Origin of the sequence: Anaerotruncus sp. 1XD42-93 (genome assembly GCF_009917605.1) — a bacterium.
In the GTDB taxonomy this organism is placed as follows: Bacteria; Bacillota; Clostridia; order Oscillospirales; family Ruminococcaceae; genus Anaerotruncus.
Genome location: NZ_QZEG01000007.1, coordinates 57,672 through 107,821 on the forward strand (window position 1 = coordinate 57,672; position 50,150 = coordinate 107,821).

Annotated in this window: 43 protein-coding genes, 1 pseudogene and 1 CRISPR repeat array (1 of these 45 only partly in view); of the genes and pseudogenes, 15 read left to right on the plus strand and 29 right to left on the minus strand. The window is 54.8% G+C overall.

What is annotated here, in order from left to right; all coding sequences use genetic code 11:
• Positions 1 to 929 carry the 3' portion of a type I-C CRISPR-associated endonuclease Cas1c gene (gene cas1c / locus D5269_RS04605; RefSeq protein WP_120483806.1) on the plus strand. Its footprint begins 103 nt before the window's first position, so 929 of the gene's 1,032 nt are visible here — the last part of the coding sequence; its start codon lies beyond the left edge, outside the window; it ends in the stop codon at positions 927 to 929.
• A 10-nt stretch (positions 930 to 939) separates the two neighbouring features.
• Positions 940 to 1,230, plus strand: coding sequence for a CRISPR-associated endonuclease Cas2 (gene cas2, locus D5269_RS04610; RefSeq protein WP_016314942.1), 291 nt, complete (start codon positions 940 to 942; stop codon positions 1,228 to 1,230).
• Between the two features lie 192 nt (positions 1,231 to 1,422).
• Positions 1,423 to 6,319: direct repeats of the CRISPR family, unit length 33 nt; unit sequence GTCGCGCTCCTCGCGGAGCGCGTGGATTGAAAT.
• Between the two features lie 198 nt (positions 6,320 to 6,517).
• Here cas2 and hisE read toward each other — a convergent pair.
• The 17 genes from hisE to D5269_RS04695 form a co-directional block, all read right to left on the minus strand.
• Positions 6,518 to 6,844 carry a phosphoribosyl-ATP diphosphatase gene (gene hisE / locus D5269_RS04615; RefSeq protein WP_016314940.1) on the minus strand — a complete coding sequence of 109 codons (327 nt, stop codon included), beginning with the start codon at positions 6,842 to 6,844 and terminating at the stop codon, positions 6,518 to 6,520.
• Positions 6,841 to 7,170 carry a phosphoribosyl-AMP cyclohydrolase gene (gene hisI, locus D5269_RS04620; protein ID WP_016314939.1) on the minus strand — a complete coding sequence of 110 codons (330 nt, stop codon included), beginning with the start codon at positions 7,168 to 7,170 and terminating at the stop codon, positions 6,841 to 6,843. The genes hisE and hisI overlap by 4 nt, the downstream gene beginning before the upstream one ends.
• Before the next feature lie 2 nt (positions 7,171 to 7,172).
• Positions 7,173 to 7,931 (minus strand): imidazole glycerol phosphate synthase subunit HisF, encoded by a 759-nt coding sequence (gene hisF, locus D5269_RS04625; protein WP_120483807.1) that lies wholly within the window; start codon positions 7,929 to 7,931, stop codon positions 7,173 to 7,175.
• Positions 7,925 to 8,650, minus strand: a complete 726-nt coding sequence (gene hisA, locus D5269_RS04630) for a 1-(5-phosphoribosyl)-5-[(5-phosphoribosylamino)methylideneamino]imidazole-4-carboxamide isomerase (protein ID WP_120483808.1) — start codon at positions 8,648 to 8,650, stop codon at positions 7,925 to 7,927. The genes hisF and hisA overlap by 7 nt, the downstream gene beginning before the upstream one ends.
• Positions 8,647 to 9,249: an imidazole glycerol phosphate synthase subunit HisH gene (hisH, locus tag D5269_RS04635; protein WP_016314936.1), complete on the minus strand. Its 603-nt coding sequence runs from the start codon at positions 9,247 to 9,249 to the stop codon at positions 8,647 to 8,649. Before hisH ends, hisA begins: the two co-directional genes overlap by 4 nt.
• Before the next feature lie 3 nt (positions 9,250 to 9,252).
• Positions 9,253 to 9,831, minus strand: a complete 579-nt coding sequence (gene hisB, locus D5269_RS04640) for an imidazoleglycerol-phosphate dehydratase HisB (protein ID WP_016314935.1) — start codon at positions 9,829 to 9,831, stop codon at positions 9,253 to 9,255.
• A gap of 12 nt (positions 9,832 to 9,843) precedes the next feature.
• A complete protein-coding gene (locus tag D5269_RS04645; protein ID WP_120483809.1) occupies positions 9,844 to 10,902 on the minus strand; it encodes a histidinol-phosphate transaminase in 1,059 nt (352 codons plus the stop codon).
• A 2-nt stretch (positions 10,903 to 10,904) separates the two neighbouring features.
• On the minus strand, positions 10,905 to 12,188 hold the full coding sequence (hisD, locus tag D5269_RS04650; RefSeq protein WP_120483810.1) for a histidinol dehydrogenase: 1,284 nt from the start codon (positions 12,186 to 12,188) through the stop codon (positions 10,905 to 10,907).
• The gene (gene hisG / locus D5269_RS04655; RefSeq protein WP_347707286.1) at positions 12,181 to 12,834 is read right to left on the minus strand and encodes an ATP phosphoribosyltransferase; all 654 of its coding nucleotides are present in this window, start codon (positions 12,832 to 12,834) and stop codon (positions 12,181 to 12,183) included. Before hisG ends, hisD begins: the two co-directional genes overlap by 8 nt.
• A 7-nt stretch (positions 12,835 to 12,841) precedes the next feature.
• Complete coding sequence (gene hisZ, locus D5269_RS04660) at positions 12,842 to 14,035, minus strand: ATP phosphoribosyltransferase regulatory subunit (protein ID WP_120483812.1); 1,194 nt, start codon at positions 14,033 to 14,035, stop codon at positions 12,842 to 12,844.
• 73 nt (positions 14,036 to 14,108) lie between these two features.
• Positions 14,109 to 15,038 carry a hypothetical protein gene (locus D5269_RS04665; RefSeq protein WP_016314930.1) on the minus strand — a complete coding sequence of 310 codons (930 nt, stop codon included), beginning with the start codon at positions 15,036 to 15,038 and terminating at the stop codon, positions 14,109 to 14,111.
• Positions 15,039 to 15,143: 105 nt separating this feature from the next.
• Positions 15,144 to 16,025, minus strand: a complete 882-nt coding sequence (gene lsrF / locus D5269_RS04670; RefSeq protein WP_016314929.1) for a 3-hydroxy-5-phosphonooxypentane-2,4-dione thiolase — start codon at positions 16,023 to 16,025, stop codon at positions 15,144 to 15,146.
• Positions 16,026 to 16,185: 160 nt separating this feature from the next.
• Positions 16,186 to 17,355 carry a substrate-binding domain-containing protein gene (locus D5269_RS04675; RefSeq protein ID WP_120483813.1) on the minus strand — a complete coding sequence of 390 codons (1,170 nt, stop codon included), beginning with the start codon at positions 17,353 to 17,355 and terminating at the stop codon, positions 16,186 to 16,188.
• 72 nt (positions 17,356 to 17,427) lie between these two features.
• Entirely contained in the window at positions 17,428 to 18,471 is a 1,044-nt protein-coding gene (locus D5269_RS04680) for an ABC transporter permease (RefSeq protein WP_120483814.1), read from the minus strand.
• Complete coding sequence (locus D5269_RS04685; protein ID WP_120483815.1) at positions 18,468 to 19,478, minus strand: ABC transporter permease; 1,011 nt, start codon at positions 19,476 to 19,478, stop codon at positions 18,468 to 18,470. The genes D5269_RS04680 and D5269_RS04685 overlap by 4 nt, the downstream gene beginning before the upstream one ends.
• Positions 19,475 to 20,998, minus strand: coding sequence for a sugar ABC transporter ATP-binding protein (locus D5269_RS04690; RefSeq protein ID WP_120483816.1), 1,524 nt, complete (start codon positions 20,996 to 20,998; stop codon positions 19,475 to 19,477). Before D5269_RS04690 ends, D5269_RS04685 begins: the two co-directional genes overlap by 4 nt.
• A 117-nt stretch (positions 20,999 to 21,115) precedes the next feature.
• Entirely contained in the window at positions 21,116 to 21,259 is a 144-nt protein-coding gene (locus D5269_RS04695; protein ID WP_158604857.1) for a hypothetical protein, read from the minus strand.
• A gap of 130 nt (positions 21,260 to 21,389) precedes the next feature.
• Here D5269_RS04695 and D5269_RS04700 point away from each other — a divergent pair, with 130 nt between their 5' ends.
• The 3 genes from D5269_RS04700 to D5269_RS04710 all read left to right on the plus strand — a co-directional run bounded on the left by D5269_RS04700 (position 21,390) and on the right by D5269_RS04710 (position 24,524).
• Complete coding sequence (locus tag D5269_RS04700; RefSeq protein ID WP_120483817.1) at positions 21,390 to 22,325, plus strand: sugar-binding domain-containing protein; 936 nt, start codon at positions 21,390 to 21,392, stop codon at positions 22,323 to 22,325.
• A 50-nt stretch (positions 22,326 to 22,375) separates the two neighbouring features.
• On the plus strand, positions 22,376 to 23,938 hold the full coding sequence (lsrK, locus tag D5269_RS04705; RefSeq protein ID WP_120483818.1) for an autoinducer-2 kinase: 1,563 nt from the start codon (positions 22,376 to 22,378) through the stop codon (positions 23,936 to 23,938).
• Positions 23,939 to 24,173: 235 nt separating this feature from the next.
• Positions 24,174 to 24,524, plus strand: coding sequence for a cupin domain-containing protein (locus D5269_RS04710; protein ID WP_016314922.1), 351 nt, complete (start codon positions 24,174 to 24,176; stop codon positions 24,522 to 24,524).
• Positions 24,525 to 24,595: 71 nt separating this feature from the next.
• On the opposite strand, the gene D5269_RS04715 is transcribed toward D5269_RS04710, so the two are convergent.
• From D5269_RS04715 to D5269_RS04725, 3 genes are read right to left on the minus strand one after another with little or no spacing between them, the layout of a single operon-like run.
• Positions 24,596 to 25,927, minus strand: coding sequence for an MATE family efflux transporter (locus tag D5269_RS04715; RefSeq protein WP_120483819.1), 1,332 nt, complete (start codon positions 25,925 to 25,927; stop codon positions 24,596 to 24,598).
• Entirely contained in the window at positions 25,924 to 26,547 is a 624-nt protein-coding gene (locus D5269_RS04720) for a cytidylate kinase-like family protein (protein WP_120483820.1), read from the minus strand. Before D5269_RS04720 ends, D5269_RS04715 begins: the two co-directional genes overlap by 4 nt.
• A 43-nt stretch (positions 26,548 to 26,590) precedes the next feature.
• Positions 26,591 to 27,052 (minus strand): MarR family transcriptional regulator, encoded by a 462-nt coding sequence (locus D5269_RS04725; protein ID WP_016314919.1) that lies wholly within the window; start codon positions 27,050 to 27,052, stop codon positions 26,591 to 26,593.
• A 256-nt stretch (positions 27,053 to 27,308) separates the two neighbouring features.
• Here D5269_RS04725 and D5269_RS04730 point away from each other — a divergent pair, with 256 nt between their 5' ends.
• The 4 genes from D5269_RS04730 (at position 27,309) to adhE (ending at position 32,197) form a co-directional block, all read left to right on the plus strand.
• Positions 27,309 to 28,121 (plus strand): polymer-forming cytoskeletal protein, encoded by an 813-nt coding sequence (locus tag D5269_RS04730; RefSeq protein ID WP_120483821.1) that lies wholly within the window; start codon positions 27,309 to 27,311, stop codon positions 28,119 to 28,121.
• 6 nt (positions 28,122 to 28,127) lie between these two features.
• Positions 28,128 to 28,742 carry a nucleotidyltransferase family protein gene (locus tag D5269_RS04735; protein ID WP_120483822.1) on the plus strand — a complete coding sequence of 205 codons (615 nt, stop codon included), beginning with the start codon at positions 28,128 to 28,130 and terminating at the stop codon, positions 28,740 to 28,742.
• 283 nt (positions 28,743 to 29,025) lie between these two features.
• Positions 29,026 to 29,412 (plus strand): hypothetical protein, encoded by a 387-nt coding sequence (locus tag D5269_RS04740; protein WP_120483823.1) that lies wholly within the window; start codon positions 29,026 to 29,028, stop codon positions 29,410 to 29,412.
• 172 nt (positions 29,413 to 29,584) lie between these two features.
• Entirely contained in the window at positions 29,585 to 32,197 is a 2,613-nt protein-coding gene (gene adhE / locus D5269_RS04745) for a bifunctional acetaldehyde-CoA/alcohol dehydrogenase (RefSeq protein ID WP_120483824.1), read from the plus strand.
• Between the two features lie 197 nt (positions 32,198 to 32,394).
• Here the strand turns inward: adhE and D5269_RS04750 are convergent, their stop codons facing one another.
• The 3 genes from D5269_RS04750 to dapF form a co-directional block, all read right to left on the minus strand.
• Positions 32,395 to 32,784, minus strand: a complete 390-nt coding sequence (locus D5269_RS04750; protein ID WP_016314914.1) for a PH domain-containing protein — start codon at positions 32,782 to 32,784, stop codon at positions 32,395 to 32,397.
• Entirely contained in the window at positions 32,784 to 33,977 is a 1,194-nt protein-coding gene (locus D5269_RS04755; RefSeq protein WP_120483826.1) for an LL-diaminopimelate aminotransferase, read from the minus strand. Before D5269_RS04755 ends, D5269_RS04750 begins: the two co-directional genes overlap by 1 nt.
• Before the next feature lie 160 nt (positions 33,978 to 34,137).
• Entirely contained in the window at positions 34,138 to 34,968 is an 831-nt protein-coding gene (gene dapF, locus D5269_RS04760; protein WP_031219394.1) for a diaminopimelate epimerase, read from the minus strand.
• A 257-nt stretch (positions 34,969 to 35,225) separates the two neighbouring features.
• Here dapF and cimA point away from each other — a divergent pair, with 257 nt between their 5' ends.
• Positions 35,226 to 36,818 (plus strand): citramalate synthase, encoded by a 1,593-nt coding sequence (cimA, locus tag D5269_RS04765; RefSeq protein ID WP_120483828.1) that lies wholly within the window; start codon positions 35,226 to 35,228, stop codon positions 36,816 to 36,818.
• Positions 36,819 to 36,832: 14 nt separating this feature from the next.
• The gene (locus tag D5269_RS04770) at positions 36,833 to 37,015 is read left to right on the plus strand and encodes a hypothetical protein (protein ID WP_147407916.1); all 183 of its coding nucleotides are present in this window, start codon (positions 36,833 to 36,835) and stop codon (positions 37,013 to 37,015) included.
• Between the two features lie 150 nt (positions 37,016 to 37,165).
• Here D5269_RS04770 and D5269_RS04775 read toward each other — a convergent pair whose 3' ends face one another.
• From D5269_RS04775 to D5269_RS04800, 6 genes are all read right to left on the minus strand, one after another.
• Positions 37,166 to 38,962 (minus strand): methyl-accepting chemotaxis protein, encoded by a 1,797-nt coding sequence (locus tag D5269_RS04775; RefSeq protein WP_158604858.1) that lies wholly within the window; start codon positions 38,960 to 38,962, stop codon positions 37,166 to 37,168.
• 435 nt (positions 38,963 to 39,397) lie between these two features.
• Positions 39,398 to 39,997 (minus strand): ATP-binding cassette domain-containing protein, encoded by a 600-nt coding sequence (locus tag D5269_RS04780; RefSeq protein ID WP_016314909.1) that lies wholly within the window; start codon positions 39,995 to 39,997, stop codon positions 39,398 to 39,400.
• On the minus strand, positions 39,988 to 40,944 hold the full coding sequence (locus tag D5269_RS04785) for an ABC transporter ATP-binding protein (RefSeq protein ID WP_120483830.1): 957 nt from the start codon (positions 40,942 to 40,944) through the stop codon (positions 39,988 to 39,990). The genes D5269_RS04780 and D5269_RS04785 overlap by 10 nt, the downstream gene beginning before the upstream one ends.
• Positions 40,945 to 40,955: 11 nt before the next feature.
• Positions 40,956 to 41,783, minus strand: coding sequence for an ABC transporter permease (locus D5269_RS04790; RefSeq protein ID WP_120483831.1), 828 nt, complete (start codon positions 41,781 to 41,783; stop codon positions 40,956 to 40,958).
• The gene (locus tag D5269_RS04795; RefSeq protein ID WP_120483832.1) at positions 41,780 to 42,730 is read right to left on the minus strand and encodes an ABC transporter permease; all 951 of its coding nucleotides are present in this window, start codon (positions 42,728 to 42,730) and stop codon (positions 41,780 to 41,782) included. The genes D5269_RS04790 and D5269_RS04795 overlap by 4 nt, the downstream gene beginning before the upstream one ends.
• A gap of 59 nt (positions 42,731 to 42,789) precedes the next feature.
• Positions 42,790 to 44,352 carry an ABC transporter substrate-binding protein gene (locus D5269_RS04800; protein WP_243126629.1) on the minus strand — a complete coding sequence of 521 codons (1,563 nt, stop codon included), beginning with the start codon at positions 44,350 to 44,352 and terminating at the stop codon, positions 42,790 to 42,792.
• An 898-nt stretch (positions 44,353 to 45,250) separates the two neighbouring features.
• Here D5269_RS04800 and D5269_RS04805 point away from each other — a divergent pair.
• The 4 genes and pseudogenes from D5269_RS04805 to D5269_RS04820 form a co-directional block, all read left to right on the plus strand.
• Positions 45,251 to 45,409, plus strand: a pseudogene (locus D5269_RS04805) (flagellin); the annotation flags it as partial.
• Between the two features lie 215 nt (positions 45,410 to 45,624).
• Entirely contained in the window at positions 45,625 to 46,074 is a 450-nt protein-coding gene (locus tag D5269_RS04810) for a MarR family transcriptional regulator (protein ID WP_016314903.1), read from the plus strand.
• A complete protein-coding gene (locus D5269_RS04815; RefSeq protein ID WP_016314902.1) occupies positions 46,071 to 47,798 on the plus strand; it encodes an ABC transporter ATP-binding protein in 1,728 nt (575 codons plus the stop codon). Before D5269_RS04810 ends, D5269_RS04815 begins: the two co-directional genes overlap by 4 nt.
• A complete protein-coding gene (locus D5269_RS04820) occupies positions 47,798 to 49,654 on the plus strand; it encodes an ABC transporter ATP-binding protein (protein ID WP_120483833.1) in 1,857 nt (618 codons plus the stop codon). The genes D5269_RS04815 and D5269_RS04820 overlap by 1 nt, the downstream gene beginning before the upstream one ends.
• The last annotated feature ends 496 nt before the right edge of the window (positions 49,655 to 50,150 follow it).

A 50,150-nucleotide genomic window follows, 5' to 3' on the forward strand; every position in this document is an offset into this window, starting at 1 on the left:
GGATTCCCCTGCACAATCTGGAAAGCATCCTGGTGTTTGGCTATACAGGTGCAAGCCCTGCCCTGATGGGTGCCTGTGCCCGGCGTGGAATCGCGCTGTCCTTCTTCACACCCAGTGGGAGGTTTCTCTCCCGGGTGACCGGGGAAGGTCACGGAAATGTGGTACTTCGCAAAACCCAGTATCGCATTTCGGATGATGAGCAGCAGAGCCTTGGGATTGCGCGGTCATTTCTGTTTGGAAAACTCCACAACTCCCGCTGGGTACTTGAACGGGCGATGAGGGATCATCCGATGCGTTTGGATGCCACCAAGGTGGATCGTGCTTCCGGATTTTTGAAAAATGCGCTGGGGCAGCTCTCCCAAGCGCAAAATTTGGAACAGCTGCGCGGTGTGGAAGGAGAAGCTGCTTCCCGCTATTTCTCCGTCTTTGACGAGCTGATCCTGCAACAGAAGGATTCCTTTTCGTTTTCGTCCCGCAGCCGCCGTCCACCTCTCGACCGGGTAAACGCGCTGCTTTCATTCACTTACTCCTTACTAGCGCACGATGTTTCTTCCGCGCTGGAGTCGGTGGGTCTCGATCCTTACGTCGGGTTCCTGCACAGGGATCGCCCTGGCCGTACCTCCCTCAGTCTCGACTTGATGGAAGAATTCCGCTCGGTAATCGCTGACCGGTTTGTCCTGTCAATTATCAATAAAAAACAGATCAAGGCAACCGGATTCACTGAAAAGGAGAACGGCGCAATCCTGATGGATGATGATACCCGTCGATCTGTCCTCAACGCATGGCAGCTCAGAAAGCAGGAGCTGTTGACACATCCATTTTTAGAAGAAAAAATACCGTGGGGACTTGCCCCGTATATTCAGGCGATGTTGCTCGCCCGCTATCTCCGCGGAGATTTGGATGGGTATCCCCCATTTTTCTGGAAGTAGGTGATCTCTATTGTTGGTATTGATAACCTATGATGTCAACACCCAGACATCAGCCGGACGAAAGCGGCTTCGTCAAGTAGCCAAACAGTGTATAAACTATGGACAGCGTGTCCAAAATTCCGTGTTTGAATGTCATATGGATGCCGCTCTTTGTCGGTCAGTCCAGCAAAAATTAATATCGCTCATTGACCCGGAAACCGATAGTCTGAGATTTTATTATCTTGGAAACCAATATAAAAAGAAAGTCGAACATATTGGAGCCAAAGCCAGTTTTGATGTAAACGATCCTCTGATTCTGTAAAATTCGAGTCCCGTTCAAACAGTGCGAATGTTAAGCACACAGAAAATCCTCTGGGATTCGCACCACAAATATTCCGTCTGCCATTCACAAACAAAAAGTTTTCTAACGGTTCCCTTTCTTTATTTATCTAAAAGACTCATAATATTTTATGTTTATCACAAAGAACGCTCTTCTGTTTTGTGTTTTTTTGCTGTCGCGCTCCTCGCGGAGCGCGTGGATTGAAATCGCACACCTGGAAGATAATTTGCACCTGCTGCAAGTCGCGCTCCTCGCGGAGCGCGTGGATTGAAATCCATAAAGAAGATATTGAGGATAATCTATCCGTGTCGCGCTCCTCGCGGAGCGCGTGGATTGAAATTACAAAGGGGGCTTTTGCTTCGTCAATGACAAGCCGGTCGCGCTCCTCGCGGAGCGCGTGGATTGAAATCGTAGAAATGGACCTTGCAAAGCTCAAAAATGTACCGGTCGCGCTCCTCGCGGAGCGCGTGGATTGAAATTATGAACAGGTGCGAACGGTGCGGAAAGGCCGTGTCGCGCTCCTCGCGGAGCGCGTGGATTGAAATCGTAGAAATGGACCTTGCAAAGCTCAAAAATGTACGTCGCGCTCCTCGCGGAGCGCGTGGATTGAAATTTTGATGAAGTGAACGCAAATTTGTCGGAACGCATGTCGCGCTCCTCGCGGAGCGCGTGGATTGAAATCCCAGCTACACGATCACGGAAATAAAGCCGGAATGTCGCGCTCCTCGCGGAGCGCGTGGATTGAAATCCGGTATCCACGCCCAGCATGAACAGGTTTACCCGTCGCGCTCCTCGCGGAGCGCGTGGATTGAAATCGTCAATACATGGCGTGTCCCCGCTTTTAATCTGTCGCGCTCCTCGCGGAGCGCGTGGATTGAAATGATGCAGAAGGACAAATGACGGCGGAAATTGGGGTCGCGCTCCTCGCGGAGCGCGTGGATTGAAATCAGCCGCAGCCGTGGGCTTCCAGAACTTCCATGGTCGCGCTCCTCGCGGAGCGCGTGGATTGAAATCCCGATGCCAGCGACAGCAGCCATAGGAGTTCCAGGTCGCGCTCCTCGCGGAGCGCGTGGATTGAAATCGAAAGATCCCATTCAGAACACCCGGTAACATGGGTCGCGCTCCTCGCGGAGCGCGTGGATTGAAATCCCGCTGACCTATGAGGAATGGAAGGAAGAAAACGGTCGCGCTCCTCGCGGAGCGCGTGGATTGAAATCGCCGGGCCGCATCAAGGAATGTCAAACATTATGTCGCGCTCCTCGCGGAGCGCGTGGATTGAAATCGCCGCTGAAATATATCCTTGTCACAGAATACGGAGTCGCGCTCCTCGCGGAGCGCGTGGATTGAAATCTTCCTGGTGGTATGACGATCATAGCTGCTGGCATGTCGCGCTCCTCGCGGAGCGCGTGGATTGAAATTTTTGACATTATAGGCGCTGTCTCCGGATGTATGTCGCGCTCCTCGCGGAGCGCGTGGATTGAAATAGAATTGCTGTTGCGATGTTTCCGGCGATTTGTGGTCGCGCTCCTCGCGGAGCGCGTGGATTGAAATAATCTTCTCGAATGTATCGTAACATGCGCGCAGGGTCGCGCTCCTCGCGGAGCGCGTGGATTGAAATATTTCGTACGATTCGTGGGACAAGATCGACGGGCGTCGCGCTCCTCGCGGAGCGCGTGGATTGAAATGGGCAACTCTCCATGGATAATCTAATTAAGTACAGTCGCGCTCCTCGCGGAGCGCGTGGATTGAAATCCGGAAGAACTTGAGGAACCAGAAGAATCTTTGCGTCGCGCTCCTCGCGGAGCGCGTGGATTGAAATGAGATACCGCACCATCGAGATTGTTTTTCCCGCGTCGCGCTCCTCGCGGAGCGCGTGGATTGAAATAATCTCTATGGATGCCAGCGGAAGGGCTGGTTGCCGTCGCGCTCCTCGCGGAGCGCGTGGATTGAAATTATTGAAAAAGAGTGTCCTAAATCATCGGTAAAAAAGTCGCGCTCCTCGCGGAGCGCGTGGATTGAAATACTGTTTCCGCATTGAGCAGACAGACGATCTGACCGGTCGCGCTCCTCGCGGAGCGCGTGGATTGAAATTCAAATCAGTCAGCAGCGTAAGCAGCGTGTCAAGAGTCGCGCTCCTCGCGGAGCGCGTGGATTGAAATGTATTGTTGGATGTCCATGATGATCTATGGATATGGTCGCGCTCCTCGCGGAGCGCGTGGATTGAAATCCGAAAGGATGAGTTTGTACCGGGCCTTGTCCCCCGTCGCGCTCCTCGCGGAGCGCGTGGATTGAAATAAGACTTAGGTAGCAGCCTACCAATACGAGACGCGTCGCGCTCCTCGCGGAGCGCGTGGATTGAAATATTGCTATGGCAAGCCGCACCGGGGGCAGCTTCGGGTCGCGCTCCTCGCGGAGCGCGTGGATTGAAATCTATTTCTTTTCCAGGTGCCGCCACAGCACCGGGTCGCGCTCCTCGCGGAGCGCGTGGATTGAAATCCGGAAGCGCTGCTCTCCCAGATCAGCCAACAGGTCGCGCTCCTCGCGGAGCGCGTGGATTGAAATATTACCCTACTCTTAAATATATGCAACACGCCAAGTCGCGCTCCTCGCGGAGCGCGTGGATTGAAATACCAAAGAGCGAAGCGCCATCGAAACCGTTAATGGTCGCGCTCCTCGCGGAGCGCGTGGATTGAAATTATGGATGATGGGATTTATATTATTACAGTCCCCGAAGTCGCGCTCCTCGCGGAGCGCGTGGATTGAAATCGGAACATGCTCAAAATTTTTTGGAATCTGCTGGGTCGCGCTCCTCGCGGAGCGCGTGGATTGAAATTAGTAGCACTCCGGATGCTACCGCTGGCCTTGAGTCGCGCTCCTCGCGGAGCGCGTGGATTGAAATTTAGCCATACTGCTTCTGGACGTCAACCAAGCCTCGTCGCGCTCCTCGCGGAGCGCGTGGATTGAAATCGCTGGGTTCGGCGGCATATCGGTAACGCGGTTTGTCGCGCTCCTCGCGGAGCGCGTGGATTGAAATTTTTGGGTAATCTGGATACCATGCAGGTCTTGTGGTCGCGCTCCTCGCGGAGCGCGTGGATTGAAATTTTACAGGGACACCTGCAAGCAGGGCGGTGGCCGTCGCGCTCCTCGCGGAGCGCGTGGATTGAAATCTTCGGGAAGCGTACCTGGTGAAGTATGGGCAGCAGGTCGCGCTCCTCGCGGAGCGCGTGGATTGAAATATCGTATTGGGCTTTATTGGGGTTGTCCAAGTGTGGTCGCGCTCCTCGCGGAGCGCGTGGATTGAAATTATGTGCTGGTACATAAATACCCTTTGGGTATTGCACGTCGCGCTCCTCGCGGAGCGCGTGGATTGAAATATTCGATGAATATGTTGGCACCAAAAGCGATGGTAGTCGCGCTCCTCGCGGAGCGCGTGGATTGAAATTGCTTATGGAAGAGGCTACAAACCGGCAAAAGCGGAGTCGCGCTCCTCGCGGAGCGCGTGGATTGAAATTCTTTCCAGAGGTCAAACAGCTCCTGTAAGGTGGTCGCGCTCCTCGCGGAGCGCGTGGATTGAAATGTTTCTCTGGGATTATACGTCATACAGCGACATCGTCGCGCTCCTCGCGGAGCGCGTGGATTGAAATTCCACAATCGACAGTATATCATCTGCGCAGCTTATGTCGCGCTCCTCGCGGAGCGCGTGGATTGAAATTCAATCTGTAACTTTTACAGCTGGAACCGCTGGCGCGTCGCGCTCCTCGCGGAGCGCGTGGATTGAAATAGCCTTGCAGCACGGTCGAAGGATACAATCGACAGTCGCGCTCCTCGCGGAGCGCGTGGATTGAAATTCAATCTGTAACTTTTACAGCTGGAACCGCTGGCGTCGCGCTCCTCGCGGAGCGCGTGGATTGAAATATGCCAATGAAAACATACATGTGAATATTGAACTGGTCGCGCTCCTCGCGGAGCGCGTGGATTGAAATATTATTCTGTCGTTTCCAGGGTGATTTTGTGGAGTCGCGCTCCTCGCGGAGCGCGTGGATTGAAATATACCGATTTTCCGGGGCGATAACGCCCCGCCTTGTCGCGCTCCTCGCGGAGCGCGTGGATTGAAATAGCTACTGCTTTAGCAGTATCCCCTTTAACCTTGGTCGCGCTCCTCGCGGAGCGCGTGGATTGAAATATAGATAAGCCGTTGCCGGTAGCGGAACCCCTGTTGTCGCGCTCCTCGCGGAGCGCGTGGATTGAAATCCCTACTATGACAGGGTGGAAAATATTACGGTCAGCGGTCGCGCTCCTCGCGGAGCGCGTGGATTGAAATTGGGCTTGTAATCGTGACAGTAACCTTTGTAGCCAGTCGCGCTCCTCGCGGAGCGCGTGGATTGAAATACTCCGTGATCGACAAGACTGGGTGCGCCTCTGTCAGGTCGCGCTCCTCGCGGAGCGCGTGGATTGAAATAATTTTGCTCAGCTGGATAACGGGGTTCGCGGTGTCGCGCTCCTCGCGGAGCGCGTGGATTGAAATATCATGTTAAAGAATGTAGTGCGTTGGAATGGAAAGCGTCGCGCTCCTCGCGGAGCGCGTGGATTGAAATTCGCCAAGCGCGGAAAAAATTGCTCGCGATGACCGTCGCGCTCCTCGCGGAGCGCGTGGATTGAAATACTGGAGCTTGTCGGCGGCTCCGGCTCAACCTCCGTCGCGCTCCTCGCGGAGCGCGTGGATTGAAATTGCCATTCGCTTGGACGGTTGATGCCGAAAATGACCGGTCGCGCTCCTCGCGGAGCGCGTGGATTGAAATCGCTTTATAGCGTTCAACACAATTCATAACCATACGTCGCGCTCCTCGCGGAGCGCGTGGATTGAAATAAAATCCATAAGATAACGCCACATCGGAAATTTGCCTGTCGCGCTCCTCGCGGAGCGCGTGGATTGAAATTCCATATCCCAATGGATACAGTCTGGTGCAAATCGTCGCGCTCCTCGCGGAGCGCGTGGATTGAAATCAGCGTCTTGTTTTGTGGTTGGGAATGTGATTTCGTCGCGCTCCTCGCGGAGCGCGTGGATTGAAATCCCTTCGGGTGTTACAACAGGGCCCCTTTTATACGGAAAATAAAAAATTGCGAAAGAGGGACTTTCTCCTAAAAGCCTCTTTCATAACTCATTTTACACTTTCTACTATTTTTTATCCACAGAGAAGGAGGGCTTTTTATAACAAAAAAGCCCTCCAGAAACACTATGATTAAGTCATATGTCACACATATGGCTGGGTCAGGTATTATGATCACTTTGGTGAAATTGCTTGAGATTGCCGATCTTCTGCCTGCGTGCCTCCAGAATCTGTTCCACCTGCTCGAGTGAGAGATTCTGATTCACCATCAGCACCAGCAGATGATAGAGCAGGTCACAGATTTCTTCGGCAGTCTGCTCGTTCTGCCCATTTTTCGCGGCAATAATGACCTCGCTGCACTCCTCACCGCATTTTTTCAGGATCTTGTCAGTGCCCTTTTCAAACAGGTAGCAGGTATACGATCCCTCCTGCGGATGTGTGCGACGCTCCTGAATCACCTCGTACAGCCCGTTCAGCGTATCTGTCATTCGTCTGCTTCCTCCCAAATTTTTTTATAAAAACAGCTGTGCGCACCGGTATGGCAGGCATTGCCTGTCTGGAGTACCGTCACCAGCAGGGTGTCATCATCACAGTCCGCCCGCAGATCTACCACTTTTTGCCGGTGCCCTGAAGTCGCGCCTTTATTCCAAAGCTCCTGCCGCGACCGGCTGTAAAACCAAGTATACCCAGTTTCAAATGTCTTTTGCAGGCTTTCCCGGTTCATATAGGCGAGCATCAACACTTCCCCCGTCCCTGCTTCTTGTACAATCGCAGGGATCAGCTCCCCTTTTTGAAAATAACAGTCCAGTTCCATCTCTATCTCCTCACCGGAATCCCGCAGGCGTGCAGGTGTTCCTTGACCTGCCCAACCGTCAGCTCTCCAAAATGGAAGAGCGAGGCCGCAAGTGCGGCATCTGCACCGCTGCGCTCAAATACTTCCGAAAAATGTTCCAGCTTTCCACAGCCACCCGACGCGATCACCGGTATGCCGACCTTCGCTGTCACTGCGTTGAGCAGTTCGATGTCAAAACCGCTTCGGCAGCCATCGGTATCCATCGAAGTCAGCAGGATTTCCCCCGCGCCCAGACGTTCACACTCCTCCGCCCATACAACCGCATCCAGCCCTGTGTCGACCCGTCCGCCATTGATGACCACGGCAAACCCGCCATCCTCCCGCCGGCGCGCGTCGATCGCCGCCACGACGCACTGGTTTCCAAACCGTTCTGCGGCTTCGTGGATCAGCTGCGGATTGCGCACCGCCGCAGAGTTGACCGAAACCTTGTCCGCGCCTGCCCGCAGAATCTCCTGAAAATCCTCAACCGAGCGGATGCCGCCGCCGACCGTCAGCGGGATAAAGACATGCCGGGCGGTTTCGCGCACCACGTCAAGCATCGTCCCGCGTCCCTCATGGGTCGCAGTAATGTCAAGGAAGGTGATCTCATCTGCGCCCTGCCGGTCATACGCAATGGCGCATTCGACCGGGTCGCCGACCTCCCGAATCCCAACAAAATTGACCCCCTTGACCACCTTTCCGTCCCGTACATCCAGACAGGGGATGATTCGTTTTGCTAGCACCTCTGGTCACCTGCCATTTCTATCGCAGATTCGAGCGGCAGCGCCCCGGTATAAACTGCCTTGCCGCAGATAACGCCATAAAGCCCGAGCGACTTGCAGGCTTCCACATCCGCAAGACCGCTTACGCCGCCGCTGGCGATGATTTCGCAGGAAACCGCCCGGTTGAGGGCGCCTAGCTGCTCGAGATTAACCCCTGAGAGCGCACCGTCCCGGGAGATATCGGTATAAATCAGGTACCGGACGCCGATTCCCTCCATCCGCTTGGCCAGTTCCAGATAGTGGACTTCGCTGGTGTCCAACCAGCCCTCGGTCGCGACCATTCCGTTTTTGGCGTCGATCCCGACCGCAATCCGTTCCCCGAACCGTTTGACCGCCTGCTCCACCAGCTCCGGGTTTTTTACCGCCGCCGACCCAAGGATCACACGTGAGATACCGCTTTCCAGATAGGTTTCCACCGTTTCCAGCGTCCGGATGCCGCCGCCCAGCTCGACCTTTAGGCCGGAATGTTTTGCAATCTCCAAAAAAAGGGCGGTATTTTTTGCGCGGGCCTCTTTGGCACCGTCCAGATCGACCATATGGACCCACGCAGCGCCCGCTTTCCGGAACTGCGCCGCAGTTTCCTGCGGGCTGTCCGCAACCTTGTGCGCGGTGGAAAAATCCCCCTGATATAGCCGCACACATTCGCCATTTTGAATATCAATCGCAGGTAAAATAATCATTCGCATAACCTCACAAACTGGGAAAGGATCGCAAGCCCCTCTTCCCCGCTCTTTTCCGGATGGAACTGCGCGCCGTAAATGTTCCCTTTGCACACCAGGGCGGGAATCCGCTCCCCATACAGGGTGGAACAGGAGATGTATTTCTCGTCCGTTTCGGCGCAGTAGGAATGTACAAAGTAGACATAGCTGCCTTCATGCAGCCCTTCTGTCAGCGGACAGGGATGCAGGATCGAGAGGTCATTCCAGCCCATATGCGGGATTTTGCATCCGGGCGCATGAATCGGGCGCACGATCCCCGGCAGCAGACCCAGCCCCTGCACCTCTTCAAACTCATAGCCCTTCTCGAACAGCAGCTGCATCCCGAGACAGATGCCCAGAAACGGTTTCTGCCCGGCCAGCTCCCGAATCACCGGGACCAGACCTGTCTCTGTCAGACGCCGCATTGCGTCCGGAAACGCGCCCACCCCGGGCAGGATCAACCCATCCGCCTGCCGCAGCAGGTCCGGGTCACTGGTGACGGTATGCGCGGCCTCCAGCGCGTCCAATGCATTGCACACGCTGAACAGGTTGCCGGCGCCGTAATCAATAATCGCGATCATCTGTTATAAAACACCTTTCGAAGAGAGTATGCCGCCCTCTGTGCGGGCTGATGCACCCTTGAGCGCATGAGCAAATGCTTTAAAGACCGCCTCGATCTTGTGATGGTCGTTTTCCCCATAAAGCACCCGCAGATGCAGGGTCAGGCCCGCATGGACCGCCACTGCGCGGAAAAATTCCCCGGTCATGCAGCAGTCGAACCCGCCGACCGACGGGTTCGCAAACGGACAGTCGAATACCAGATATGGACGCCCGCTCACATCCAGTGCACAAAACGCAAGCGATTCATCCATTGGAAGGTAAAAACTCCCGTATCGTGCAATCCCGCTTCGGTCGCCTAAGCAGGCCGCGAGTGCCTGTCCCAGAACGATCCCGACGTCCTCGACTGTATGATGACAGTCAACTTCCAGGTCGCCCTTCATCTCGAGCGACAGGTCCGCCCCGCTGTGAACGGCGAATGCATGAAGCATATGGTCAAAAAATCCGATCCCCGATCCACCGGAAAACTGCCCACTCCCATCCAGAACCAGGGACAGGGAAATGTCGGTTTCCCCGGTCGCCCGGCGAATTTCCGCCTTTCTCATCGCTACCCCTCCTCAAGTCAAAATCTGCCGGAGTGCTTCCAGCAGGGTGTCTGTTTCCGCCTCACTGCCTGCGGAAATCCGCAGATAGGGTGGCATATAGCGCAGTGCGATCCCCCGTTTGCCCGCCTGCTCGAACACCCTCCGCGGGTCGGCAAACCGGGCAAACACAAAGTTTGCGCAGCTCTCGACCACTTCCAGCAGGCCGCTCTTTTCCTCTGCGAGCCGTTTCATCTCCCGATAGAGGCGGTCGCGGGACTCCACGATTTGACGGGTACAGGCGCGCAGGTAGTCGGGGTTATCGAACAGCAGGCAGCCGATTGCCTGGGTCATACTGTTGACATTATAGGGCGGTTTTGCCGCCTTGAGCGCGATTGCAAGCGTGGGGTGGGAAACCGCAAAGCCCAGCCGGATCGCCGCCATCCCAAACGCCTTGGAACAGGTTTTCAGGACGATCAGATTATCGTACCTGTCAACAACATCCAGAATCGAACCGGTTGAAAAATCCATATATGCTTCGTCGATCACGACCAACCGGTCGGGCAGGCCCTCCACAATCCGGAGAACCGATTCCCGCGACGCTGAAAGCGAGGTCGGATTGCAGGGATTCGAGAGGATGACCAGCCGCACATCCCGCTCTCTGGCAAAGGCGACCAGCGCATCTGCATCGAGCGCGAGGGTCTCTGCGGGCTTCTCGAACACCTCAACCGACACACCCGCTGCCTGTGCATAAAATGCATACATCGAAAAATCCGGCTTAACGACCGCCATCCGATCCCCCGCCCCGGCAAACGAAGAGACAATCAATCCGATCAATTCGTCTGAGCCGTTCCCGGCTACCACGTTGGATGGACGGACCCCGAAAAAGGATGCAAACTTTTCACAGAGCGCGACGCAATGGGGATCGGGATACCGGTTGAACGGAATCCGCGCCACCGCATCGCCAATCTGCTGGAGCAGTTCGGGCGGCGGTGAAAGGAAGCTCTCGTTCGCGTCCAAACGGATCGGATAATCGCCCTCCAGCGGCGAATAGGGCACAAGATTCTGCAATTTTTCCGGCAGTTGATAAGCCATCTCTAAAACCTCACCTGAATCGAATTTGCGTGGGCTGTGAGCTGTTCCCGCTCGGCAATCCGCACGATGTCATCCCGCGCCTGTGCCAGTGCTTCCTTGGTATAGTAAAGGAAACTGGACTTTTTCAGGAAGCTGTCCACACCGAGCGGGGAGAAAAACCGCGCGGTTCCGGAGGTAGGCAGGACATGGTTGGGGCCTGCGTAGTAGTCTCCCAGCGGCTCGGGCGCGTACTGCCCGAGGAACAGACTGCCTACATTATCAATCCGGCCGATGTACTCGAGCGGGTTCGCGGTTGCGACCTCCATATGCTCGGGCGCAATCTGGTTCGCAAGATCGATCATCTCCTGCTCATTCCGGCAGAGGATGATTGCTCCATAAGTTTCCAGCGACCGCCGGATCACCTGCGCGCGGGAAAGCCCCGGAAGCTGGCGTTCCAACTCGTCCAGCGTCTCCTGCGCAATCCGTTCGCTGGTGGTCAGCAGAATCGACGAGGCCAGCTCGTCGTGTTCCGCCTGGCTCATCATATCCGCCGCGAGCCAGACCGGATTGGCGGTCTCATCCGCCGCAATCAGGATTTCACTGGGCCCTGCAACCATGTCGATATCAACCGTCCCATAGAGCAGTTTTTTGGCGGTCGCGACATAGATATTCCCCGGCCCGACGATCTTGTCCACCCTGGGGACCGTCTCGGTGCCATAGGCGAGCGCAGCGACCGCCTGTGCACCGCCGAGCAGGAATACCCGGTCAACCCCCGCAACCGCCGCTGCGGTCAGGATATCCGGGTTGGCGGTGCCGTCTTTGCGCGGCGGGGTCACCATGACAACCTCCCCGACCCCCGCAATCTTCGCCGGGATGCAGTTCATCAGCACCGAAGAAGGGTAGGACGCTGTACCGCCCGGCACATACAGACCGACCCGTTCGAGCCCCCGGACTCGCTGTCCCATGATCACGCCGCTTGTCTGGGTATCTACAAAACTCTGCTGAACCTGGTGGCGGTGGAAGGTGGAGATGTTCTCCATCGCCTTGAGCAGCGAGGAGACAAAATCCGGGTCTGCCGACGCCAATGAGCCAATGATCTGCTCCCGCTCCACCTCGAAGCAGTCGGGACACTGTCCGTCAAATCGGAGGGTACAGTCCCGCAGCGCCCGGTCCCCTCCTGTGCGCACCTCCTCGACGATCTGCGCAACGCTGGCGGTTACCTTCCGGTCTACCTCCATGCTGCGGCTGCGCATCGTCTCCAACACCTGTTTTTCCGCCGTCCCATCGGCTCTGGTTATTTTAAGCATCCTGTTTCCCTCCTGCCAGATAGCGTTCTATCTGGGTGATAAACGGTTCAATCTCCTGTTTGCGCAGCTTCAGGCTGGCGATATTGACGATCAGGCGGGCGCTGACCTCCATAATGGTTTCGGCGACCACCAGCCCGTTCTCCTTCAGGGTCGCGCCGGTTTCCACGATATCAACGATCGCATCCGAAAGCCCCAGAATCGGTGCAAGTTCGACCGATCCTTCGATCTTGACAATGTTGACATCCATATTTTTCTTCTCAAAAAAGGCTCGCGCGACGTTCACATACTTCGATGCGATACAGCGGGTGTGGTACCCCTCGTAAAAGTCCACCCCACGCGGCACCGCGAGCGCGAACCGGCAGCGCCCAAAGCCGAGATCCGCCACCTCATAAAAGGTGCCGCCCATCTCCATGATCGTGTCCTTGCCGACCACCCCGATATCGCAAACACCGTTTTCGACGTAGGTGACCACATCCGCAGCCTTTGCAAGCACAATTTCCAGATTGGTGCCCGCGACCGGCAGAATCAGCCTGCGCCCCTTTTCCCGCACCGCTGTGCAGTCGTAGCCGAGCTGCTCAAACAACGCGACGCTCTTTTCCTCCAGCCTGCCCTTCGTGAGGGCGATTCGAATTGGTTTCATCTGCATACCCTCCTCACAAAGTTTCCGGGTCAAGCTCCTGAATCCGGTCATCCACCAGATGGAGCCGGCGGATCCCGCGTTTGCGCGCATAGTCAGCCGCTGCATCAAGCTGGTCGAATACGCTGTTCTCCACTGTCAGCCCATCCCGGGTCAGCGACCGGATGTGGCTGATCGCCTGTGCCAGATGCCGGCTGTCCGAAAAGACAAGCACGTCCGGCAGATCCGATTCGGGCGGCGCCGAAACCGAAGCTGCGGCATCGACATTAAAAGCGAAGCCGGTCGCCGGGAGCGGCGCACCGAAATCGCTGATGAGGTTGTCGTACCGCCCGCCCGAGAGCACCGGCTCCCCAACCCCGTCAAAATAGCCGCGGAAGATCAGGCCGGTGTAGTATTCCGCCTGGTTCACCAACCCGAGGTCGATCAGCACCCGGTCCCCGAGGTCGAGGCTTTGCAGGTGCTCATAGACCGTCTTCAGGCTGTCGAGGCTTTCGGTCGCGCCGCCGTCACTGAACAGGCTGTACGCTTTTTCGAACACCTCTTCCCCTCCGAACAGGCGCGGCAGATATTTGAGCGCCGCTGCGGCAGGATTTTTCCCGAACGGTTCGAGCAGGTCTCCAAGAGCGGCATAGTTTTTCTGTTCGATACACTGACGGATCGCCTCTTTCTCCTCTGGGCTGGCTTCCAGATTCCCAATCAGTGCCTTGAAATATCCGATATGGCAAAGCTCGATCCGGAACCGTTCCCCGCCGATGTCCGAGAGCCCCGCTGCTGCCAGTTCGACCATCTCCAGATCACTGCGCAGGGAGCTGCTGCCGATCAACTCCACGCCTGTCTGGAACAGCTCGCTCGGCTTGCCGCGCATGTCGTAGGATACCCGGTAGACATTTCCACTGTAATAGAGCCGTACCGGCATCGGCATCCCAGTGAGCCGGGCAGCAGTCAGGCGGGCAATCGGGATGGTGCAGTCAGGGCGCATCACCATCAACCGGCCGCGGCTGTCGGTCATTTTATACATCGTCTCTTGCGGGAAGTGCGCCGCTGCCGAGCAGAACAGGTCGTAAAATTCCATCGACGGGGTGATGACCTCCCGGTAACCGCGCGAACGGAACATCGAGGTGAGACGCCCGGCCACCTGCGCACGAGAAACACACTCATCAAACAGCAGATCACGGGTCCCGTCCGGGGTGACCTTATCGTAACGCTTCATAAATCGTTCTCCCATCCTCTTGCTTTAGTTCGCTAATATATTAGCATACGAAAGATCATTTGTCAACCGCTTTTCACCCGGCCACTGCATAGGCTGCAATCGCAGCGAACAGCAGCATGGTGCAGAGGGTATGCAGCGAAAGAGCGGTCGAAAGGTACTCGCCGTCCTCCCCCACATCCGCGAACAGTGGGATGATAAACGGGGCCGGAAGCGCATACATCACCATCAGAGCAATTTGCAGGCTCCGGTCAAACGGAACGATATGGAAAATCAACAGGCTCATTGCTGCCAGCAGGACACCCATCAGGGCCAAACGGAGCAGGACGGTAATCGCCACCGGTTTGAGCAATTCCTTTTTCAGGTTCAGCTCGTAGCCAACCACCAAAAGCACCAGCGCGCTGGTTGGGGCGGTGATCGCGGGAAGCAGCGCGGAAACGATCTTTCCTGCCGGATGGGCCAGGATCGGGCCGCTCATCCCGGTGGCTCCCAGCAGGATGCCAAGTGACATCCCTACGAAACAGCGGTTTGTGACCATATTCCGCACCATCTGCTTCGGGGAAACCGCCTGACCGTCAACCAGCTTCAGCATCCCCATAAAGGCGGTATAAGCGAACACCGTCTGCCCCATATCGACCATTGCAAACCCGGACTGTTCGCCGGTCAAAAGCCCATAGAGCGCATAACCCAACATACCTCCCTCTGCGCCGGTCAGCAGGAATGGCAGAAATTTTCCATAGGGCGCTGCCAGCCTGCGCAGCCCGAAGCCGGCAGCCATCGCGAGCCCAAACCCCAGATAGACGGTCACAAACAGCAACAGGACAGTGATGCTGTATCGCGCTGTAAAAAAAGCGTTGAACAGGACAACTGGCAGGGTAACCTCACCGATGACCGCTTTCAGGCCGGCAAGCCCGCGCAGATCGAAGATCTGTTTATACCGGCACCAGCAGCCAATCAGCAGCAATACCAGGACCGGCAGCACCATTTCCAATACTTGCAGCAGCAAATTTGATCCTCTCCTTTTATAAACAGAAAAAGAGGGCGGACAAGCCGCGCACAGAGACTGTCAGCCGCTGTGCACCGTTCTTGCCCGTCCTGTTATTTCCCTTTTTTAGCCGTTGATGCTGTCCTGATAGAACTCGTACGCCTGTTTGTCGGTATAGCCCTCGTGGACGATCTTGCCGACCGCCTGCGCCATCTCCACAGGGTGGTTGCTCTGGAAGATATTGCGTCCCATATCCACGCCCCGAGCGCCTTTGCGCATCACGTCATAAGCCAGATAGAGTGCTTCCGGCTCGGCCAGTTTTTTACCGCCTGCAACAACGATCGGCACCGGGCAGGCTGCCACGACCTCTTCGAAATTCTCGCAATCGTAGGTCTTTACGATCTGGACACCCATCTCCGCGATGATGCGGGTCGCCAGCTTGAAGAACCGGTCGGTGCGTTCCATGTTTTTGCCCACTGCGCAGACGCCCAGTGTCGGGATGCTGTAACGCATACCGGCATTGACCACTTGGTTCAGGTTGTCGATGCTCGAGAGCTGCCCGTCCGCGCCGATGAATGTCTGAACTGCCATACAGTCGGCATTCATACGGATTGCATCCTCGATATCCACCGCCACCGTCTCAAAACTCAGGTCGTCCTGAAGCATACTCGAACCCGAGGTCACACGCAGTGCAACCGCATTGGTCAGCTCAGGCGGCACGCAGGTGCGGATCGCACCACGGGTGCCCATAAAGCAATCCACATAGGGCGCCAGCTTGGGCAGCAGCAGGTCCAGACGCTCGAGTCCAGCCGTACTTCCCATGAAATAACCGTGGTCAAACGCAAACATCACCGTGTTTCCGCTCTTCGGGTTGAAAATATTCGCCATATGGCGTTTCATGCCCCAGTCCAGACTATTGCAGCCTTTCAGATAAAACCCGTTCTGATTCGCAAACGGCTCATCAAGATGGTAGCTCTTGGCAACCTTTACGCCCTCCAGATCTGCCATAAATTCATCCTCCTTATTTTGGATATTTTGTCATGCATTCGTTGAACGGCTTTGCTCCGCTCCTGCCAGCCGGCCGCGCCGGATGCCCCGGTTTCGACAGGCCCGCAGGGGCGGAGCACAGCTCCGAAGAGGTGCCCCTGCCCCCTGGAAGGAAGAAAACTTAGAAGTTGTAGTCATTCATGTTTTCAGCAGTATAAACGCTGGTCTCGGGCAGAAGGACAACGCCGTTGTTGGAATCCGCAGTGGAAGCGCCTTCCGCGATGCTGTCATTTGCCAGGACTTCGCAGTCGCCGATGCCCGGGATGCTGATGACGTCGCCCACCTTAACGGTGTTGCCAGCCGCCATGTATGCCGCCAGATAGCAGCCCATGCCGCCCTGGACAGCGCAGTCCCACAGGCCCCAGTTGTAGAGGGTGCCGTTGCTGCAATACTCTTTGATCGCGTTCGGGCTTGCGAAACCAGTGATGGTGATATTCTCCTGGTTGTAGCCTTTGTTCTCAGCCGCCTGGAGCTGGCCGGGGAGCGCGGTGGAGTCGTTGCAGATGATGACGTCGATCTCAGGATGTGCAGACAGGACTGCCTCACCAATGGTGATTGCTTTTTCTGCATCCTGCTCGGAATAGTAGTTGTCCGGAGCCACATTGGTCCAGTTGGGATACTCGGCCTTGATGATCGCTTCGCCTGCTACCTGCCAGCTGTTCTGGTCGGTAACGGTCGCCTGCGAATAGTGCCAGCAATAGGTGATCTCATCGCTCTTGGGGTCTTTGCCGCGCTGCTCCAGACCTGCGCAGGCCATATCGACCAGCATCCGGCCCAGAACCTCAGGGGTGCCCTGCGAAACCATCAGGGTACGGTCGGACGGCTGCGCATCCGAGTCCCAGGTTGCAACCGCAACGCCCGCATCGGTCGCCGCTTTCAGCGCGTCCGCAACGCCGGCTGCATCAACAGTCGAAATGCAGATCGCATCCGCGCCGGAAGCGACAGCAGTGTTGATGACCTGTACCTGATCGGCGACCGCCGCATTCGGGCTGCCCTGATAGTCAACAGTGATGCCCCACTCAGCAGCATACTTCTGTGCACCGTCGTTCGCAGCCTCGAAGAATGCGTTACCAGTCAGTTTGGGAATAAACACAACGGTTTTTCCCTCGACGGAATTGCCGCCGGCCGGAGCTTCTGCCTCGGGAGCGCTGGCGGCAGCAGAGCTGCTGGGCGCCGCAGCCGGAGCGCTCGAAGCGGGAGCCGGAGCAGAGCTGGAAGCGCTTGAACCGCCGCAGGCGGCCAGAGACATTGCCATAGACACTGCTGCAAGAACTGCAATTGTCTTTTTCATTTCTTTTACCTCCTAAAATATATATCAGAGAAGCAAAATTTTTGGGGGTTGCCTGCTTCTCCAATTACCAGATCAATCTGCCTGTTTGCCTGCGCCCTGAAGATTCCGTTTCAGGTTTCCGAACAGGCGCACCGCCCAAGGCTGCTGGACCATCGCACGCGCGACCACCACCACAATCAGCAGTACGCCGATCGGGATGTCCAGATATTGAGTGCCGACGCCGAAGCAGAGCGGTAATCCAAACCGCAGGATGCCGATAATCAGCGCTGCCAGTGCGGTGCCGACCGCACTTCCCTTACCGCCGGTCGAGAGGGTACCGCCCAGCACGCAGGCGGTGATGATATTCATAGTCAGGGTGCTGCCCAGATCGCTCTTGGCAGTGCCCAGATAAGAGGTCAGCACAATACCGGCAACCGCCGCGCTCACTGCACTGAGCACATAGGTGGACAGGATCACCAACCGTGTATTGATTCCGGAGAATTCTGCCGCATTCTGGTTGACGCCGACCAGGAATATCTTGCGTCCGTATTTGCTGCGATGAAGCAACAGATACGCAACCAGCGTCATAGCTGCGAAGATCAGAAGCTGGGACGGGATTACGCCGAACAGTTTAAACTTGGTGAGCGCCTTAAAGCTGTCCGGGAAACCGCTGATGCCCTGATAGCTCTCGGTCGAGCTGAGGGTGGAGATCAGCAGTGCAACACCCGCATAAAGGAAACTCCCACCCAGCGTGACCACCATTGCCTGTACCCGGCAGTAGGCAATAAAAAATCCAGAGAGTGCGCCGCAAAGCGCTGCCAGCAGGACCGCCACTACTACAGCAGCCCAGATGTTCAGGCCAAAATCCTGCCAGGCGACACCGATTGTGATCGAGGTCAGGCCAACGATTGCACCCGCCTGGATATCGATCCCGCCGGTGATCATGACGAAAGTGACGAACAGGCTGATTAAGCAGATCGCGATAAAATCGTTCACGCTGGAAAGCAACAGCGGAATCCGCAGGAATTTGGCGTTCGCTGTGCCGAAGATCACGAATTCAAGGATCAGAAAGAGCAGCAGAAATGCATTCCAGTTGTGCATCGCCGATTTGATGCTTTTTGGGAACCCGTTTTTCATCTGACTGCGCCCCCTTCCGCATTGCCCGTTCTCGCGGCCAGCCGTTCATGACGGCTGCGCACCGAGGCGCGGTACTGGATCACCGCATCAAATACAACAATTGAAATCAGGATAACACCGGTGATCGCATTGTCGTAGTTGGAAGAAAAGCCCATAAAAACAAGCAGATAGCTGATCGAACTCATAATGACCGCGCCGATCGCCGCGCCCAGCACACTGCCGACACCGCCAGTCAAACTGATGCCGCCCAGAACACAGGCCGCAACCGCTTTCATCTCGTAGCCGTTGCCGCTTGTCGAGGTGACAAACCCGATCCTGCTGCAAAAGATGATTCCTGCTATCGCAGCCATCACACTACAGATCACATAGGCGGTCACCTTGGTGCGCACCGGCGAGATTCCTACCAGCATCGCACCGCCTGCATTATCGCCCACCGCGGTAAAATACCGGCCCTTGCGGGTCCTCGTCAGGAGCAGGTGGATCGCGATGACCAGAAGAAACGCACAGCAGCAGTAAACAGTAAGCTTACCGAGCAGGGTCGCTGACGAGAAATCCTTAAACGCCTTGGGCAGATTTTCTACCCACGCGCCGCCCGAATAGATGTACATAGCGCCGCGCAGCACGCCGTTGACGCCGAGGGTAAAGATCAGGGAAGGGACCCCCATGACCGCAACCCCCCAGCCGTTGACGAAACCGATCACAATACCGATCAGAATACCCACCACGAAAGCAAGCAGCCAGTTGTGGCCATCGCGGAGCATACTGCCCACCACAGTGGCCACAAAGCCGAGGCAGGAACCGACCGAAACGTCGATCTCCCCGACGATGATGGCAAACGCCATTCCCACTGCGATCAAAATGTAAACCACCGAGGAATTAAAGACCGCAGCGATGTTTTCAGACGATGCGAAAGACGGGTTGATCAGGCTCACGATCACAAACAGGGCAACCAGGAACAGCAGGCTGGTTGCTTCCCTCGCCTTGAGCGCCTTTTTGACCAGATTCATGCTTTCGCCTCCTTTTCCTTGCCGGACAAACCGAAGGACGCACTGGTCAGATTGTCCTGCGTGACCTCATCCCCGGTAAATTCCCCATTCAAACGGCCCTGATAGATCGTGACGGCCCGGTCGCTCAATTCCATGATCTCCTCCATATCCGACGAGATCAAGAGGATCGAGACCCCCTTCTTCCCCAGCTGCTGGATGATGTTATACACATCCGCGCGTGCTGCGGCGTCGATGCCGCGGGTCGGTTCGTCCAGAATGACCAGTTTGGGATTGCTCGAAAGGCTCCGCCCGATCACAACCTTTTGCTGGTTGCCGCCCGACAGGCTGCCGGTGAGCTGATCCTGACCGGTCACCTTGATGCGGAAATCATCCACATACTGCTGGGTGACCCGTCGCTCTTCCTTCCGATTGAGGAAAAAACGCCCCATCCGCGCCTCGCCCAGAATTGCACTGGTGGTATTTTCCGCCACCGAGCTGATCTTGAACAGCCCGTCCGAATGGCGGTCCTCCGAAACATAGTTTAAGCCGGCTTTCATGACATCCCGGGTCTTCATACCGGTGATCTCTTTTCCATCGAGCAGAACCCTGCCGCCCAGCACCTTATCCTTGCCGAAAATTGTCATTGCCATCTCGGTACGGCCCGCGCCGACTACGCCGGCAACCCCCAGAACCTCACCGGGATAGACCTTCAGAGAAATGTCGGTAAATCCATAGCCGCTGAACCGCTCCAGCTCGAGCACTGGAGGCTTGGAATAGTCAACCGAACTGGTCCCGCTCAATTTCTGTGCGGTCATATCCAGAGGCAGCAGACCCTTGACCAGATCGTCCTTTGTGAAATTGCTCACCGGGCCGGACAAGGTTACGATCCCGTCACGCATGATCGCCACTGTAGTCGCGATCTCGAACACCTCGTTCAGACGGTGGGTAATATAGATGATACCGATCCCTTTGGATTTCAGGTCTTCCACGCATCGGAACAGGCTTTCCACCTCTTTAAAGGTGAGCGCACTGGTCGGCTCGTCGAGAATCAGCACCTGCGCATGACGCAGCACACCGCGAAGCAGCTCAACAAGCTGCTGTTCCGCAATCGAAAGGGTGTTTGCCCTGCGCCCCAGATCCAGATGCCAGCCGATGCTCTCCATCGTTTCAACCAGCTCTTTATGTAGTTCCCGCTGGGGACGGTCAAAACCGATCAGGATGTTCTCTTCCACTGTCATATTCGGGAAGAGAAGCGGCTCCTGCGGAACCATATACACACCGTTTGCAAGGGCCTCGGCAGGCTTGCCCACTGTCATCTCCCTGCCGTTGACCACAATCTCGCCGCTGTCGTGCGAATAAATTCCCATAATAATCTTCATCAGCGTGCTTTTACCCGCACCATTGCCGCCGATCAGCGCCAAAACCTCTCCGCTGCCCAAATCCATGCTGATTCCCCTCAGCACCGCGTTGTGGGCGAACGATTTATAAATGTTCCGCACCGACAACAGTTTCTCCCCAGCAGGTGAAGCTGACTTTGTCAAGCCTATACCCCCATTTCGAAAAGATCACAAAAGTTAGTTCCAATATCTTTTATCTTAAGGATAGCATAATATTTTTTGCGATTTTTGTCAACTCTTCTTTTTGATGAAAAGGAACTTTTATTTTCTGTTTTTCACAAATATTTTTCTAAATAATGATATTTTATGTTCTATTTTTCTTTTTCTTTTGTGAAAATTGTATGCAGATTGCTTTTCAGTTTGTGCGTTACCACGAATATATTCTAAATTATCTCCAAAAGTCATATGCATTGACATCCTTGCAGAACAATGATATACTGCCATTTAGAGAACATTTTCTCCGAACAGTAACTTTTGTTACGGTTTTTACACTTTGTTCTGCAGGGGACTCCCCTGCGTTTACAGGGAGGTTTCTATGGACGGTGACTTTTCCCACGAAGAGACCCTGATGGTCAAGGCTGCATGGTATTATTATATGGAAAACTACACACAGCAGAACATTTCCACGCTGTTGGGGGTCAGCCGGGTGCGGGTGATCCGGCTGCTCGAAAAGGCCCGGCAGGATGGCATCATCAGTTTCCATATCCGGCAGGACAGCGACCGGCGGATGCAGGTCGAAAAGGAACTGATTACCCGCTTTGGGCTGCATGATGTGTTTGTCACGCCGATTTCCGGACGGGTGAGTGAACTGAACGAGAGCCTCGCGCAGGCAGCGGCGATCTATATCAGCGACCGGCTTGGCGGCAGCTTTTTCATCAATATGGGATACGGGGACACCCCCAGCCGGATTCTGAACCATCTGGCCCGCAAAACCGAAATCCCAATCAATGTGGTATCGTTGACCGGAGGCGTCAGCTACTACCTGCCGAATACCCAGTCGAGCATCTTTAATGCGCGGCTGCATCTGATCCCCTCCCCGCTGCTGCTGAGCAAGCCGGAAATGGTGGAGGAGCTGCGCAAAGAGGTTTCGGTACAGCGGATTCAGCAGATGAGCTGGGAATCCAGTATGACGGTAGTTGGCATCGGCAGCATGTCTGATGATGCCACCATCATCAAAAACGGCATCCTCACCCATGAAGATTTCCTGCTGCTGACCCTCCAGGGAGCGGTCGGGGATATCTTGAGCCATTTTATCGACAAGGATGGGAACCCGATCGAAAGCACGCTGGACAACCGGCTGTTGAGCACCCCTCTGGAAGACTTGAAGCGGATGAACAATGTCATCGGTGTGGCTGGCGGGCTCGACAAGGTCGATGCGATCCGGGCCGTGTTGAACGGGCATTATCTGGATGTACTCATCACCGATGAGGAGACCGCCACCGTTCTGCTGCATCCCCACGACCAGACGTAATTTGTATCACATCATATACATTATAAAACACAAAAGGAGTTGGTTGATCTATGGCAAAATACCTGATGGCAGTAGATGCCGGTACCGGCAGTGTCCGCGCCGTGGTATTTGATCTGGAGGGTAACCAGATCGGATGCTCCCAGCAGGAGTGGTCCCACCGTGAGGACCCCCGCTACCCCGGCAGCATGGATTTCGACTGGGTACATAACTGGGAGCTGGCCAGCGGATGCATCCGCGATGTGCTGAAAGAAACCGGCATCTCTCCGGCGGATGTTGCCGCTGTTTCGACGACCTGTATGCGGGAAGGCATTTTGCTTTATGATAAGGACGGGAACGAAATCTGGGCCTGTGCCAACGTGGACGCGCGCAGCACCGACGAGGTGGGCAGGCTGATCCGCTCCAACCCCGATCTGGAAAAAGAGCTTTACCAGCAGTCCGGCCAGAGCTACGCGCTCAACGCCATCCCGCGCATCCTGTGGGTGAAAGATAAGATGCCGGACATCTATGAAAAGACCGCGGCGGTCGGTATGTTCAACGACTGGCTGATCTATAAACTCACCGGGGTGCTCGCTGTCGAGCCGAGCAACGGTTCCACTACCGGCCTGTTCGATCTGCAGAGCCGCAACTGGGATCCTTCCATCGCCGAGCGGTGCGGCCTGCGCGGCGACATCTTCCCCCGCGTCCTGGAATGCGGTGAGGTTGCAGGCGCAGTGAACGCAGCGGGCGCCAGCCTGACCGGGCTTGCCGAAGGAACACCGGTTGTGGTCGGCGGCGGCGACTGCCAGCTCGGCACCATCGGCGTGGGCGCGTCCGAACCGGGACAGGGGGTCGTGTTTGGCGGCAGCTTCTGGCAATATGAATTCAATACCGACAGTGGTAAGACCGACCCGTTCGGGCGGGTGCGGGTCAATTGTCATGCAGTCCCGGGCGTCTGGCAGTACGAGGCGCTCGCCTTCAAACCCGGACTGGTCATGCGTTGGTTCCGAGACGGGTTCTGTGAGCTGGAAAAGGCACAGGGCGAGGCGTCCGGAAAGGACCCTTATGCCCTGATGGATGCGCAGGCGGAAAAGATTCCGGCAGGCTGTTACGGCATGATGTGCTGTTTCAGCGATGTGATGAACTTCATCAACTGGAAGCATGCCTCACCCACCTTCACCAACTTTGAACTGGAACCGGAAAAGTTCAACCGCTACACCTTCTACCGCGCGATCCTCGAAAACACTGCTATGATCGTCAAAGGGCATATCCAGCTGGTCAAAGAGGCAACCGGCAACGAGCCGGACAGCCTGATCTTCGCAGGCGGCGCTTCCAAAAGCCCGCTCTGGAGCCAGATTCTAGCAGATGTGACCGGTAAGCCGGTGACCACTCCAGTGGTGAAGGAAGCGACTGCACTTGGAGCCGCGATTCTGGCAGGCTACGGTGCGGGAATCTACCCCTCGATCGCCGAAGGGGTGAAGCGCTGTGCAAGGGCCGATCGCACCTTCCTCCCGAATCCGGAAAACCATGAGATTTACGAGGAAATGTACGGACCCTGGCGGCAGGTCTACCGCACGCAGCTCGACCTGTGTGACCGCAAGCTCACCAAAAATATGTGGATTGCGCCGGGTTTGTAAAAGTACTCGGTTCCCTTTCGAATGAGTTTGATGATCTAGTCAGCACACTTCCAAACAGGCATCCGTTTGGAAGCGGCGGACAAAAGCGATCCGGCACGCAAAGCGTGCCGGATGACTATGCAATCTGAAGCAGGGCTGCTATAAGCAGCCCTCTGCGTCGGGACCGGTGCAGGCTCAAAAAGAATCGTTTTGCCTCTTTTGAAGCGCTTCCATTTATAGAAAAGGAGAATCTGCCATGTTTGTTATCAATGAAAATGACCGCGAATACCGCTTTGGTAATAGCGGTCCCAAATATCTGATGAAAGGCCCCCGTATGAATTTCGCCCTGGTGCAGTTTATGCCCGGGCAGGATTTCCGCGCCCATTATCACAATATCATGGAAGAGGATTTCTTCATTCTTGAGGGAAAAATTGACATCGTTGTGGATGGCGTGGTACATACCCTCTCAACCGGTGACCTGATCCATATCGAGCCAAACGAGGTCCACTACTGCCGCAACGCCTATGACGTCCCAGTGAAGATGGTCTCCACATTGGCCCCCTACCAAGAGGTAGACAAGGTGGAGGTCGAAAATCCCACCTATTGAATCGGACTCCAAAAACCTCCCTCCGGAAATACCGGAGGGAGGTTTTTTCGAATGCAGAGAGCAGGCACCATTCAAGCATACCGGTACCGCCCCCTCTGCCCCAAAAAGAACCAGATGCTCACGGCAAGCGCAAGCAGCTCGGCCACGACGATCGAGAGCCAGATACCGTCCACACCGATGAAGACAGGAAGCACCAGCACCACAATGATCTGGAAAACAAGGGTCCGCAGAAACGAGATCACTGCGGAAACTACGCCGTTGTTGAGCGCAGTAAAAAATGCAGAAGCAAAGATATTGAACCCGATGACGAGGAAGGAGAGTGAATTCAGCCGGAATCCATGGCAGGTCAGTGTGAGCAGCTCCGCATCGTAACCGACAAAAATGCTGCTCAAAGGCAGGGAAAGCAGTTCGGCAAGCGCGGTCATAGCCAGTCCCGCCAGCCCGACAAGGATCAGGCTTTTCCGGAAAAGATTTTTCAACTCGTTTTCGTTCTCCGCCCCATAGTGGTAGCCGATCACAGGGGCGCTGCCAATCGAATAGCCGATAAAAACCGAAACGAAGATGAAGTTGACATACATAATCACACCGTAGGCTGCCACTCCATCCTCACCAGCCATCCTGATCAGCTGGAAATTATACAGGATATTCACCAACGACATCGAGACATTGGTCATCAGTTCAGAGGAGCCATTGGTACACGTCTTCAGCAGCACTTTGCCGTCCAGACCAGTCCTTGTCAGCCGCAGCAGGCTGTTGTTCGGGCGCGCAAAGTAGAGCAACGGGAGTATCCCACCGACAACCTGGCTCATCGCAGTGGCAGCTGCGGCGCCTACCGTCCCCCACCGAAAGACCGCGACAAACAGAGCGTCAAACAGGATATTCGTCAGGCCCGCCGCAATGGTCACAGCCAGGCCGAGATGCGGCTTTTCCGCCGTGACCAGAAAGCTCTGGAAGGTGTTTTGCAGCATAAACGCAGTCCCTGCCAGAAGGATGATCCTGCCATACCGGACACACTCCTCCACCATGGCGCCTTCTGCGCCCAGTGCTTCCGCGATCGGACGGACCCAGAGCAGTCCTGCCAGCGTAAGCAGGACGCCGCCCGCAATGGTGATGTAGACCAACATCGAAAAACAGCGGTTGGCTTTCTCCCTGTCCCCTTCTCCCAGCGTCTTTGCGACAATCGCACTCCCGCCGGTGCCGATCATAAAGCCCGGCGCGCCGAGCAGCATCAGAAACGGATAGATCAGGTTTACCGCCGCAAACGGCGTTTTTCCCACAAAATTGGAGACAAACAGTCCGTCTACAACGCCATAAACCGAAGTGAAGATCATCATGATGATGGATGGAACCACAAACCGGATCAGTTTCCGATAGTTAAAATGTTCTGAAAGTTGGATTCTCATGGTGTCGTTCTCCTAAACCAGAATTGAGCATATTCTGCAATCGGCGGAATCAGCTGCCTGATGGAAAGCCCCGAGGTATTGATGCAGAGGTGGTAGCTCTCCTTGCAGCCCCACCCGCCCCCAGCAATCAGCTCCCGGTGCTTCGCACGTCCGGCATCCACCTGTTTGATTCTATGTATGATCTCCCGGTCGGTGAGGCGCTCCCCCTCCATGGCGCGCTCCCGGCACCGCTGAACCTTCGATTTCATCTCAGCATGCACAAACAGCGTAAGTGGGTGGTACTCCCGCAGCAGGACATCTGCGCTCCGTCCGACGATCACACAGTCGTTTCCCACCGCTGCCAGCTCCTTTATGATCTTCTCCTGCATGATCAACACTTTCATTGTATTCTGCTGCGGCATCCTGCCGTACGAAAAAGTCCGGCGAATCGTAAACGGATATCCCGTCACCCGCCCCTGTTCAAGCAGGCCCGCAACGTATTGTTCATCCAGTTCGCTCTTCTCCGCAACCGCCGAGATCAGCTCCCGGTCATAATAGGCAAAGCCAAGCGTGTCCGCCAGGCGCTTTCCCAGCTCCCGTCCGCCGCTTCCGAATTCACGGCCGACCGTAATCAGTTTCATCTTGCGCAATTCCTCCTCTGAGTCCTGTCTTTTGAAAAGATGGTCACGGCCTCTTCGCCGTACCATTCAAAAATGCTCCCACCTTTTCGCGGAACTGCTCAAGATATTTGCGGTTCAGCCGCAGAAGCTCCGCGCTTTCTATCGGGGACATCCCGGAAAACACGCTGTTTTCCATCTGAACAACCGGAACAATCTTTTCCTGTACAAACTGCCGCCCCATTTCGGTCAGGCAGATGTGCATATCCCGCCCTTTTCCCGGCTCGAGAAAGAGTATCCCCTTCTTTTCAAGCCTGCGGATCGACGAGTTGATAGTCTGTTTGCTTACAAACGCCTGTGCGCAGATATCCTTTTGCAGGCAGCCATTTCCCTGTTCACACAGGGCATAAAGGATGATGAACGCGCTGTCCGACAGCCCCAGCTTCAGAGCAATCTCGTGGTAGAGATCGTCCATCTCCTTATACACGCGATTGAATTCCTTTAATTCATATCCCGATATTGTCTCCATCTTCCTCCATTATCCTTTCTGTCCGATTTCGTACTTGTTTAGTATAGTCCGATTTCATACTTGAGTCAACCCTTTTTTGTGAAATTGATATGCAACGCCTGAAAACGGTGAAAATATATGGGTAAATTGATGATATTTGATAGCTATTTTCAATTATTCAGATTCTTTTTAAGAAAATCGCAGATTTCACTTGCATTTTTTTTAAAAAAGACGATAATTAGAGATGTGGAAAGTTTACTGAGGAGGTTGAACGCCTATGTTCGGAAGAAAAAAACCCCAGCCGATGCCCATTCCCCCTGCACCGCCGGTGATTGTCCCGCCTGTGGTCGAGGAGAAACCCGCACCTCAGCCCGCTCCTGAGTCGGCACAGGCCTCTGCGCAGGCTGCCGAGCCGGCACAGACTACAAAGGAGGCCGATCTGACCGCTTCGATTTCCAGAAACACAGTCATTACGGGAAACATCGTTTCTGAAGACAATCTGGACATCTTCGGTACTGTGGAGGGCGATGTCAAGAGCACTGCCGTTGTCAAGGTCTACGGGAAAATCACCGGGGACATTGATTGTGCTACCTTTGTCGCGAGTGGCGCAGAGATCAAGGGCAACATTCTGGCGGAGAAATCTGCGGTTCTGGGCGCCAACACGGTTGTGGACGGCAACGTCCGTACCGGCACGCTCAGTGTCAGCGGAAGGGTAACCGGTAATGTAATTGCGACCGAATCCGCAGTCATCAGCAGCACTGGTGCAATCACCGGTGACATTACCACTCCAGAGATGGAAGTCAGCAAGGGCGCAATTGTCTATGGTTCTGTGATTATGCAGCAGAAGGAACCGGAGCCGCCCGAGCCGCCGAAACCGGAAATCAAGATTGAGGCCCCAAAGCCGGATGACAAAGCCCCGGTTTTCTCCAAGCCGGACGACAAAACCCCGGATGGATCTGGATCCGACAGCAAAGCTGCGGACGATTCCAAGCCGGAGTTGAAGTTTGAGCGTCTGGATCCTGCTGAATCTGCCGCCAAACCCGATGCAGAGCAGGAGAAAAAAGAGGAGCCTGAAAAGGCGACCGTTTAAATTCGAATGTCTGGTTCCCTGCGGGTCGGATGCGTTTTTCTCGCTTCGGGACAGTCAAAGCGGTTTCAGGCCAACAAATTGACTGCGAAATTCCACGGTATGCCGCTGGCAGAATTCGTGTTCAACCGGTTCCCGGTTGAACGGTTCTGCCAGACGGTTGCCGTTACCCGCTGTGCGCTGGTCTCTGCCAGTGCACAGCGCTATGGATTTCAGGTGGTCAAAAATCCCGATCCCGCCAGTGATATTGCGCAGACCATTCGTCTCGGTTTGAATGCATTCGATTGCTCGCTTGATGGCTGCCTTTTTTCAGTCTGTGACCAGCCCTTGGTGCGTGTGCGGAGCATCTGTACACTGGTGGACCGGTTTTGTTCTGAACCGGATGCTATTGTTGCGCTCGGTTGGAAGGGCAATCGAGGTAATCCAGTCCTATTTCCCTCTTCCCTTTTCTCCGCACTCGCCACACTTGCACCGCACCAGTCGGGCAGCTCGGTGATCGCGCAGTATTCTCATCTGCTGCGGATTGTCGAGGCAGAGGGACCGCAGGAATTGCTTGATATTGATACGCCAGCTGATCTCAAATATTTGGAGCAGCTATGTGTCAGTTCGCGCACTGATTTTTAACCAAGGATCGTCTATCCCGGAAATGGTGACATTGCCGCAGCCTGTGCTGTTGACGACAGCTTCAGGGCTGTAACGCAAGAGCAATGCCGGCATACGGCAGCCAAAACCATCTGGATATAGCTGCCGGTTTTTTGTTTGTATACTATTGTGTATGCGAAAGCCCTCCCATTTTAGGGGAGGGCTTTCGCAATAGACAGACTCTAAAAGTTTACAAAATTAAGATAGAACATCCACCATCTTCATGATATCCTTTTTAAAAGATCGGTGGAAGAGAGGTACTGGAATGAAAAAATGTCTTGTTCCCCTGCTCTGCATTCTTTTTCTGCTCACAGGCTGTGCAGCGCAGCCTTCTCCACTTATGGGAAAGATTTCCTCGGAGCTTTCCTCAGTGGTTATGACACGCTACGACTGCGAAGGACAGACTGAATTTTCCCTTGCCGACGAACAGATAGAGATGCTCCGATCGTGGGCATCCGGGCTTTCCCTAAAACATGAGCGTTTCAAGGAGGGAGATTCCCCGAGTGATGTGAGCGGAGGAGAAGTCTACCATTTTTCACTTCCTGATGGCGATTTTTCCTATCGGATCAACGGGCCGGACAGCTGCTATCTATATACGGACGGCGAATGGTACAGGGTCAGAAATCCATCTTTCCCGTTCGTTTTGAAATAATAGGTGCATCTTGACAGATTGCACAAAAAACGAAAGGAAAATGTTTCTTTATTTTCTTCAATGCCATATTGTCAAAACTTTAACAATGTGGTATACTGATCGTAACAGCTAAAAGGCTGAACAGGCACCCCAATCTATAATTATTAAATTGAGAACCAAGGAGGTCACTGCGATGGAAAAGGCAAATACCCAGCCCGCTGTACCCGAAGTAGACATCGACAAGATGATTGACGATCTGGTACAAAAGGCTGACAAGGCGCTCAAACAGTATATGGAGATGGATCAGAAAACGGTCGACAACATCGTACAGGCGATGTCGCTTGCTGCGCTTGACCAGCATATGGCACTCGCGAAGCTCGCGATTGAAGAGACCGGTCGCGGCGTCTATGAGGATAAGATTACCAAAAATCTGTTTGCTTCCGAGTATATCTACCACTCGATCAAATATGAAAAGACGGTCGGGATTATCGACGAGAATGACATGGAAGGCTATGTCGAAGTTGCAGAGCCGGTAGGCATCGTCGCGGGCGTCACCCCGGTGACCAATCCCACCTCCACCACCATCTTTAAATCTCTCATCACCCAGAAAACCCGTAACCCGATCATCTTCGGCTTCCATCCGTCGGCACAAAAATGCTCCGCGGCGGCAGCAAAGGTGGTCTATGATGCGGCAGTCAAAGCGGGCGCTCCCGAAAACTGCATCCAGTGGATCGAGTTCCCCTCAGTCGAAGCAACCGCAGCGCTGATGAACCATCCGCTTGTCTCGCTCGTCCTCGCTACTGGCGGCGCGGGCATGGTCAAGGCAGCCTACAGTTGCGGCAAGCCGGCCCTTGGCGTTGGTCCGGGCAACGTCCCCTGCTACATCGAAAAATCTGCCAACCTCGAGCGTGCCTGCACCGACCTGATGCTCTCCAAGACATTCGATAACGGTATGATCTGCGCTTCTGAGCAGGCGGTCATCGTCGACGAGGAAATCTCGGCTCCGTTCGAGTCGTTTATGAAAAAGCATGGCTGCTATTTCCTCACCGGTGACGAGATCGATAAGGTCACACGCTTTGTGATGCGCGCTGACAAGGGCGCAGTCAATCCGGATGTTGTTGGTAAATCCCCGTTCTGGATCGCAGAGCAGGCGGGCGTGAAAGTCCCTGAACTGACCAAAATCCTCATCGCGAAGCTGCCTGAACCCTCCCGCGAGTATCCGCTTTCTCTCGAGAAGCTCTCCCCTGTTCTGGCATACTTCACCGTCAAGGACTATCATCAGGGCTTCGAGTACGCCTCCCGTATGCTCGACCTCGGCGGGCTGGGCCACTCGGCGGTTATCCACTCGACCAATTCCGAGCTTTGCAATGCTTTCGGCGAGCAGATGAAGGTTGGACGTATCATCGTTAACTCTCCGTCCTCTCAGGGCGCGATCGGTGACATCTACAACACCAATATGCCATCTCTGACGCTGGGCTGCGGTTCGTTTGGACATAACTCTACCACTTCCAATGTCTCTTCGGTCAACCTCATCAACAAAAAACGCATCGCGAAAAGGAGAGTCAACATGCAGTGGTTCAAGATTCCGCCCAAAATCTATTTCGAGAACGATTCCATTCAATACCTCGAGAAGATGCCGGACATCAGCCGCGCGTTTATCGTTACCGACCCGATGATGGTTCAGCTCGGCAATGTTGACAAAATCCTCTACTATCTGCGCAAACGCCTTGAATATTGCCATGCCGAGATTTTCTCGGAGGTTGAGCCGGATCCGTCGGTCGAAACAATCATGCGCGGCGTCGCAGCCATGAACAGCTTCAAGCCGGATGTCATCATCGCGCTGGGCGGCGGTTCGGCGATGGATGCGGCGAAGGGCATGTGGTTGTTCTATGAGCATCCCGACACTTCGTTCGATGGCCTGAAGCTCAAATTCATGGATATTCGGAAACGTACCTATCATTTCCCGAAACTCGGCAGCAAAGCACAGCTTGTTTGTATCCCGACCACCTCGGGGACCGGTTCGGAGGTCACCTCCTTCTCGGTTATTACCGACAAGGCAAACGGCAATATCAAATATCCGCTGGCAGACTACGAGCTGACCCCGGATGTTGCAATCATCGACCCGCAGTTTGTTGTATCTCTGCCCAAATCCGCCACTGCGGACACCGGCCTCGATGTTCTGACCCATGCGCTGGAAGCTTATGTATCGGTGCTCGCTTCCGACTACACCGATGGTCTTGCAGTCCGCGCGATCGAGCTGGTGTTTGAGTATCTCCCCCGCGCATACAAGAATGGTTCTACCGATTTTGAAGCGCGTGAGAAGATGCACAACGCTTCCTGTATCGCAGGTCTTGCGTTTACCAACGCATTCCTTGGCCTGAACCACTCGATGGCGCACAAACTGGGCGGCGAATATCACATCCCGCATGGACGCGCAAACGCGCTGCTTCTGCCGTATGTGGTTGAGTACAACGCAACCGAGCCGACTAAATTCACCATCTGGCCGAAATATGAAAAATTCATCGCCGATGAGAAATATGCGAAAATCGCCCGCTATCTCGGTCTGCCCGCCAAAACCACACAGGAAGGTGTGCAGAGCCTGATTAAGGCAATCCGCGACCTGATGAAAGAGGTCAACATTCCTGAGAGCATTCAGGCTTGCGGCATTGATGAGAAAATCTTTATGGCAGGGGTCGATCAGCTCGCTGACCGCGCCTATTCCGACCAGTGCACAACCGCGAATCCGCGTCAGCCACTCGTTTCGGAGATTGCCGAGCTTTACAAAAGAGCTTTCTATGGTAAATAAGCGCCGAACCCCCGCCGAATGGCGGGGGTTCCTCTTTTGGTATCTCCCCATTCTTTCGGAGGAGACGCTTCCGATCGGTACGGTACAAGCTCACAACAATTTCTACCTGCTGACCATTTGTAAGCAGGCTTTTGCCCTAATCCAAAATTTCAAAATGTTTCAGAACCAGCACATCTTTTGAGAAGGTACAGCGATTTTCAATCGTCATCCTCTTCCAGGTGGGTGCATCCATCACCATCATCAAGTATCTCTCCGACCCGCATCTGCCGGCTGCGCTTCATCTCTTCGACTTGGCGGTGGATCAGCTCCTTGACCTCGCGTGGCTGTCTGATATTTTTCAGTTCCAATACAGGGGTGGTCTTGTCCGAAGATGCGAGAACGACACTTCCAACTCTGAAAATCCTTTGCCCAAGCGAGATTTTCAAGGTCATATCCCGCACCCGATAGAGTATGACCTCCTCACTGCACAGGTTCAACAGGCCCGTTTCCATAAAAATACGGTCCTCGGTCAGTGCATATTTCGTGAATGAGATCGGCATTCCCAGAATGCGTTTACGGTCTTTCCACAGGTAAGTCAACGGTTCCATCAGTTTGCTCCTTTCAGCAGGGATGAGATCCGCTGCATTGCTTCCATCGTTTTTGGCTGACTGCCGAATCCGGTCAGACGGAAATAGCCTTCTCCATTTATACCAAAGCCTGCTCCGGGTGTGCCGACGATTGCGGCATTTTCCAGCAAATAGTCAAAAAAGGTCCAAGAGTCCATCCGATCAGGGCACTCCATCCAGAGATAGGGGGAATGCACACCGCCGAAAAAATGCACCCCACATCGTTCAAGGGTTTCCGCCATCACCGCGGTGTTCTTCTTATAATATGCGATCATTTCCTGAGACTGCCGGACCCCCTCCTCCGAAAAGGCCGCTTCTGCCCCTCGCTGGATGATATAAGGCACGCCATTAAACTTGGTGGCCTGACGGCGATTCCACATCCGGTTTGGGGACATCCCTTCAATCTTGAGCGTTTTGGGTATAATGGTATAACCACAGCGGGTTCCAGTAAATCCGGCGGTTTTAGAAAGGGAACAGAACTCGATTGCGCACCTTTTGGCATCGGGCAGCTCAAAGATACTGTGCGGAAGAGAGGAATCCCCAATAAACGCTTCATAGGCCGCATCGAACAGCAAGACAGCATCCTGCGCAAGCGCATAATCTATCCAAGCGGCAAGCTGCTCCCGTGTGTAAACCGCACCGGTCGGGTTATTGGGGGAGCAAAGATAGATCAGATCCGCGCGGACTTCGGGATCTGGCATCGGCAGAAATCCGTTCTCCGCATTGGCATTCATATAAAGAATCTTTCGTCCATTCATCAGGTTGGTGTCAACATAGACCGGATAGACCGGGTCTGGAATCAGAACTGTATTATCAGCCGAGAACAGGTCGGTGATGTTCCCGAGGTCGCTTTTTGCGCCGTCGCTTACGAAAATTTCATCCGGGTCGAGCTGTACCCCAAAACGAACATAGTATGCCCTGATTGCATCCCGTAAGAAGCCATACCCCTGCTCCGGGCCATATCCACGGAAGGTTGAAGCGTCAGCCATCTCCTCTACTGCGCTGTGCAGGCTTGAGATAACCGACGGCATCAGAGGAAGGGTCACATCGCCTATCCCCATACGGATGATCTCCTTTTCTGGGTGCGCCTGCGAAAATGCTGCTACCCGGCGCGCAATATCCGAAAACAGATAGCTGTCCTTCAATTGCCGGTAATGCTGGTTGATCTTTGCCAAAGCAATCCTCCCCTTTCAATCTCCATCCTAATATTGCTCTTTAAAAAACTGCCTTCGGCGCGGGCTGCGCTCAAAACATATGCTGCGGCCTGCAGACAAAAACCACAATTCAAAAAAATGTGCAAATGTTCGGATAACCAACCGCCTATTGTCCTGTTGGTTATAAATCGAGCTCAATCTCTCCATCAAATACATGGGTTGCAGGACCGCGCATCCGTACGGTGAAGTCTGAGGTACAGGTAATCTTGAGGTCTCCGCCGCGCAAGTGAACCGTGATCTCCCGGTCTGGATCACAATGGCCGTTCAGCACCGCTGCAACGACCGATGCACAGGCGCCGGTGCCGCAGGCGAATGTTTCGCCGCTGCCCCGCTCCCAGACCCGCATGCGGAGCGTCTCCCGGTCGATCAACTGAATAAATTCGGTGTTGACCCCTTCCGGAAACCGTTCATGATGTTCGAACAGTGGCCCGATCACCGGCAGGTCAAGACTGTCAATCTCCTCGCAGAAGATAACCGCGTGGGGATTCCCCATCGAAACGCAGGTGACCAGATAGACCTCCCCACATACCAACATCGGCTGGCTGACGAAGTCATCGTAATCTGTGGCAACTGGGACCGACTTCGCACATGTGGAAGCCTCTCCCATATCGACCGACACCCACACCACTTGTCCATTTTCAACGGTCAGATCAAGGTATTTCACGCCGCTGCGCGTCTCGATGGCCAGACCCTGGGTCTTTTCCGTCAACCGGTGGTCATAGACGTACTTCCCCATACACCGGATACCATTACCGCACATATTGCCCTCCGACCCATCCATGTTGAACATCCGCATAGCAAAATCCGCCCGGTCAGAAGGACAGATCAGAATCAGGCCGTCTGAACCGACTCCGCAGTGCCGGTCACTGATCAGCCGCGCGACTTCCTGCGGATGTTTCAATTTTTCCGAAAGGCAGTTGATGTATACATAATCATTCTTCAGTCCATGCATCTTTGAAAAGTGAAGTTTCAAGTTGATCCCCCCTGCTGAAAACGGCTCCGATTTGAGTCGCATAAATGTCATCGTGAACTTGTCTAACTATATCGCAAAACTTCACCGATGTAAAGTGAAAAATGAAGAAACCTCCGTTTTTCATAAAAATACAGCCAAAACCGGGGAGAAATCCGGAAAGATTGCAGCCCGTCCCCCGCTTGTTTGAAGAAACGGATTGTGGTAAAATGAAAAAATGCGAAGAGGTGGTTTGATAGATGAAAAAGATCGAGATTTTCGATTCCACTTTGCGGGATGGGGCACAGAGCGAAAATGTCTCCTACTCGGTGGAGGACAAACTGAACATTGTCCGCGCGCTCGACGCAATCGGGATCGATTACATTGAAGCAGGCAATCCTTACAGCAATCCAAAAGATGCGGAGTTCTTCCGCCGGAAAGGGGAGCTTTCACTGACCCGATCCAGACTGGTAGCATTTGGGTCTACCCGGCGTCGGGGCATCCCGGTCGCGGAGGACAAAAACTGCCAGGCGATGCTCGAAGCTGGGGTTGAGTGGGTCGCAGTGTTCGGAAAAAGCTCGGAATGGCAGGCGCGGAAGGTTCTCGGGACGACTCCAGAGGAAAATCTGGAGATGATTGCGGATACAGTTGCCTATCTCGCGCGGTTTGGAAAGCGGGTGATCTTTGACGCCGAGCACTTTTTTGATGGCTACAAGCAGAACCCCTATTATGCAGTACAGACCCTTCAGACAGCCAAAGACGCGGGTGCACGTAAGCTGGTGCTCTGTGATACCAATGGAGGCTGCTTTCCAGATGAAATCGGACGCATCACCGGGGATATGGTCCGGAAGTTTCCCGGCATGATCGGGGTGCACTGTCACGACGATACCGGTTGTGCGGTCGCAAATACGATTGCAGCTGTGCAGGCAGGCGCTGACCAGATTCAGGGCACCTACATCGGCTTTGGGGAACGGTGTGGAAATACAAATCTTTCCACTATGATTGCCGACCTTCAGATCAAGATGGACTATACCTGCATCCCTGAGGATCGGCTTCCCCAGATGACCAAGACCGCCCGTTTTATCTCGGAAGTATCCAATATGCGCCTGCCCCACTCGATGCCCTATGTCGGAAAGGCGGCATTTGCCCATAAGGGTGGGATGCATGTTGACGGCGTAAAAAAGAATACCGCTGCATTTGAGCACATCAATCCCGAGATGGTTGGCAACCGTCGGCAAATCCTGCTTTCGGAGGTTTCGGGCCGCACCGCCCTGATGACCAAAATTGTCGATCTGGTCCCCGGGCTATCTAAGGACTCGCCTGCGCTCGTCCGGCTGGTTGACCGGCTCAAGAAGCTGGAATTTGAGGGGTACCAATTTGAGGCTGCAACCGCCAGTTTTGAGCTGGTGGTACTCAAAGAACTGGGACGGTTTACCCCTTTTTTCCAGTTGGAATTGTTCCGGATCATCGGTGAGCAGGATTCTGCTGACAGACATATGGCGTCAGCGTTGGTCAAACTGCGTGTAGACGACCAGTTCGAGATCACTGCTGACGAGGGGGATGGCCCGGTGCACGCACTTGACCGGGCACTGAGAAAGGCACTCGAAGTCTTTTACCCCAGTCTCGGCGGGGTGCGTCTGATCGACTATAAAGTGCGGGTCATGGAGGCAGGACGCGCGACAGCGTCGCTTGTTCGGGTACTGATCGAATCGTCGGACGGGGAGACGAGTTGGACAACTGTGGGCGTCTCGACCGATATCATCAACGCTTCGATCCGCGCCCTGGTCGATTCAATGGAGTATAAGCTCTACCATGACCGGACTGGAAATGGTAACAAATCCTTTCAACCCTGATCGAGTCGTATCTGATGGACGAAACAACGCTGATGTCAGACAGCAAGCACTACAGCCAAAGTTCGCCAGAACGCCAGTGGAGCCAAAAAAGAGAGACTATTTTAAAGCATATTCTGGAAACACAAGATGATTTAAAGATTTTTCCATTTTTGGTGTTTTTTAAGGTGGCATTTTTTGGATATTTGCGTTTGGCTTGACGCGCCATAAAGTAAAAAAACAAGTAGGTATGACTTTTATTGATTGCCATACCTACTTGAAAAGCATCCTGTTTTGTAACTACACAATTTTCAATTTGTTAGTAGATGCTGTCTTGATAAGCAAGCTGCCTTTCGGGGGAGCTTGCTTTTTTATCCATGCATGGCAGCTTCTCGAAGTGCTACTTCAGAATTCTCCCGAAGCGCTTTCTGATAGTTCTCGTTTGCTTCTCGGATGAATTCCTCATCACCCCGCTTCTCGGGCGGGATATATGCATGACCCATTCTCCGCTGACGCAGATTGAACTGACGCATCTCCTCTTCCAGCAGTTTCGCATTCTCTCTCATCTCGTTGCTTGCGGCGGCAGCTTCCTCACTTACCGATGCATTGGCCGTAATCGAATCTCTGATCAACTCGACCTGTGTATGCATGCGGGTAATTGCGTTCTCCTGTCTCTCGGACGAGTCAGAGATGTTTGAAACCACTTCAGTGATTCGGTCGAGGTCTTCGACAATATGCTGGAAGGTGTCAAACGCCTCTGAACTGATCCTGCTTCCTTCGGTAGTTGCACGCATTGTCGCCTCAATGAGATTTTTGCTCTCATCTGCAGCCTCCGAACTTCTGAGCGCGAGTGTACGCACTTCATCTGCCACAACCGCAAAGCCTTTTCCTGCTTCTCCGGCACGCGCCGCCTCTACCGCGGCGTTCAAAGCCAGAATATTGGTCTGGAACGCAATATCATCAATCAGCTTAATCACATTCGCGATCTTCCGGGAGGACTCATTGATCTCTTTCACCGAGCGGACAAGCATTTCCATCTTCTCATTGCTGTACTGCACATCCTGCCGAATCGACTGGGAAAGCCCGGTCGCATGTACCATCTGCTCTGCATTTTTCTCCACAAGCGCCTTGGTTTCCTCGGTGGAATCGTTGAGTTCCTGTACCGCAGCAGCCTGCTTCACAGAAGTATCCGCTAACATCTGGCTCGCATTCGCAATGTCATGTGAACTGGACGCAACCGACATCGCAACCTTAATAATCTTCGCAAACATGAAATCATTCGACTGCACAAGATGATAAAGGCTGCTTCCGAGCACATCGTCTTCCGAACGGATATTGACAAATACCGTCATATCTCCCTGGGCGAGCCGCTGGACTACCGACACATTTTCGTGTATGCTGTCCACCATTCTCTGGAACGAAAGAATCATCGCGCCAATCTCGTTATCCTGGTTGCCTGCCAGCATCTTTTCATCGAACTCGATCTCATCCGCACCCTGAGAAAGCCTGTTCGACCAGTCGGCTACAGCGACAATCGGACCGGAAATCTGTTTGGAAGAGCGATTGCCATAGAATGCCGCAACCAGAAAACCCACCAGAGCGCCAAGGATGCTAATTACAATCAGGGAAAAAATCGTACTCTCCAGTTTTTCAGAGGTTTCGTCCGCAACCTTCTCATACTGGCCTGAAATCCGCCCCAAGCCCTCGATTACCTGATTTACCAGCGGCTTGATCTCGTTCATGTACCGACCGCGCGCTTCCTCTCTGTCCCGCTTTGAAACGGACAAAACTTCGGTGGCCAGGGTATGCATCTGCTCATGCGGGGGCTTAATCATCTGCAATGTGCTTACAACCACCGGGTCAGAGAGATCCTCCTCATTCAGATCCGCGAGCCACAGCCCGAGCTGGCAGGTGTTGTGGTTCAGGCTACCTTTAAATTCTACCCCATCCTGTATACTGTCATTGAACAGCTCCAGCCACTCATAGTGTTTCGCCAGTGCAGACTGGGTGTGCGCCTGATTATTCCTGTTTCTGGAAACCACTCGATAACTTTGCTCAATACGCACCAGAGAGACCAACGAGAGGGCTACCAAGAGAAGCATCACCAGCATGATGCGGCTGTAACCCAACATAATTTGCTTTCGAATAGACTTGCTTTTTTTCTTCATGCGCTTAATCCCCTCTACTTGGTATTCTACCTGGAGACTGTTTGAAAAACGGAAAATGTTATCTCTCTTACAGAACAACAGATACCACATTGAAAACGTGTGGAGCACATCAGGCACTCCTGCATTTTTCATCCTGATATCCGCTTGTTATCTACAAAAATCCATCTACTTTCCTGTTTTCAGACAAACTCCTCGGGGGCATTTCATAGATATCTCACGACGTCCAGAAACTCTCCCCCATGTTTCTGCTGTATACCGGAACGTCTGATATGATGAAATGTTTTTATCCAAAAGCAACTCTTCCCACGATGCTTTTATACATCTATATCATACAAACGGGTCCTTTTATTACTATAGCAGAGCATTTCCGTTTGGTCAAGCCTGGATTCCCAACAATCATTTTTTTCCCGAAACGCACAAAAAAGTGGCTTGTATCTATATCTTTTGGACATGGGTACATATCCGGTCCAGCAAAGATTGAGAATGGCTGACCACTACCAGACCGATTCCCCGCTTTTCGGTTTCGGTCATCAGAAAACGCCAAAGCTGGCTTTGGGTGATGAGATCAAGCATCGCGCTGATCTCGTCGGCAAGCAGGTAACGAGTGCCCCGGCCAAGTGCGCGAGCGATGCAGAACCGCTGCAGTTCCCCGCCGGAAAGCTCGGAAGGATACCGGCTCATCCATGCAGGCTCGATCCCCAGCCCGTCGATCACCCGTTGTTCCAGCCGGTCTGCCTCTGCAAGCGTCCTTCCCAGCCGCATCCTTGGATCGACTGCCAGTTCCGGATGCTGCCAGACCATCTGAACCGGACAGTATCCGCGGATGCTGTCCAGAGGCTTTCCATCGACCAGGACACACCCTTCATCCGGGTGCTCATAGCCCGCCAGAATTTTGCAGAGCGTTGTTTTTCCGCGACCGCTCGGGGCGGCAATCCCCAGCCGTTCCCCCGGCGCAACGGTCAAGTCGAGCTTTTGGAGAATCCTCCGTCCGCCCTTCTCATACCGGAACGAAATCTGTTCCGCTGTCAAAGCCATCCATTTCCCCCCTTATCCAGCCCGGTATGAAAACACCGCGCCCACCCGTCCCCAATCTCCCGGACCGGCGGCTCTGCTGCGCAGCCCGCATCGCGCAAAGGGCATCTCGGCGCAAACGGGCATCCTTCCCATTCTTTCCCCGCATCGGGCTGTACTCCCTCGGCCGGCTCGAATCCGTTCTGCGGCATGGCCCGCCAAAGTGCGCGGGTATACGGATGCCGCAGCGTTTCCTCCCGCGCAAAATCTGCTGCCGATGCCTCTTCGAGCGTCCTGCCCGCATAAAAGACCGCCACCCGGTCAGCAACAGCCAGAGCCAGCTCAAGGTCATGGGTAATCAGCAGAACCCCCGCCCCTCCATCGGCGATCTCCCGGAAGTGCCCTAGAATCCGTTGTGCGGCTTCGGGGTTTAACCCTGGCGTCGGCTCGTCCGCGATCACCAGCTTTGGTATACAGCGCACAGCCGCCGCGATCATCACCCTGCGCGCCATCCCGCCCGAAAGCTCGAACGGATACATCCGTTCGACCTCTTCCCCCAAGCCATACCGGGCAAGCGATTCCCGCGTGCGCCTTCGGGAATCGGGATCTCTTTTCGCTCCATTCAGCTGTGCGCCCACCCGCATCAACGGGTCGAGGTAGCTGACCCCCTGCGGCACCAGGACAATTTCCCTTCCCCGCAGTTTGCGCAGGCGTGCCTCATCCAGCGGTTCCCCCAGGAAGCTGCATGTCCCCTCCATGTGGGCGTTATAAGGCAGCAGGCCGAGGATGGCATGGGCGAGCAGGCTTTTCCCGGAACCGCTCGCCCCCACAACCGCTACGACCTCCCGCTCATAGACCGACAAATCAAGCCCGCGCACGACATGAAGCTGTTTCTGCCGCATCCCGTGTCCATACTGTAAAAACGACACAGAAAGACCCTCAACCTTTAGAATCGGGTCGGATTGCCGCATAACAGAACCCCCTATTCCTGTACGCTGCCCGGGTCAAGCAGACAGCGCAGATTCTCTCCAAGTGTAAAAAACAGCATCACTGCGAGAACCAGAAGCGCACCGGGAAAAACCGCCAGCCACCAGCGTCCCATGGCAAGATACTGCATACTCTCCGATAAAATGACCCCGATAGCAGGCTGCTCGGGCGGAAGCCCAAACCCCAGAAAGGTGATGCTCGCTTCGTGCAGGATTGCATGTGGGAAAAGGAGCACCAGCCCGACCAGAAACTGTGGAAGCAGGTGCGGGAACAGATGCTCTCTAACGATCCGCAGACGTCCGATCCCCAGTTTTTCAGCAATCCGGATAAACGGGCTTTCCCGCAGTTGGAGCAGCTCTGCACGAAGCAGGCGGGCCAGAGAGGGCCAATGGGTCAACGCAATGCCAGCCACCACCCCGGTAAGCCCTCTGCCGCAAGCCAGGGAAATCAAGATCAGCAGAAGGATATGCGGAATCCCCATCACCAGATCAATCAGCCAACCGGTCAGCGCGTCTCCGACGCGTCCGGAGGTTGCCGCAAAAAGCCCGATCACAAGCGCGGCAACCGCACTGATTCCGGCAGTCAATGCACCAAGCCGCAGGCTCATCGAAAGCCCTGCCAGCGTGCGTGCAAACATATCCCGCCCCATCCAGTCGGTACCGAACGGATAGGCCATGCAGGGCGCAAGATTTTTGCGGGAAAAGTCGGTGACCATCGCCTGTCCGGAAAGCAGACCGCCTGCGACCGTCACTGCGAGCAGTGTTATAACCGAACAGAACAGCAACAGAAACGTCCGCTGCCGCCGGTTGAGATGTCGGCTCATCGGCGGGCACCACCTTTCCGGATGCGTGGATCGACCACTCCATAAAGCAGGTCGGCAGCGAGGTTACCGCCAAAAACGATCCCTGCGCTGATGACGGAAATCCCCATCAAAAGCGGCAGGTCGCTCCCCAGCCCTGCGGCCACCGCCGCCTGTCCCAGGCCGGGATAGGAAAACACCTGCTCAACCAGCGTCGACCCGCCAAAAATCTCTCCGATCGCGCCAAACTGCAAGGTGATCGCGGGCAGCAGGACATTGCGCAGCCCATGCCGCAGGACGATCTGCGCTGTCCGTTCCCCTCTCGCCCGCGCAAACAGCACATAGTCGCTCTCGAGCACCTCCACCATCTTTTCCCGGGTGTGCAGGGCGATATTGGGAATCCCGGTAATGCTCAACACGAGTGCGGGAAGTGCCGCATGGTGCAGACGGTCGGCAAGGCTGACATACGCCGCCTCCATACCGATCGGGACACTCAATCCGATCGGGAACCACCCCAGCCAGACTGCGAACACAATCAGCGCCATCAGGGCAATCCAGAAGGATGGGGTGCCCGAAACCAGAAGACAGCCGCCCTGGATCAGCCGATCGGAGAGACTGCCGCGTCTCGCCCCGGCGATCATCCCGAGCGCGACCCCCAGCACCCCGGAGGCACACCATGCAAACCCCATCAGCCAGACCGAATGGGCCATCTTTTCAGCAATCACCCGGGAAACCTCCTGCCGGTAGAGCAGCGAAACACCGAGGTCCCCCCGGAGGAATCCAGACAGCCAGTTCAGATACCGTTCTACCGGCGGCTGCCCCACGCCCCAGTAGCCCTGCAAACGAGCGATCTGCTCCGCACTCATGCTGCCAAGGGCGGTTTGCCCGATGTTCGCCTGAAGCGGGTCGAGCGGGGAAAGCGAAACCAGCGCGAATGCCGCCACGCTCACCCCCAATGTCAGAACTACCATCCGGATCAGTTTCCCGCCGATCCACCAAAGACGTCTTTCCAGTTTGCATCCTCCTCTTTTTAGTCCCAGTTCCAGCGATCCACATTGTTGACGATCGACCAGCCATGTCCATGTGGATGAACCTTCTGTTCCGCAACCCGCAGCCCGTCCCGGACCCAATAAAGATGGTCGATGTTCACCAGCCAGACCCATGGGATATCCCCCTGCTGGGTCACACCGGTTTCCCCGTCCCACTGGGCAGCCTTCCACAAGCTGTAAGCCTCCTCAAGGGAATCCGCCGCGAGCGCAGCGTCCATATAGCGGTCGACCCTGCTGTTAAAATAGGGGGAGTAGACCGCCGACTCTCCCTCCGGCCTGCTATGATAGATGTTGTACAGCTCCATCGGCGTATGCGCACCCCATCCCCATGCAAGCGGCTCGGAAAGTGCGCGGTCGTAAGCGGTATCCCACCCAACCCCCTCCAGGACCGCTTCGATCCCCAGCTTTGCGAGCTGGTTGGAAAAATCCGCGGACAACGCCTGCCTCACCGAATCCCCCGCCGGATAAAGCAGGTGGAAGGATGCGCGCACCCCGTCCTTCTCCCGGATACCATCGGCCCCTGCTGTCCAGCCTGCATCGTCGAGCAGCCGGGCGGCAGCATCCGGATCGTATGGTACCTCGGACGCCGGATTGTACCACGGCATCCGGTCGCAGACGCTGTAAGCCGGTGTTCCATAGCCGTTCAGAACATTTTCGATCATCTCCTGACGGTCCACCCCGATATTGATTGCGCGCCGCACCGCAAGGTCACCGGTCACCGCACTGCCCACCGGCACGCCATCTTCCTCCGGAAATACGCCCGGATACTCCGCCGGGAGGTTGAATCCCCGGTTATCCACCGTCTCGACCGCCATCAGCTGGTAGCCCGAAACCTTCTGGTCCGCATACGAAGCCGCCGTATACGCCAGATCAACCTGTCCCGCCTTTGCCGCCAGAAACGCAGCATCCTCTTCCATAAACAGGATCGTCACCCGTTTCATACGGGGCTGCTCGCCATAATAATCGGGATTTGCCTCAAGTACCACCTGCTGCCCGCGGTCCCACTGCCTAAGCAGGTACCGTCCTGAACCGATTGGCTGCTGCCCGTAGGTGGACGGTTCATAGGCGTGCTCGGGCAGAATCCCCACAACTGCCATCGTGTAGGGCCAGATCGAAAACGGTTCCGACATATGAAACAACACCGTCGTATCCCCAACCGCTTCGGCATGGTCAAGCATTGTGAAGTCATTGACCGAACTGCCCGCCTTAACCGTATTATAGGTGAACGCGACATCCGAGGCGGTCAGCTTTTCCCCGTCCGAAAACCGGACGTCATCCCGGATTTCCACCGTCCAGAGCATCCCGTCCGCACTCGCATCCACTGCAACTGCCAGGTCATACCCAATCTCAAGGTCTTTGCCGGTCACCGTCAGGGTGCTTTGGATCAGCGGTTCATGCACGTGCTCGCCCGCACCCCAGCCATAAACCGGGTCGAAGCCCGCTTCCGGTTCGGAGTTCGGCCCCATTGCCACCACAACCGTATCCTTTTCCACAGTCCCCAAAACCGACGAGACACTGTTCTGGGCTGCGCAGCCGGATACCAAGAGGCAGGCGGTAAATATGCCTGCAAAAATCTGTTTTAACAAATGTATTCACCCTTCCAGGACGCAAAAAAGCGCCACGAATCAGGCGGCATCTGCTGCGCCGCACTGTACCTTCATGGCACCTGCTATTTTATCTTCTATTATAATAGTATAAGGAAAAACCGGCGATCTGTCAAGCCGCGCCCGGCCATATAAATTCCCCAAAGGATTTTTAAAATTTTTTTGCAAAACCACTTTAGATAGCGTCTACACGCGTTAAATACGTATACGCCATCTAAGAACCTGTATTCATAACCATTCGACACCGTCTGAGCGGGTCTTTTGCCGGCCTGCTGCGTTGAAAAACCTTGCAATACACAAAGTATTGTCTGCGTTTTTTCGCCTTGCAGGACAGCAAAATCCCTCGCCCATCCGGCATCCTCTGATTATGAATACAGGTTCTAAGTTTGAAGCGAATCAAAATACTGAAGTTGAACTGGATGGTACTGGAACAGAAGGACTTGACTTCCAGAAAGTCGTGCTTGAGGCGCAGGAGCCTGCTGCCGGCGCTGCTAAAGCGGCTGTTGCTGATGCGCCTGAAAAGCCGGACTTCAGCGGGGCGACTGCACTCACTTTCGACGACGCAGATGGTAACGGTGCTTCCGCAGATGCTAGCGGTTTGAATGCGGATGCGATCCAGGCGGCGCTTGATGCGGCTGCGGCAGCAGATCCTACTGTGACTGGCGGCAATATCACGATTGAGCTGAATCAGGCAGGTGACGGATACGAGCTGAAAGCTGGCAATGTTCTGCTTGGCAGCACCGGCAATGCAGCAAATAATAGTATCGTTGGCGCAGACAATGCTGGTACGGACAAAGAATTGGTATTCACTACTGCGGATGGTACAGCACTTGGAAAATCCGAGAATATCCAGGCCGCGAACAGCCGTATCCGCGACACCGATATGGCCAAGATGATGATGGAATACACCAAGGTCAACGTGGTTACCCAGTCTGCACAGGCGATGCTCGCTCAGGCGAATCAGCAGCCCCAGAGCGTGCTCCAGCTCCTCCAGTAAGGATTGTTGTAAGCATTTTTCTGTGTCTTTTCTTCAAAACAGCCGGACGGTAAAAACCGTCCGGCTGTTTCCTTTGGGAAATCGCACAAACAAATCTTGAATTGTTTGTGAATTTTTTTGGATTTTCTTGACTTCTCCCCCCTGTTTGGATACAATTCTGTTAGACGGTTAATTATTAGCCGTTTAATTTTTTTATCGCTGAAAGGAGTGTCCGCTTGGAAACGCTATGCGGTATCCTACAGATGGACTGGGAAATCCATGCACTGCAAAAACAGTGCCTCAACAAGCTGCTTTCCGACCGGGGCATCCACTTTGGGCAGCCACCGCTGCTCTTTACCCTGCGGCAGCTTGGAAGATGCAGCCAGAAGGACCTCGCAAAGTCGCTGTGTGTTTCCCCCGCTTCGATCGCCGTGTCCCTCAAGCGGATGGAGAAAGCCGGGTTGATTATGCGGGTGCCTGATCCGGACGATCTGCGCTCCAACCGGATCGAGCTGACCGAAGCCGGCAAAGCCTCTGCCGATTATGCCGAACAGGGGCTTCGGGAGGTTTCGGGCCAGAGCTACTGCGGGTTTTCAGAGGAAGAATTTTCGCTGCTGATGGATTTTTACCGACGTATGCGGCAAAACCTGACCGACTATAAAGAAAAACTGGAGGGATCCGATTGAAACTGCTTTTTCCCTATCTGAAACCTTATCGGAAATCGGTTGTCATCGCCATTCTGTTCATGCTCTTTGACGTGATCTGCGAGATTCTCCAGCCGATCCTGATGTCCAATATCGTTGGCGCCGGCATCCAGAGCCAGAATATCCCCTATATCCTCGGGATTGGCGCTGTGATGCTCCTGCTCGCCGTTTTTGCGATCTTCTCCGGGTTCGGCAATGCGAAACATTCCGCCACCGCAGGCGTAGGTTTTGCCGCCAATCTGCGCAAAGGGCTGTTCACCAAGGTGCAGCAGTTTTCCTTTAAAAATATCGACGATTTTTCTACCGCCTCCCTCGCGACCAGGCTCACCAACGATGTGACCCTGCTGCAAAACTCCGCGATCATGGGCCTACGCATCCTGATTCGTGCACCGCTCATGTTCCTCTTCGGGCTGATGATGGCGCTGCGGATGAATCCCGAGCTGGCGATGATCCTTGTGGTTGCCATACCGGTACTGTTAATCGCGCTCGGGCTGATTATCCGCACTGCATTCCCGCTCTTCAACCAGATGCAGGAGCGGATAGATGGCTTGAACGGCAGCGTTCAGGAAAACCTGACCAATGTCCGGGTGGTCAAATCGTTTGTCCGCCAGCAGTTTGAAAAGCAGAAGTTCCGCACCTCCAATGATGGCCTTACCGATGCATCCCTGCGCGCAATGAATGTTGTCATCCTGAATATGCCGCTGCTCATGCTGGTCATGAACCTTTCTACCCTCTCGGTTATCTGGTTTGGCGGTCAGCAGGTGATCGGCGGATCGCTTGATGTCGCGCAGATGACTGCGTTCATCAACTATATTTTCCATATCCTCATGTCCCTGATGATGCTTTCGATGATGTTCGTGCTCCTTTCCCGCGCGTCCGCATCGCTCAAGCGCGTCACCGAGGTGCTTCGCACCACTGTCGATCTCACCGATTCCATCCATGCCGGGGAATATCCGATCCAGGGTGAGGTCAAATTTGAGGATGTATCCTTCAAATACGATCCCAAGCATCCGGAGAATATCCTGGAGGGCATCAGCTTTGAGGCGAAGCCGGGCGAGGTGGTCGCGATCATCGGCGGGACCGGCGCGGGCAAAAGCTCGCTGATCCAGCTGATCCCGCGTCTTTATGATGTGACCGGCGGACGGGTCTTGGTGGATGGCCGGGATGTGCGTGACTATTCTCTGGACTCACTGCGCGGCCAGATCGGCGTAGTGCTCCAGAAAAACACGCTTTTCTCGGGCACCATCCGCGACAATCTGAAATGGGGCAACCCAAATGCCACCGAGGAAGAGGTGGTCGCCGCGGCGCAGGCGGCGCAGGCACACGAATTCATCAGCAGTTTTCCGGATGGGTACGACACCTGGATTGAGCAGGGCGGTGTCAACGTGTCGGGCGGACAGAAACAGCGGCTCTGCATCGCGCGGGCTATGCTCAAAAAACCGCCCATCCTGATCCTCGACGACAGCACCAGTGCGGTTGATACCGCCACCGAAAGCAGGATCCGGGAGTCGTTCCATACGATGCTGGCGCATACCACCACCTTCCTGATCGCGCAGCGGATCAGCTCGGTGCGGGATGCCGACCGGATCATCGTCCTGGATGACGGGCGGATCGCCGCAGTCGGCACCCATGACGAGCTGATGAAAACCAGCGAAGAATATCAGGAAATCTACTACTCCCAGCAGGAAAAGGAGGCGGATGCATAATGGCTCCTCACAACAAACCCGCTGCCATCCGAAAGCCCAAAAATTTTGGTGCGTCAGTCTCATTTGTCTGGTCCTACCTCAAACGCAGGAAAGCCATGCTCTTTCTGGCCGCGGTTATGGTGGTCGTGAACATCGGCGCATCGCTGGCGGGGACTGCCATGCTCCAGCCGATTATTGATAACTTTTTACAGCCGGTGGAGCAAATCCCGGTTGCCGCGCGGTTTGCCGGACTGCTCAAAGGGGTCCTGACCCTCCTGTGCATCTATCTGGCCGGAGTTTGCGCAAGTTACCTGCAAATCCGCCTGATGCTTTCCGCTACCCAACGTTCGATCAATGACCTGCGAAGGGAGCTGTTCGATCACCTCCAGGACCTCTCGGTCCGCTACTACGACACCCACACCCATGGCGAGATGATGAGCCGGTTCTCGAATGACGTCGATACCCTCAACGACGCGCTTGCCAATTCGCTGACCTCCCTCTTTTCAAGTGTGATTACCCTGGCCGGTATCCTCTTCCTGATGCTGCGTCAAAGCTGGGTGCTCACCCTGCTTACCCTCGCGATGACACCTGTTATGTTCCTCGCGGCGGGTAGCCTGATGAAACGCAGCAGTAAATATTTCGTTGCGCAGCAGGCCAATCTCGGCAAGGTCAACGGTTATGTCGAAGAGATCATAACCGGGCAGAAGGTGGTAAAGGTGTTCTGCCACGAGCAGGACGCGATTGCGGAATTTGACGAATATAACGAGGCCCTCCGCCAGACCGCTACTACCGCACTCACCTATTCTGGCCTGATGATGCCGGTCATGATGAATATTTCCACCATCAATTATGCGCTTGTTGCAATGATCGGCGGCCTGCTTTCGATCTTTGGATATCTGAGCGTCGGCGGGCTGGTCGTTTTCCTCCAGCTCACCCGCCAGTTCTCGCGGCCGATCACCGAGGCTTCCAGCCAGTACAATGCAGTCATCACCGCCATCGCGGGCGCAGAACGGATTTATGAAGTCATGCTCGAACCCGCCGAAGAGCCTGATCCGCCGTATGCCGCTACGCTGGTGCAGGAGGAGCATGACTTTTTCTGGCAGCAGTATGGCGAAGACGGAAAACCATCCGGACGGGTGCCCGTTGCCGGGGATGTGCGGTTCGAGGAGGTCTCCTTTGGGTATGCCCCCGAAAAGCAGATTCTCAAACAGATCTCCCTCTATGCAAAACCCGGCCAGAAGATCGCGTTTGTGGGATCAACCGGTGCGGGCAAAACCACCATCATCAATCTGCTCACCCGGTTCTATGACATCGACCAGGGCAGGATTACGGTCGATGGAATCGACATCCGCAACATCCGAAAAGACAGCCTGCGCGAAGCAATGTCGGTCGTGTTGCAGGACACCCACCTGTTTACCGGCACTGTACGGGAAAACATCCGTTATGGCCGTCTTTCTGCCACCGATGAGGAGGTCGAACAGGCAGCCCGCCTTGCAAGTGCACATTCGTTCATCACCCGCCTGCCCCAAGGCTACGATACCGTGATCGAAGGGGACGGCGCAAATCTCAGCCAAGGCCAGCGGCAGCTTCTGAACATCGCACGAGCAGCGGTTGCAGACGCGCCGATCTTGATTCTGGATGAAGCGACCAGCTCGGTCGATACCCGGACCGAACGCCATATCGAGCATGGACTGGACCGTTTGATGCAGGGGCGCACAACGTTCGTTATCGCGCATCGGCTCTCAACTGTCCGTAATTCCAAAGCTATCATGGTTATGGAACATGGACAGATTATCGAGCGCGGCACCCATCACGACCTTCTCGAACAGAAAGGCCGATACTACCAGCTCTATACCGGCGCGGTTGAACTGGACTGACTACGATCGGTAACTAAAAAAACGACCCTCTCAGGCCGGCACCGCATAGAGCAGTGCCGGCCTTCCTCTTAGAACCTGTTCCGTATTTCTTTATGCAAGGGGGCTTTTTCACTTGCAAAAAGCCCCCTCTTGCCGCTTCGCGGCAATTCACCCGAAAAACGCGCTTCACAGGATAAAGTATTTCGCTCATTGCGATGAGCGACCAAAGGCTCTGCCTTTGGAAACCGCGATTTTTTGGAAAAAATCGAGTAAAACTTTAATTTTGGAAAAAAGCGGCGCCCAGCCCGGAAGGGAGGGGCCTACGGGGAGGGGTCACCGACCCCTCGCCCGTAAGGCAAACTGAGGGGGCGTCGCGCGAAGCGCGCTTCGGGCTGAAAGCCCGAGAAGACCCCCGAAGAAGGGCGCTTGCGCCCCGGAAGTTCGGGCTGGAACCCAAACTTCCGTTGCCTCACTGCCCTTGGAAACCGCGATTTTTTGGAAAAAATCGAGTAAAACT

Bases quoted from the DNA above. Each gene is read 5' to 3' on its own strand.
- hisE (WP_016314940.1), bottom strand. From the start codon at position 6,844: ATGACAGATACGCTGAACGGGCTGTACGAGGTGATTCAGGAGCGTCGC.
- hisI (WP_016314939.1), bottom strand. From the start codon at position 7,170: ATGGAACTGGACTGTTATTTTCAAAAAGGGGAGCTGATCCCTGCGATT.
- hisA (WP_120483808.1), bottom strand. From the start codon at position 8,650: ATGATTATTTTACCTGCGATTGATATTCAAAATGGCGAATGTGTGCGG.
- hisH (WP_016314936.1), bottom strand. From the start codon at position 9,249: ATGATCGCGATTATTGATTACGGCGCCGGCAACCTGTTCAGCGTGTGC.
- hisB (WP_016314935.1), bottom strand. From the start codon at position 9,831: ATGAGAAAGGCGGAAATTCGCCGGGCGACCGGGGAAACCGACATTTCC.
- D5269_RS04645 (WP_120483809.1), bottom strand. From the start codon at position 10,902: ATGGCTTATCAACTGCCGGAAAAATTGCAGAATCTTGTGCCCTATTCG.
- hisD (WP_120483810.1), bottom strand. From the start codon at position 12,188: ATGCTTAAAATAACCAGAGCCGATGGGACGGCGGAAAAACAGGTGTTG.
- hisG (WP_347707286.1), bottom strand. From the start codon at position 12,834: ATGCAGATGAAACCAATTCGAATCGCCCTCACGAAGGGCAGGCTGGAG.
- hisZ (WP_120483812.1), bottom strand. From the start codon at position 14,035: ATGAAGCGTTACGATAAGGTCACCCCGGACGGGACCCGTGATCTGCTG.
- lsrF (WP_016314929.1), bottom strand. From the start codon at position 16,025: ATGGCAGATCTGGAGGGCGTAAAGGTTGCCAAGAGCTACCATCTTGAT.
- D5269_RS04675 (WP_120483813.1), bottom strand. From the start codon at position 17,355: ATGAAAAAGACAATTGCAGTTCTTGCAGCAGTGTCTATGGCAATGTCT.
- D5269_RS04680 (WP_120483814.1), bottom strand. From the start codon at position 18,471: ATGAAAAACGGGTTCCCAAAAAGCATCAAATCGGCGATGCACAACTGG.
- D5269_RS04685 (WP_120483815.1), bottom strand. From the start codon at position 19,478: ATGAATCTGGTCAAAAAGGCGCTCAAGGCGAGGGAAGCAACCAGCCTG.
- D5269_RS04695 (WP_158604857.1), bottom strand. From the start codon at position 21,259: ATGACTTTTGGAGATAATTTAGAATATATTCGTGGTAACGCACAAACT.
- D5269_RS04700 (WP_120483817.1), top strand. From the start codon at position 21,390: ATGGACGGTGACTTTTCCCACGAAGAGACCCTGATGGTCAAGGCTGCA.
- lsrK (WP_120483818.1), top strand. From the start codon at position 22,376: ATGGCAAAATACCTGATGGCAGTAGATGCCGGTACCGGCAGTGTCCGC.
- D5269_RS04710 (WP_016314922.1), top strand. From the start codon at position 24,174: ATGTTTGTTATCAATGAAAATGACCGCGAATACCGCTTTGGTAATAGC.
- D5269_RS04715 (WP_120483819.1), bottom strand. From the start codon at position 25,927: ATGAGAATCCAACTTTCAGAACATTTTAACTATCGGAAACTGATCCGG.
- D5269_RS04720 (WP_120483820.1), bottom strand. From the start codon at position 26,547: ATGAAACTGATTACGGTCGGCCGTGAATTCGGAAGCGGCGGACGGGAG.
- D5269_RS04725 (WP_016314919.1), bottom strand. From the start codon at position 27,052: ATGGAGACAATATCGGGATATGAATTAAAGGAATTCAATCGCGTGTAT.
- D5269_RS04730 (WP_120483821.1), top strand. From the start codon at position 27,309: ATGTTCGGAAGAAAAAAACCCCAGCCGATGCCCATTCCCCCTGCACCG.
- D5269_RS04735 (WP_120483822.1), top strand. From the start codon at position 28,128: ATGTCTGGTTCCCTGCGGGTCGGATGCGTTTTTCTCGCTTCGGGACAG.
- D5269_RS04740 (WP_120483823.1), top strand. From the start codon at position 29,026: ATGAAAAAATGTCTTGTTCCCCTGCTCTGCATTCTTTTTCTGCTCACA.
- adhE (WP_120483824.1), top strand. From the start codon at position 29,585: ATGGAAAAGGCAAATACCCAGCCCGCTGTACCCGAAGTAGACATCGAC.
- D5269_RS04750 (WP_016314914.1), bottom strand. From the start codon at position 32,784: ATGGAACCGTTGACTTACCTGTGGAAAGACCGTAAACGCATTCTGGGA.
- dapF (WP_031219394.1), bottom strand. From the start codon at position 34,968: ATGCATGGACTGAAGAATGATTATGTATACATCAACTGCCTTTCGGAA.
- cimA (WP_120483828.1), top strand. From the start codon at position 35,226: ATGAAAAAGATCGAGATTTTCGATTCCACTTTGCGGGATGGGGCACAG.
- D5269_RS04770 (WP_147407916.1), top strand. From the start codon at position 36,833: ATGGACGAAACAACGCTGATGTCAGACAGCAAGCACTACAGCCAAAGT.
- D5269_RS04775 (WP_158604858.1), bottom strand. From the start codon at position 38,962: ATGAAGAAAAAAAGCAAGTCTATTCGAAAGCAAATTATGTTGGGTTAC.
- D5269_RS04780 (WP_016314909.1), bottom strand. From the start codon at position 39,997: ATGGCTTTGACAGCGGAACAGATTTCGTTCCGGTATGAGAAGGGCGGA.
- D5269_RS04785 (WP_120483830.1), bottom strand. From the start codon at position 40,944: ATGCGGCAATCCGACCCGATTCTAAAGGTTGAGGGTCTTTCTGTGTCG.
- D5269_RS04790 (WP_120483831.1), bottom strand. From the start codon at position 41,783: ATGAGCCGACATCTCAACCGGCGGCAGCGGACGTTTCTGTTGCTGTTC.
- D5269_RS04795 (WP_120483832.1), bottom strand. From the start codon at position 42,730: ATGGTAGTTCTGACATTGGGGGTGAGCGTGGCGGCATTCGCGCTGGTT.
- D5269_RS04820 (WP_120483833.1), top strand. From the start codon at position 47,798: ATGGCTCCTCACAACAAACCCGCTGCCATCCGAAAGCCCAAAAATTTT.